The organism is Lacticaseibacillus baoqingensis, from assembly GCF_003946165.1.
GTDB classification, from domain to species: Bacteria; Bacillota; Bacilli; order Lactobacillales; family Lactobacillaceae; genus Lacticaseibacillus; species Lacticaseibacillus baoqingensis.
In genome coordinates this window covers 1-53,635 of sequence record NZ_RHOI01000011.1, presented here as the reverse complement: position 1 = coordinate 53,635, position 53,635 = coordinate 1, and the positions used below count along the sequence as shown (strand labels likewise).

The 53,635-nt window shown below is 49.3% G+C and carries 74 protein-coding genes, 1 tRNA gene, 1 CRISPR repeat array and 1 riboswitch (1 of these 77 cut by a window edge); of the genes, 11 read left to right on the top strand and 64 right to left on the bottom strand.

Annotated features, from left to right (window positions below):
• The 37 genes from EKM91_RS06495 to EKM91_RS06330 form a co-directional block, all read right to left on the bottom strand.
• Positions 1–184: the 5' end (the start) of a tail assembly chaperone gene (locus EKM91_RS06495; protein ID WP_033573187.1), read on the bottom strand. It extends 248 nt beyond the left edge of the window; the window shows 184 of its 432 coding nt (coding positions 1–184); the start codon lies at positions 182–184; the stop codon falls past the left edge of the window.
• A 63-nt stretch (positions 185–247) separates the two neighbouring features.
• Positions 248–874 carry a phage major tail protein, TP901-1 family gene (locus tag EKM91_RS06490; protein ID WP_125751571.1) on the bottom strand — a complete coding sequence of 209 codons (627 nt, stop codon included), beginning with the start codon at positions 872–874 and terminating at the stop codon, positions 248–250.
• A gap of 2 nt (positions 875–876) precedes the next feature.
• Entirely contained in the window at positions 877–1,242 is a 366-nt protein-coding gene (locus EKM91_RS06485) for a hypothetical protein (RefSeq protein WP_125751568.1), read from the bottom strand.
• On the bottom strand, positions 1,239–1,613 hold the full coding sequence (locus EKM91_RS06480; protein WP_125751565.1) for an HK97-gp10 family putative phage morphogenesis protein: 375 nt from the start codon (positions 1,611–1,613) through the stop codon (positions 1,239–1,241). The genes EKM91_RS06485 and EKM91_RS06480 overlap by 4 nt, the downstream gene beginning before the upstream one ends.
• Positions 1,606–1,902, bottom strand: coding sequence for a hypothetical protein (locus EKM91_RS06475; protein ID WP_125751562.1), 297 nt, complete (start codon positions 1,900–1,902; stop codon positions 1,606–1,608). Before EKM91_RS06475 ends, EKM91_RS06480 begins: the two co-directional genes overlap by 8 nt.
• On the bottom strand, positions 1,902–2,240 hold the full coding sequence (locus EKM91_RS06470) for a phage head-tail connector protein (protein ID WP_225419461.1): 339 nt from the start codon (positions 2,238–2,240) through the stop codon (positions 1,902–1,904). Before EKM91_RS06470 ends, EKM91_RS06475 begins: the two co-directional genes overlap by 1 nt.
• Entirely contained in the window at positions 2,240–3,118 is an 879-nt protein-coding gene (locus EKM91_RS06465) for a hypothetical protein (protein WP_125751556.1), read from the bottom strand. The genes EKM91_RS06470 and EKM91_RS06465 overlap by 1 nt, the downstream gene beginning before the upstream one ends.
• A gap of 68 nt (positions 3,119–3,186) precedes the next feature.
• The gene (locus EKM91_RS06460; protein ID WP_125751553.1) at positions 3,187–4,104 is read right to left on the bottom strand and encodes a phage capsid protein; all 918 of its coding nucleotides are present in this window, start codon (positions 4,102–4,104) and stop codon (positions 3,187–3,189) included.
• A gap of 13 nt (positions 4,105–4,117) precedes the next feature.
• Entirely contained in the window at positions 4,118–4,657 is a 540-nt protein-coding gene (locus tag EKM91_RS06455) for a DUF4355 domain-containing protein (RefSeq protein ID WP_125751550.1), read from the bottom strand.
• A gap of 143 nt (positions 4,658–4,800) precedes the next feature.
• The gene (locus EKM91_RS06450) at positions 4,801–5,607 is read right to left on the bottom strand and encodes a structural protein (protein ID WP_225419460.1); all 807 of its coding nucleotides are present in this window, start codon (positions 5,605–5,607) and stop codon (positions 4,801–4,803) included.
• Entirely contained in the window at positions 5,531–7,048 is a 1,518-nt protein-coding gene (locus EKM91_RS06445; protein ID WP_225419459.1) for a phage portal protein, read from the bottom strand. Before EKM91_RS06445 ends, EKM91_RS06450 begins: the two co-directional genes overlap by 77 nt.
• A gap of 4 nt (positions 7,049–7,052) precedes the next feature.
• Positions 7,053–8,348: a PBSX family phage terminase large subunit gene (locus EKM91_RS06440; protein WP_125751544.1), complete on the bottom strand. Its 1,296-nt coding sequence runs from the start codon at positions 8,346–8,348 to the stop codon at positions 7,053–7,055.
• Positions 8,341–8,907 (bottom strand): terminase small subunit, encoded by a 567-nt coding sequence (locus EKM91_RS06435; RefSeq protein ID WP_225419463.1) that lies wholly within the window; start codon positions 8,905–8,907, stop codon positions 8,341–8,343. The genes EKM91_RS06440 and EKM91_RS06435 overlap by 8 nt, the downstream gene beginning before the upstream one ends.
• Positions 8,873–9,046 (bottom strand): hypothetical protein, encoded by a 174-nt coding sequence (locus EKM91_RS13850; protein ID WP_164508488.1) that lies wholly within the window; start codon positions 9,044–9,046, stop codon positions 8,873–8,875. The genes EKM91_RS06435 and EKM91_RS13850 overlap by 35 nt, the downstream gene beginning before the upstream one ends.
• Before the next feature lie 349 nt (positions 9,047–9,395).
• Entirely contained in the window at positions 9,396–9,947 is a 552-nt protein-coding gene (locus EKM91_RS06430; RefSeq protein ID WP_164508487.1) for an ArpU family phage packaging/lysis transcriptional regulator, read from the bottom strand.
• Complete coding sequence (ssb, locus tag EKM91_RS06425) at positions 9,928–10,431, bottom strand: single-stranded DNA-binding protein (RefSeq protein ID WP_125751538.1); 504 nt, start codon at positions 10,429–10,431, stop codon at positions 9,928–9,930. Before ssb ends, EKM91_RS06430 begins: the two co-directional genes overlap by 20 nt.
• A gap of 2 nt (positions 10,432–10,433) precedes the next feature.
• Positions 10,434–10,601, bottom strand: a complete 168-nt coding sequence (locus EKM91_RS13845) for a hypothetical protein (protein WP_164508486.1) — start codon at positions 10,599–10,601, stop codon at positions 10,434–10,436.
• Positions 10,598–10,978 carry a YopX family protein gene (locus tag EKM91_RS06420; protein WP_125751535.1) on the bottom strand — a complete coding sequence of 127 codons (381 nt, stop codon included), beginning with the start codon at positions 10,976–10,978 and terminating at the stop codon, positions 10,598–10,600. Before EKM91_RS06420 ends, EKM91_RS13845 begins: the two co-directional genes overlap by 4 nt.
• Positions 10,965–11,222 (bottom strand): DUF3850 domain-containing protein, encoded by a 258-nt coding sequence (locus EKM91_RS06415; RefSeq protein WP_125751532.1) that lies wholly within the window; start codon positions 11,220–11,222, stop codon positions 10,965–10,967. The genes EKM91_RS06420 and EKM91_RS06415 overlap by 14 nt, the downstream gene beginning before the upstream one ends.
• Positions 11,219–11,569, bottom strand: coding sequence for a hypothetical protein (locus EKM91_RS06410; RefSeq protein WP_125751529.1), 351 nt, complete (start codon positions 11,567–11,569; stop codon positions 11,219–11,221). Before EKM91_RS06410 ends, EKM91_RS06415 begins: the two co-directional genes overlap by 4 nt.
• Positions 11,570–11,652: 83 nt before the next feature.
• Positions 11,653–11,952 (bottom strand): hypothetical protein, encoded by a 300-nt coding sequence (locus EKM91_RS06405; protein ID WP_225419458.1) that lies wholly within the window; start codon positions 11,950–11,952, stop codon positions 11,653–11,655.
• Positions 11,949–12,128 (bottom strand): hypothetical protein, encoded by a 180-nt coding sequence (locus tag EKM91_RS06400; RefSeq protein WP_125751614.1) that lies wholly within the window; start codon positions 12,126–12,128, stop codon positions 11,949–11,951. The genes EKM91_RS06405 and EKM91_RS06400 overlap by 4 nt, the downstream gene beginning before the upstream one ends.
• A gap of 2 nt (positions 12,129–12,130) precedes the next feature.
• Complete coding sequence (locus tag EKM91_RS06395; protein WP_125751526.1) at positions 12,131–12,502, bottom strand: hypothetical protein; 372 nt, start codon at positions 12,500–12,502, stop codon at positions 12,131–12,133.
• The gene (locus EKM91_RS06390) at positions 12,492–13,034 is read right to left on the bottom strand and encodes a DUF1642 domain-containing protein (protein ID WP_125751523.1); all 543 of its coding nucleotides are present in this window, start codon (positions 13,032–13,034) and stop codon (positions 12,492–12,494) included. Before EKM91_RS06390 ends, EKM91_RS06395 begins: the two co-directional genes overlap by 11 nt.
• A 12-nt stretch (positions 13,035–13,046) precedes the next feature.
• Positions 13,047–13,202, bottom strand: coding sequence for a hypothetical protein (locus tag EKM91_RS13840; protein WP_164508485.1), 156 nt, complete (start codon positions 13,200–13,202; stop codon positions 13,047–13,049).
• Between the two features lie 11 nt (positions 13,203–13,213).
• Positions 13,214–13,606, bottom strand: coding sequence for a DUF1064 domain-containing protein (locus EKM91_RS06385; RefSeq protein WP_125751520.1), 393 nt, complete (start codon positions 13,604–13,606; stop codon positions 13,214–13,216).
• Entirely contained in the window at positions 13,603–14,058 is a 456-nt protein-coding gene (locus EKM91_RS06380) for a helix-turn-helix domain-containing protein (protein WP_125751517.1), read from the bottom strand. The genes EKM91_RS06385 and EKM91_RS06380 overlap by 4 nt, the downstream gene beginning before the upstream one ends.
• On the bottom strand, positions 14,042–14,317 hold the full coding sequence (locus tag EKM91_RS06375; RefSeq protein ID WP_125751514.1) for a LexA family protein: 276 nt from the start codon (positions 14,315–14,317) through the stop codon (positions 14,042–14,044). Before EKM91_RS06375 ends, EKM91_RS06380 begins: the two co-directional genes overlap by 17 nt.
• Positions 14,317–15,162 (bottom strand): ATP-binding protein, encoded by an 846-nt coding sequence (locus tag EKM91_RS06370; RefSeq protein WP_125751511.1) that lies wholly within the window; start codon positions 15,160–15,162, stop codon positions 14,317–14,319. Before EKM91_RS06370 ends, EKM91_RS06375 begins: the two co-directional genes overlap by 1 nt.
• A gap of 12 nt (positions 15,163–15,174) precedes the next feature.
• Positions 15,175–16,035, bottom strand: a complete 861-nt coding sequence (locus EKM91_RS06365; RefSeq protein WP_125751508.1) for a DUF4373 domain-containing protein — start codon at positions 16,033–16,035, stop codon at positions 15,175–15,177.
• A gap of 50 nt (positions 16,036–16,085) precedes the next feature.
• Positions 16,086–17,015 (bottom strand): hypothetical protein, encoded by a 930-nt coding sequence (locus EKM91_RS06360; RefSeq protein WP_125751505.1) that lies wholly within the window; start codon positions 17,013–17,015, stop codon positions 16,086–16,088.
• A gap of 2 nt (positions 17,016–17,017) precedes the next feature.
• Positions 17,018–18,004: a DUF1351 domain-containing protein gene (locus tag EKM91_RS06355; protein ID WP_125751502.1), complete on the bottom strand. Its 987-nt coding sequence runs from the start codon at positions 18,002–18,004 to the stop codon at positions 17,018–17,020.
• Positions 18,004–18,324 carry a hypothetical protein gene (locus EKM91_RS06350; RefSeq protein WP_125751499.1) on the bottom strand — a complete coding sequence of 107 codons (321 nt, stop codon included), beginning with the start codon at positions 18,322–18,324 and terminating at the stop codon, positions 18,004–18,006. The genes EKM91_RS06355 and EKM91_RS06350 overlap by 1 nt, the downstream gene beginning before the upstream one ends.
• On the bottom strand, positions 18,321–18,587 hold the full coding sequence (locus tag EKM91_RS06345; protein ID WP_125751496.1) for a hypothetical protein: 267 nt from the start codon (positions 18,585–18,587) through the stop codon (positions 18,321–18,323). The genes EKM91_RS06350 and EKM91_RS06345 overlap by 4 nt, the downstream gene beginning before the upstream one ends.
• The gene (locus EKM91_RS06340; protein WP_125751493.1) at positions 18,584–18,895 is read right to left on the bottom strand and encodes a hypothetical protein; all 312 of its coding nucleotides are present in this window, start codon (positions 18,893–18,895) and stop codon (positions 18,584–18,586) included. Before EKM91_RS06340 ends, EKM91_RS06345 begins: the two co-directional genes overlap by 4 nt.
• Positions 18,896–19,387 carry a helix-turn-helix domain-containing protein gene (locus EKM91_RS06335; RefSeq protein ID WP_125751491.1) on the bottom strand — a complete coding sequence of 164 codons (492 nt, stop codon included), beginning with the start codon at positions 19,385–19,387 and terminating at the stop codon, positions 18,896–18,898.
• Between the two features lie 68 nt (positions 19,388–19,455).
• Positions 19,456–19,644 carry a hypothetical protein gene (locus EKM91_RS06330; RefSeq protein WP_125751488.1) on the bottom strand — a complete coding sequence of 63 codons (189 nt, stop codon included), beginning with the start codon at positions 19,642–19,644 and terminating at the stop codon, positions 19,456–19,458.
• 62 nt (positions 19,645–19,706) lie between these two features.
• On the opposite strand from EKM91_RS06330, the gene EKM91_RS06325 reads away from it, so the two are divergent.
• A complete protein-coding gene (locus tag EKM91_RS06325) occupies positions 19,707–19,949 on the top strand; it encodes a hypothetical protein (RefSeq protein ID WP_125751485.1) in 243 nt (80 codons plus the stop codon).
• Here EKM91_RS06325 and EKM91_RS13835 read toward each other — a convergent pair.
• Genes EKM91_RS13835 through EKM91_RS06315 form a run of 3 tightly spaced genes read right to left on the bottom strand, consistent with a single transcriptional unit; the run spans position 19,946 to position 21,101 of the window.
• On the bottom strand, positions 19,946–20,113 hold the full coding sequence (locus tag EKM91_RS13835) for a hypothetical protein (protein WP_164508484.1): 168 nt from the start codon (positions 20,111–20,113) through the stop codon (positions 19,946–19,948). The genes EKM91_RS06325 and EKM91_RS13835 overlap by 4 nt on opposite strands.
• Positions 20,110–20,844, bottom strand: a complete 735-nt coding sequence (locus tag EKM91_RS06320; RefSeq protein WP_125751482.1) for an antA/AntB antirepressor family protein — start codon at positions 20,842–20,844, stop codon at positions 20,110–20,112. Before EKM91_RS06320 ends, EKM91_RS13835 begins: the two co-directional genes overlap by 4 nt.
• On the bottom strand, positions 20,841–21,101 hold the full coding sequence (locus EKM91_RS06315) for a helix-turn-helix transcriptional regulator (protein ID WP_125751479.1): 261 nt from the start codon (positions 21,099–21,101) through the stop codon (positions 20,841–20,843). Before EKM91_RS06315 ends, EKM91_RS06320 begins: the two co-directional genes overlap by 4 nt.
• Before the next feature lie 99 nt (positions 21,102–21,200).
• Here EKM91_RS06315 and EKM91_RS06310 point away from each other — a divergent pair, with 99 nt between their 5' ends.
• From EKM91_RS06310 to EKM91_RS06300, 3 genes are all read left to right on the top strand, one after another.
• Positions 21,201–21,839, top strand: coding sequence for a LexA family protein (locus EKM91_RS06310; protein ID WP_125751476.1), 639 nt, complete (start codon positions 21,201–21,203; stop codon positions 21,837–21,839).
• 53 nt (positions 21,840–21,892) lie between these two features.
• Complete coding sequence (locus tag EKM91_RS06305) at positions 21,893–22,603, top strand: DUF3862 domain-containing protein (RefSeq protein ID WP_125751473.1); 711 nt, start codon at positions 21,893–21,895, stop codon at positions 22,601–22,603.
• A 98-nt stretch (positions 22,604–22,701) separates the two neighbouring features.
• Positions 22,702–23,886: a tyrosine-type recombinase/integrase gene (locus EKM91_RS06300; RefSeq protein ID WP_125751470.1), complete on the top strand. Its 1,185-nt coding sequence runs from the start codon at positions 22,702–22,704 to the stop codon at positions 23,884–23,886.
• Positions 23,887–24,054: 168 nt separating this feature from the next.
• On the opposite strand, the gene EKM91_RS06295 is transcribed toward EKM91_RS06300, so the two are convergent.
• Positions 24,055–24,140, bottom strand: a tRNA-Leu gene (locus tag EKM91_RS06295).
• Between the two features lie 91 nt (positions 24,141–24,231).
• Between EKM91_RS06295 and EKM91_RS06290 the strand changes: the two genes are divergently transcribed.
• Complete coding sequence (locus EKM91_RS06290) at positions 24,232–24,729, top strand: GNAT family N-acetyltransferase (protein WP_125751467.1); 498 nt, start codon at positions 24,232–24,234, stop codon at positions 24,727–24,729.
• Here the strand turns inward: EKM91_RS06290 and EKM91_RS06285 are convergent.
• The 9 genes from EKM91_RS06285 to EKM91_RS06245 all read right to left on the bottom strand — a co-directional run bounded on the left by EKM91_RS06285 (position 24,700) and on the right by EKM91_RS06245 (position 33,062).
• A complete protein-coding gene (locus EKM91_RS06285; RefSeq protein WP_125751464.1) occupies positions 24,700–25,149 on the bottom strand; it encodes a SprT family protein in 450 nt (149 codons plus the stop codon). The two genes, EKM91_RS06290 and EKM91_RS06285, sit on opposite strands and share 30 nt — an antisense overlap.
• Positions 25,150–25,205: 56 nt before the next feature.
• A complete protein-coding gene (locus tag EKM91_RS06280; RefSeq protein WP_125751461.1) occupies positions 25,206–25,961 on the bottom strand; it encodes an ABC transporter ATP-binding protein in 756 nt (251 codons plus the stop codon).
• Positions 25,954–26,853, bottom strand: coding sequence for an ABC transporter permease (locus EKM91_RS06275; protein WP_125751458.1), 900 nt, complete (start codon positions 26,851–26,853; stop codon positions 25,954–25,956). The genes EKM91_RS06280 and EKM91_RS06275 overlap by 8 nt, the downstream gene beginning before the upstream one ends.
• Positions 26,850–27,845 (bottom strand): tryptophan ABC transporter substrate-binding protein, encoded by a 996-nt coding sequence (trpX, locus tag EKM91_RS06270; protein WP_125751455.1) that lies wholly within the window; start codon positions 27,843–27,845, stop codon positions 26,850–26,852. Before trpX ends, EKM91_RS06275 begins: the two co-directional genes overlap by 4 nt.
• A gap of 11 nt (positions 27,846–27,856) precedes the next feature.
• On the bottom strand, positions 27,857–28,288 hold the full coding sequence (locus EKM91_RS06265; RefSeq protein ID WP_125751452.1) for a hypothetical protein: 432 nt from the start codon (positions 28,286–28,288) through the stop codon (positions 27,857–27,859).
• A 161-nt stretch (positions 28,289–28,449) separates the two neighbouring features.
• Positions 28,450–29,211: a 3-oxoacyl-ACP reductase gene (locus EKM91_RS06260; RefSeq protein ID WP_225419457.1), complete on the bottom strand. Its 762-nt coding sequence runs from the start codon at positions 29,209–29,211 to the stop codon at positions 28,450–28,452.
• 54 nt (positions 29,212–29,265) lie between these two features.
• Positions 29,266–29,361: riboswitch (TPP riboswitch) on the bottom strand.
• Between the two features lie 64 nt (positions 29,362–29,425).
• The gene (locus EKM91_RS06255; RefSeq protein ID WP_125751447.1) at positions 29,426–29,626 is read right to left on the bottom strand and encodes a hypothetical protein; all 201 of its coding nucleotides are present in this window, start codon (positions 29,624–29,626) and stop codon (positions 29,426–29,428) included.
• A 97-nt stretch (positions 29,627–29,723) separates the two neighbouring features.
• Complete coding sequence (locus tag EKM91_RS06250; protein ID WP_125751444.1) at positions 29,724–30,176, bottom strand: hypothetical protein; 453 nt, start codon at positions 30,174–30,176, stop codon at positions 29,724–29,726.
• A 231-nt stretch (positions 30,177–30,407) separates the two neighbouring features.
• On the bottom strand, positions 30,408–33,062 hold the full coding sequence (locus EKM91_RS06245; protein WP_125751442.1) for a cation-translocating P-type ATPase: 2,655 nt from the start codon (positions 33,060–33,062) through the stop codon (positions 30,408–30,410).
• A gap of 359 nt (positions 33,063–33,421) precedes the next feature.
• Here EKM91_RS06245 and EKM91_RS06240 point away from each other — a divergent pair, with 359 nt between their 5' ends.
• From EKM91_RS06240 to EKM91_RS06230, 3 genes are all read left to right on the top strand, one after another.
• Positions 33,422–34,006 (top strand): NAD(P)H-dependent oxidoreductase, encoded by a 585-nt coding sequence (locus EKM91_RS06240; RefSeq protein ID WP_125751440.1) that lies wholly within the window; start codon positions 33,422–33,424, stop codon positions 34,004–34,006.
• Between the two features lie 127 nt (positions 34,007–34,133).
• A complete protein-coding gene (locus EKM91_RS06235) occupies positions 34,134–34,862 on the top strand; it encodes a nitroreductase family protein (RefSeq protein WP_125751437.1) in 729 nt (242 codons plus the stop codon).
• A 235-nt stretch (positions 34,863–35,097) separates the two neighbouring features.
• Positions 35,098–36,711 carry an FAD-dependent oxidoreductase gene (locus EKM91_RS06230; RefSeq protein ID WP_125751434.1) on the top strand — a complete coding sequence of 538 codons (1,614 nt, stop codon included), beginning with the start codon at positions 35,098–35,100 and terminating at the stop codon, positions 36,709–36,711.
• 53 nt (positions 36,712–36,764) lie between these two features.
• On the opposite strand, the gene EKM91_RS06225 is transcribed toward EKM91_RS06230, so the two are convergent.
• The 7 genes from EKM91_RS06225 to EKM91_RS06200 all read right to left on the bottom strand — a co-directional run bounded on the left by EKM91_RS06225 (position 36,765) and on the right by EKM91_RS06200 (position 42,823).
• Positions 36,765–37,658 carry a metal ABC transporter solute-binding protein, Zn/Mn family gene (locus EKM91_RS06225; RefSeq protein ID WP_125751432.1) on the bottom strand — a complete coding sequence of 298 codons (894 nt, stop codon included), beginning with the start codon at positions 37,656–37,658 and terminating at the stop codon, positions 36,765–36,767.
• A gap of 46 nt (positions 37,659–37,704) precedes the next feature.
• Positions 37,705–37,836: a putative metal homeostasis protein gene (locus EKM91_RS13830; protein WP_164508483.1), complete on the bottom strand. Its 132-nt coding sequence runs from the start codon at positions 37,834–37,836 to the stop codon at positions 37,705–37,707.
• A 143-nt stretch (positions 37,837–37,979) separates the two neighbouring features.
• A complete protein-coding gene (locus EKM91_RS06220; protein ID WP_164508482.1) occupies positions 37,980–38,303 on the bottom strand; it encodes an LPXTG cell wall anchor domain-containing protein in 324 nt (107 codons plus the stop codon).
• A 20-nt stretch (positions 38,304–38,323) separates the two neighbouring features.
• The gene (locus EKM91_RS06215) at positions 38,324–39,343 is read right to left on the bottom strand and encodes a WxLIP family cell surface protein (protein ID WP_164508481.1); all 1,020 of its coding nucleotides are present in this window, start codon (positions 39,341–39,343) and stop codon (positions 38,324–38,326) included.
• A 105-nt stretch (positions 39,344–39,448) separates the two neighbouring features.
• Positions 39,449–40,117: a WxL domain-containing protein gene (locus EKM91_RS06210; RefSeq protein WP_125751423.1), complete on the bottom strand. Its 669-nt coding sequence runs from the start codon at positions 40,115–40,117 to the stop codon at positions 39,449–39,451.
• Between the two features lie 349 nt (positions 40,118–40,466).
• The gene (gene nadE / locus EKM91_RS06205) at positions 40,467–41,297 is read right to left on the bottom strand and encodes an ammonia-dependent NAD(+) synthetase (protein ID WP_125751421.1); all 831 of its coding nucleotides are present in this window, start codon (positions 41,295–41,297) and stop codon (positions 40,467–40,469) included.
• A 65-nt stretch (positions 41,298–41,362) separates the two neighbouring features.
• On the bottom strand, positions 41,363–42,823 hold the full coding sequence (locus EKM91_RS06200; RefSeq protein ID WP_125751418.1) for a nicotinate phosphoribosyltransferase: 1,461 nt from the start codon (positions 42,821–42,823) through the stop codon (positions 41,363–41,365).
• Between the two features lie 341 nt (positions 42,824–43,164).
• Here EKM91_RS06200 and EKM91_RS06195 point away from each other — a divergent pair, with 341 nt between their 5' ends.
• The 3 genes from EKM91_RS06195 (at position 43,165) to EKM91_RS06185 (ending at position 45,427) form a co-directional block, all read left to right on the top strand.
• Entirely contained in the window at positions 43,165–43,575 is a 411-nt protein-coding gene (locus EKM91_RS06195; protein ID WP_125751415.1) for an ImmA/IrrE family metallo-endopeptidase, read from the top strand.
• A gap of 33 nt (positions 43,576–43,608) precedes the next feature.
• Positions 43,609–44,085, top strand: a complete 477-nt coding sequence (locus EKM91_RS06190; protein WP_125751411.1) for a hypothetical protein — start codon at positions 43,609–43,611, stop codon at positions 44,083–44,085.
• 163 nt (positions 44,086–44,248) lie between these two features.
• A complete protein-coding gene (locus EKM91_RS06185; RefSeq protein WP_125751408.1) occupies positions 44,249–45,427 on the top strand; it encodes a tyrosine-type recombinase/integrase in 1,179 nt (392 codons plus the stop codon).
• 154 nt (positions 45,428–45,581) lie between these two features.
• Positions 45,582–48,296: a CRISPR direct-repeat array (repeat unit 28 nt; unit sequence GGATCACCCCCGCGTGTGCGGGGAATAC).
• Between the two features lie 20 nt (positions 48,297–48,316).
• Here EKM91_RS06185 and cas2e read toward each other — a convergent pair.
• Genes cas2e through EKM91_RS06150 form a run of 7 tightly spaced genes read right to left on the bottom strand, consistent with a single transcriptional unit; the run spans position 48,317 to position 53,571 of the window.
• The gene (gene cas2e / locus EKM91_RS06180) at positions 48,317–49,216 is read right to left on the bottom strand and encodes a type I-E CRISPR-associated endoribonuclease Cas2e (protein WP_125751405.1); all 900 of its coding nucleotides are present in this window, start codon (positions 49,214–49,216) and stop codon (positions 48,317–48,319) included.
• Positions 49,213–50,169, bottom strand: a complete 957-nt coding sequence (cas1e, locus tag EKM91_RS06175) for a type I-E CRISPR-associated endonuclease Cas1e (protein ID WP_125751403.1) — start codon at positions 50,167–50,169, stop codon at positions 49,213–49,215. The genes cas2e and cas1e overlap by 4 nt, the downstream gene beginning before the upstream one ends.
• Before the next feature lie 2 nt (positions 50,170–50,171).
• Positions 50,172–50,819 (bottom strand): type I-E CRISPR-associated protein Cas6/Cse3/CasE, encoded by a 648-nt coding sequence (gene cas6e / locus EKM91_RS06170; protein ID WP_125751401.1) that lies wholly within the window; start codon positions 50,817–50,819, stop codon positions 50,172–50,174.
• Between the two features lie 12 nt (positions 50,820–50,831).
• Complete coding sequence (gene cas5e, locus EKM91_RS06165; RefSeq protein ID WP_125751399.1) at positions 50,832–51,539, bottom strand: type I-E CRISPR-associated protein Cas5/CasD; 708 nt, start codon at positions 51,537–51,539, stop codon at positions 50,832–50,834.
• Complete coding sequence (gene cas7e, locus EKM91_RS06160) at positions 51,520–52,596, bottom strand: type I-E CRISPR-associated protein Cas7/Cse4/CasC (RefSeq protein WP_125751397.1); 1,077 nt, start codon at positions 52,594–52,596, stop codon at positions 51,520–51,522. Before cas7e ends, cas5e begins: the two co-directional genes overlap by 20 nt.
• Positions 52,593–53,171: a type I-E CRISPR-associated protein Cse2/CasB gene (gene casB / locus EKM91_RS06155; RefSeq protein WP_125751395.1), complete on the bottom strand. Its 579-nt coding sequence runs from the start codon at positions 53,169–53,171 to the stop codon at positions 52,593–52,595. Before casB ends, cas7e begins: the two co-directional genes overlap by 4 nt.
• Complete coding sequence (locus EKM91_RS06150; protein ID WP_164508480.1) at positions 53,152–53,571, bottom strand: type I-E CRISPR-associated protein Cse1/CasA; 420 nt, start codon at positions 53,569–53,571, stop codon at positions 53,152–53,154. Before EKM91_RS06150 ends, casB begins: the two co-directional genes overlap by 20 nt.
• Positions 53,572–53,635 lie beyond the last annotated feature (64 nt).

Here is a 53,635-nt window from a genome sequence, read left to right as displayed (position 1 = left end):
CCGGCAACATCGCCTTAATTGCATTAAATAATGCTGTCACATCACCAGTTACAAAACCTAACCAAATGCTACTTGCACCATCATTTGCGTTTGGCTGTGAACTAAATAATTTGTTAGCTCGAAATAGTGCCTTAAAATTAAACTTTAATTCGACTTTTTCGTTCTTTACTTGAATTTCTAACATGAATATCCTCCTGGATTGTCGTCTCAGATCGGCCGTAGCCTACTCGTCTCTGTGTGCGACTAATTAAGCGTGAGAAGTGGTAGTGGTTGTAGTAACACTGCCGTCAGCAAACTCGCCCGCTTTTTCGCCTGGACGTTCGAATGCGTAGAGTTGATCGAGCATTTTAACTTGATCATCGGAAAGTGGGAAAGTGCCCGGTGTGCCGTCTTCGTTCTTGTCAGCGAGTTTGCCGATGATGTTAAGAGTGAAGTCAATCTCGGAGAAACTGTCTTCGTCTGAAATATCGGCACTGTCAACAACACCGTACCCAAACATTGCTGGATAAGCCTTGTGGTCGTCTTCTACAACGGCCAGACGTGGGTCAACAATGACACGCCACACCTTCACTTGACGGCCTTCGTGCTTGGCGTCAATGATGATTTCATGCGATTTATCGCCCGGAACCATGTACGTTGTCAGTTCAATGCTATCTTCGTTGGTTGACGCTGCAATAATACGACCCATCTTAGTTTGTTCATCAAGCGAATCACCTTCGATGCTTGTATCACCTGATTCTTGGTGAGCCGGCAAGATTGCAGGGCTGCCAATTGGTGCTACTTTAGGGTCTGTCGATTGGATAAAATACCAAACGTCTTTACCACGATAGGGCGTATCTTTCACAAATTCGATGCCGTTATTAATAACTGCCATTTTTAATAATCTCCTTCTAGAGTAATGAGTAGCATGCAGCGGCGTAATGGTGTGCTATCGCCCATGCTTGTGTCGATTGAATTGGTTGCTGTCAACGATTGCCACCGTGTCACTTTACTAAGCGACCATTTAGCCTTGCGAACGTAGTCTTCCCATTCAGCCGGTGGCGTGTCGATGCTGTCGTAGATGTCAATCTGCTGGCCAACACTCGATAGTGTCCCCGTCTTAGATGACACGTCGGAATCAACGTGAACATTAAAAAAAACTAGCGGTAATGTGCTCTTAGCGTCAGGCTGAACGAATACAGGGTTGAGGCCATCAGCGGTCAACTGAGCTTGCACATCTTCGTACCATCGAGAAAGTGTCATTTGAACGTGTCCGCCTCCTTCAATTTGTCCATTGTCGTTTTAATGAACAATGATTGTGCTGCTGAAACGGCCGGACGAATGAATGGTTCTGCCGACATTTTGTAAGTCCCAAACTCAACAAAAGATGAATAGTCGGCCTTGGCATTGACAGTTCCTGTTACAGATGTAGCTGTCTTCTTAACTGGCTCAACACTGATGTTGTTTGCCATGAACCCCGTTCGTTTCGGTGCAATTTGTTTTGCCGTTGCTTGTACCTGACCGGTAGTGACCTTCATCGCTGAAGATGCGGCTTCAATTGTTGCTCCAGCAGTCGCGCCGAGTTCTTCCATTAGCTTGTCTAGCCCTGACCATGTGACGTTAGTATTAGCCATTGCTACCACCTCCGGACACAATAAACACGGTTGACTTGCGGTTCACGAACGTCTTGTTGATTGTCCATTTGGCACCATCAAGCTCGATTTCGTTCACAGGCATTACGGGATTCTTTACGTGAATCTCGTAGGCCATGGTGTTCACAAGACCATATACAGATAGTTCTTGCGCACTGGTGATTGGGATTGTCAGGCAAGTGACCGTCTCGCGCGTTTCTGTTGGCCTGTCATGCAACGGATTAGCAGGTGGTGATTTCCTGATGAGTGTGATTCGATTGTTGTATCTCATTACACAAACCTCATCCCCGGACGGCGGCTTTGCGATGACTCACGGTATACATCGAGGGCGTCAGCATACTTAGACAAGTCAATGGCTTCCCACGTGTTGGATACGTTGCCTTCAGTACCGCTTTGCTTGCCTTCATCACCAATGCGGTTGTACATCTTCACCACAATGTCCTTGATTACCCATGCGACTGCATCTGGCACAGTCTGATTGACAATACCGTCTTGATTGATATAAGCCAACACTCGCGCTGTTGCGTCATCAATTAGTTCATTCAGCAAGACGTCTTGCATTGTATCTGTCAAACCGATGCGTAATTTAACGCCGTCTAAAATTGCCATCATTTCACCGCCTTTACTGCTTGAACATACTTGTATGAGCACTTCGACTTGTCAACGAAGCTCAAATCATCTTCGAATGGCGTGTGATTAACATATTTGCCTTTGAATAACAACTGTTTGTCATTCACCGTCACGCCAGCATTGTGCATGATCTTGGTTTCATTCCACCACTTGACTGGATCAGTAGCCCAGCAAAAGTCGAGTTCATCACTGATTACGGGCCCGATGTTGAAGTACATCATATTCCACAATTGAGCCCACATTTCAGCAGTCCACTTCTGGATATTGCTATCAACTGTCTGCAAATATCGCCACAGTCGGTTGCTGTCGGCATACACCTTTCGCCAGTATTCTGCTGACGGGTGACTGATAACCCATTGAGCACCACCAGAGTTGTGATTGATCGTTTCAAGCGATTCAATCGTAACTCCGACAATATCAGCCATGTGTTTCAGAATCTCTTCGCCGTGTTCACACTGCTTAATATAGTCAACGCTAATATAGCTAAGCGTGTTACTGCACAACCAGCGATCAGGCTTTGCTTTCAGCTTGCGAAAGTCTGGCCGTTTACGAAAAATGACATCACTATCAAAATAGAAATAATCTTCATTCTCACGTTCTGGGTCTTCTGCAAGATATTGCCACCAAAGCCAAGGCTTAACAGACGGGATATATTGCTTGTCTGAACGCTTGTCTGTGTAGGTGTGTACTTCTACACCATATTTTTCAGCGATCGCTTCTGGAACCTTAGAATCGTGCACAGTGAACAGCAGAACGACATCTTTCATGTCAAACCCGACACTTTGCAGATTGGTTAGGCATACTTCAAGCTCCCATTCAAAACGCTTGATAGCGGGTTGACACAAAATAAGCTTCATTCTGTCCTCCAATCAGCCGCCCGGTTTCCCGTACTGTCCTATTTCGATAGGCGACTTAGATCAATTAATTAAGCGTGTGAGGTGGTAGTCGTAGTGGTCGGCGCCACAGTCGAAGTTGTGGTAGTTGCAGACGTCCCAGCAGTGAAGATGGCTTGACGGTTATCATCGCTGATCCACTGGCCAGCTTTGCCGGCACCCTGAAGGGCAACACCTGCAAAGTTTTCGGATTGAATCGTCCGAACAACATTGATACCCGTGAACGCACGGCCAATGTTGTCAGGCGAGAAGATGATGGCCTTACCAGCCATGTAACGGGTAGGCGTCTTGGTAACAACGATGTCGCGGAAACGAACAATGCCGTTTTCATCAATGTTCACAGCAGATCCTTTGTAGCTGGTTACCAACTGATGATCGATGATTGCGTTGTATACTTCGGCAGTAACGTATGCGCGAACCGGAACAACGACTTCGAGATCCGTATAGCGTTCGGAGGCTTCCTCGAACACCTTGTTAACATCAGTAACCGCACCAAGGTCAGCCGCTGCGCTTGCGACAAGATATGCTCCGAGCTTGCTGTTGAACAGGCGGGTCTTGGCTTGTGCTTGTAAATTAAGGCGGTCGGCAACAGCAGAGTTCAAGTCGGTATTGACGGTGAACTGATCGATGCCTTCGTTGAAGCTCCAGTTGAAGTCGTACGGTACATCAATGTCACTGTATACGATCTCTTTCATTGGCCCGAAGCGGTTAGAGTTGCTGGTGCCAGTGCCAAACGCAACATTAGGGTCAGTGTTGTAAGTACCCACGGCGACCGGAACGTCATTTGCCTTGACGCTGAACGCAATCGCGTTGTTTTGAATGCCATCGAGTGCTTGCAGTGCACCGAATGTTGGGGTGAATGTGCTTTGCACGCCGAACACGGTTTGAATCAAACCGATAAACTGTTTCTGATAGAGACGTACTGGTAAATTGTTGTTTTCTGTAGCCATGATTAGCTACCTCCTATTTTTTGTATTGTGCCATGATTTTCTTGAATGGATCGTCAGCACCATCAATGGCAGAAGCACCATTCTTAGGTGGGTCGGTTTGCAACTTGGCTTCCACCTGCTTGTTGACCGTTTCCTGAATTGTCTTTTGAATATTTTCAACAGCATCCTTAATCTTGTCAGCGTCACCCAACGCAACCAGAGAACCGGCAAAATTAGTTGGCAGTCCTTTATCGACTAACAGCGACTTCGTGCTTGTTGATAATTCACGCTGATTGAGTTCAGCCTCACGCTTATCTAATGCCGCTTGACGTTGTTTCTCCAGTTCTTGTGCTTTCTCATCGGCCGACATCTTAGCCAGCCGAGCACCTTCGCTCTTTGCGTCCTCAAGTGCCTTAGCCTGTTCCGCTTGCCATTTGGCCTTAGCTGTTTCAAGAGCCTTAGCTGCACGCTTATCGGCCTCACTATCCAGCTGGGCCTGCGTGTACGTGGTCGGTGCCTGAGTAGTCGTTTCGGTTGTTTCGACTTCTTCCTGAGTTTGTGTTTCTTCTGCCATGATGGTTCCTCCTGTTTAGCCCAAAACGAATAGACGTGCTTAACGATCCCAGCCACGCCTTTTAGCCCAGCAACGATCACACGTCTATCACTTCACGCTATTATTTTTGAGCAGTTTAGGGACTTGCTCAGGTCACAGAATTATTAGTCTACTTCATCGCCTGAATCATAAGCGGCCCACGAACAAAGGCAGTTGGGGTGAGCCGGAATCATTCCATCGGCTTGTTTCAGTGTATAAACCTCTCCGCTATGTTGTAAGCAGATGTCGCACGCTCCCGAATTGATAACCCAAGTAACTTTCTTGTAGCCAGCCTCACGCGCATTCACAATGCTTTGATGAGCCATGACGCGATCACTCTCGGTTCTGATGATGCGATCCGATTGATATTTCATGACGCCAAACTTCTTGCGAAGTGCTGGGCTTTGCGTGATTGGATTGCTGTGTGTCAACAGCGCGTTCTTCATCATCTTGACCAGATCATTGCGCAAAGCGTCTTGATTCGACCAGATACGGTCGCTCCATGTCACACCGTCAAACATCTTATCCACGATGGATAGGTCAGGCTTGATTGTCTTGCCGTATATCGATGATCCAAGCTTGGCCGTTCCCTCAACTAGACTGCCTAGCGATGATCCAATGTATCGAACTACCGAAATAGCCACGGATGTTGAGTACACGTAGGCGGCATATGACAGCAACTCATCGTTATTGGCAACTGACTTCTGCTTAACGCCTGCTGACTGTGCATCTCGATCAAGGTGTTCTTTCAATTCTGGATCGTAGTAACGTGAATCATCAGCGTGTGTGTAGTCTTCGTGTTTCTCATTGAACGCGTACCAAAACGCCATGAACGCTGCCGTGTACTTGGCAACATCACTTGCTATCTGGCGGTGTTGCTTGTCCTGCTTGTCCGCGAACGCCTTGATCCGTTCCTTCGGTGTCTTCGTCATTGTTCGTCAAATCCTCGCTATAATCGCTGTCTGTTCGTTGCTTGGCAATCATGTCCGTGATTTCTTGTGGATTAGTAACGCCTGGCGCAAATCTGTATAGATACTCTTGTGGCAGTGTCGCACCAGCAGCAACAAGTGCTTGAATCTGCGTAATGTCGTCTGTTGGCAAGTTGTCGCGGAAAGTGAATTTAATCGTATTAGGGTCTGTCTTCATGCCGCCTGACACACTGCTATCAAGATCCGCAATAATTGAATAGCGCTGATACAACGACTTCTCAAACATTCTCCGCTTGATTGCCGCTAACTCGACAGTGCCAAGCAGCTTGTACTTCATGGCAACGCCGGACACATTGGCTGCAAAGTTGCTGTCGGTCAGGTCTGGTGTGTGGCTGAACTTGTGAATGTCCTCCGCTACACGTTTCTTATATGCCTCAGTGCCACTAACGTCATACTCTTTGTTGATATATTTTGCGTCAACGCTAGTCTGTTGACCGGTTGCTGTCATTCGAGATTTAAGCAGCAGCATGTTGGCGTCTTTCTGTTCCTTGATAAGCTCTAGTTTGTCTTGTGCGAGCTTTTTCATCGCGTCAGGGTCGTTAGGGTCGACACCGCTCATAAGCGTACTGCCGTTGAATAGCGCATCAATATCACCACTAATGACCAGCAGCGCGTCATTCAGGTCGGTCATGTAATTAGCAGTGTCAGACTGTGCTGAATCGTAAAGGTCAATCAGTGAGATTACGTGTTCGAAGTCACCAGTGCGGAACCGGTTGTTGTCATACTCAACAACGGGGAATACACGGATAATGTCGCTGTGGTCTAAATACATTGCTCCGCCAACCGTAGTCGGCTTGTACACGTCATGCTCCGTTGCTGTCCACGTTTCAGGGATGATGTCGATGATTGTCTTGTTGTTCTCGTCAACTAACTCTACCGAATGATAGCGAACAGCCATGATTGGTTGCGGATCAACATCAAGCGAGTAGATGACGAACGTGTCAAGCGGATCTAAACGTACGCAATGCTCGATTGAGTCACTGCCGTAGTAAACATACTCGTATGCACGTCCATAGCGCGTCATATCGAGGAACAGATCATAGTTCAGTGCGTCCAGATCGTTCACTCGTGTAATCTGATCAAGCCGCTTATCATCATCGTCAAGCTTTATATTAACCGGATTACCAACGGAATACGCGGTTTGGAAATCAGCAATGTACTTGCCGAATGAATGAACGGCTCGATGGTCTGACTTGCCAGATTCAATGCGCCGTGACTGTGGCTGTAGAATACCCTCATTCTGGCCCTTGTAATATCGGTCAAGCTTTTTCAGCCGTGGCAACTGATATTCATGGTGGTGGAAAATGAACTTCATAATCCGATCCGGAGTGAGGTTCGTAATGTCTTCTTGATACAGTAAGTTTGATTCTTCAAATTGATCCATCATGTCACCTCAGTCCTAGATTTTTGATTGTCTGAATACGTTCTTGGTTGCTCATGTAATGTCCTGCTGTTCTGAACATGAACGGCTCAAGGGCATAGCGGAGGGCGTCAATCGCGTGGTTATTCGCATCGACTGGCGTGTTAGTCCAGTTGTCGAATTTGTCTTTTGAATAAACGTAGGTATTGAATTCTTCCAGCAGTCCTTTAACACGCGGATGAACCACAAAATGATAAGACTGCATGTACTGAATGCCTTGTGATACGCTATCTTTGCCTTTGCCAGCGCCTATGATGTTTGGCACGCCATATACACCTGACAGCTCTGATATTAGCCTCTGCTCGGCACTGTCAGCCGTTATCTGCAATCCGTAGCCTTTGTGCTGCCCAATAGCCTCAGCAATCTGCTGCGTCAGCATTCCCTGTTTGTAGAACTCATCGTAGATATATACAACACGGTTCTGCTTATCCACAGCAATGAATTCACCCGCTGTTGGATCATGCTTGAACCCAAAGTCAAGGCCAACACTCTTTGGTAGTGCGGCTATGTCGTCCCAATTGAAGTCACGCTGTTCAAACAGTCCATCGAACACAAGCCCTTCTGCAATACCCCAGTCGCCATACACGGCAACACGAGCACGATTAGGATTGCGCTTGATCATATCTTTCAAGCTTGCGATGTAATCATCATTTAACCACGGATTGTCCGTGTATGTGGTAGTGAAACTGTGCGTGTGGGGTCTCCGCGTATCTTCATCGAAGAACTCACTCTTAAGCCAACTTCTGTCGCTCCACGGGTTGAATGTGATCACGGTCTGATAGAACCCTTGAGGATCAGGAAGAATTCCACGCAAGGACTCTTCAACAGTTTCAAAAGCCGATTTTGACTTTAACTCAAAAGCCTCTTCGATCCATTCACGACAAATCACACCAACATCAGTCGTGATTGAAGTTATCTTGAGTGCATCGTCCATTCCTCTAAAAAATATCTTTTGACCAGTAGGCTTATATGTTACCTCAAGCGGTGACACCGTGAATTTAAAAAGATCATATACTCCAAGATCGCTTGCGGCTTTTTTTAAAGCTGCGAATGTAGAATCTTTGTGTGTCCCGAAATATTGTCGTATGACCAGCCAGTTGACGTAAGAATGAGAAAGAATATCTACAATCACCTTACGAGCAGCTGCCACAGACTTGCCAGATCCACGACTGCCTTTGTATGAGAGATAGCGTGCATGGCTAGTGAACATCGGATAATAAGCAGGCGAAACGATTCTAGGTATATCGATTGTAATGTCACTCATTATCTTTCTGCTCCTCTTTGCTGTTTGGCATGACAATGTTAACGTTAACAGCATCTGTGCCATCTCCGTTATTTTCGCGTTTAGCCTTGGCTTCCATGATGTCAGCCTCAGCTTTGGACTTGCGAACATCTGCCTTAGTTTTGGCAATCTGCTGATCTTCTAGTTCCTTGCTTGAGTTCCTGAGCATACCCTTATACTTCAAATACAATTCAAGTGCTTCAACCTGCTGTTTAGGTCCTGGCGCATATTTCATTGTCGTGTCTTCTAGCATCATCTTTTTAATGTTATCGTATGTCGAGCTTCTGGCAGTAATCTCACGACCCATGCCAATATCAAGCAAGTGGATAATTGCCTTATCAACATCGAGATCAGCCTTGCGTTCAATCGGTTGCAGTCGCCGTTTCATGTAGGCTTGAATTTTAGGGTTTTTTAGGGTTTTCGCTGCGTTAGCCCCAATGTTGTGCGGCGAATATCCAGCGGCTCTCGCAGCCTCTGTAGCGTTGCCTCCGTTGGTTAGATAGGCATCAGCGAATGCTTTCTGCCGTTTGCTTAGTTTCATCACATATCACCACACCTCCATGCCGATCAGAATTCTTTTCGACCTTTTTCTTTTGATGTTCTTCTTGTTTACTAACACGACAGATCATCGCCCACTCTTGGGCGGTCATATATCCGCAGCTAGTTTTTATCATCTTCACGGGATCGCCCCATTTGAATACAAATAAATAGCCGCCTCACCTAAGACGGCCTAGCGATGGTGTCACACCGCAATATTAAATTGGCTAACGGGGTTTTCCGAGCCACGTTAGAATAAAACTCTTTGCACGCTATGAGAAATCAAGAGGAGGCTGCACCTTCTAACTTAATAGTTTTGATGTAGCAAGCGCCGCGTGCTCGCGCTATGATCGGTAGCAGCTTGTCGCCAACTGCCGACCGTTGGAAGGCAATCAAGTTTCCTCAACCACTTCGCATCTGCCGTTCTCGTTGATTGGCACAATAACATAATAAACCGGTTTAAATGCCCAATGAATGGCGTTTTTGTGCCGATTAATGCCCATTTTGTGTCAAATAAACCAGTAACTCGCTTGGTGCCGGTGGCCAAACCTCAGCAAAGGCATTAAGTGCGTCTTCCTTTACGCGATAATAGGTTTTCGCACTCATGCTTAACCGTACTTGGATTGCCTCAACGGACAACGGCGCGCCAATATATAGCAGTTTCAATAAGTGGCGCTGTTCATCATCATCAATACATTCGATTGCCAAAATGACTTTGGTTGCGAATTCTTGATCGCTTAGATGGTTTATAATCTTGCCTTCTACCAAGTTTTCAATTGATTCTGTGCGCGGCATACCATCCATGCTCGGGGACTTGAGCCCCGCGACTTCTGTTCGACGTGCTTTCTGATGCCGATGCCGATAATCGCCCAGTACTAGTTCTGCGTTCTTAGCAGTCGCCTCACGGTCCAACCGCCGAAAATAGCTTTGTACAATCCGCCCCACGATTAGCGCCCCCTGTGCTATACTTGATTTTGTCAGAAGCAAGTACGGGCGGACCAGCAATGGTGCGCTTTTTTTATACTTAGAACGGTAGATCATCATCGCTGATGTCGATTGCCTCGCCATTACCAGCGAACTGGTCGGTTGTGGGCGCTGTCTGCGGGCTCTGTGGCGTGTTGGTGCTTTGCACCGTAGATTGTCCGCCGTAGTTTTGCACCGCCTGTGTAGGCGCTTGTGTGCCCTCTGCGGCGTGCGCTTGTGTATCCGCCTTACTCTCCAGCAACGCGAAGTTATCGACCACCACCTCGGTAACGTATACGCGCTGGCCTTGCTTGTTTTCGTAGTTGCGGACTTGTAAGTGACCCATCACGCCGATCATCGACCCCTTACGCGTAAAGTTGCTAAAATTCTCCGCACTCTTGCGCCAGATCACACAGTTCACGAAGTCAGTTTCGCGCTGCCCTTGAGCGTTAGTGAATTGGCGATCAACGGCAATTGTGAATGATCCTACCGCGGTGCCGCTTTGCGTGTACTTGAGTTCTATGTCTCTGGTCAAGCGACCCGTCAGTGATACGCTATTAATCATCTTTAGACATTCCTTCCATCTTTCGTCTCATTGCCATCGTCGTCATCCTTCATCTCGTGCTTGATTGTGTCGGAAGCTTTAGACCACATCGCCCATACCGCAATAATCGCAATTACACCCAAAACAACAATACCGCCGAAAGTAATCAACACTACCGCTTGCCAGCTCATTTATACGCCTCCAGCAACTCCGGATTTTCAAAGATATTGCCGACGACCTCGTAATTTGCGCCTTCATCAGTCGCCCAGTCGCTCTGCCTGCAACGACGCTTGCCGAACCGAATTGAGTATCCATACTGGGCTGTGTATTCAACCCAACCAATCTTATCGTCCGGTGATAAAACCACTTGGTGCAGCTTCACGATATCGCCTTCATAGATTTCCCGCCCATTCTTGTCGAGTAAGCCGGTAAACTGCATGAGCGTCATACAATATTCATCGAAGATGTGCAAAGCATCAAATCTCTCCAAGAGTTCGTCCCACGGCACCATGCGTGGGTGAGCATAATACTTGTCCGATAGCATCGCTCGAAACTTAATTTGTCTCATCTCGTGTCTCCTTACGTCTAATACTCATCACCACGTACCCATCGCGTTGTGCATAGTCAGTAATGTACGTGACGATCACGCGCACCAGCCGACCGGTGTAGCTGACGCCATCAAACTCCCGTAACCGCAATACGTCCCCGACCTGATAGTCACGATCATTTTTACGAATCTCAAATGTCTTAACCCTACGAGCTACGGGGTCAAAGTATTCAGGCATAATTTTTAGGTCAATTTTCTTACTCATAGCCGCACCACCTCGCCTGTTTCCTCGACGCGCCAGGCACATAGCAACCATGCAATCGCGAAAGCGTCGCTGTTGCTGATAATCCAATCCTCTACTTCATCGGTGAGCTTTCTAAATTCTTGACTTCGAACGAACTTGAAGCTGAACATCATGTACATCGCGATGCCATAGGTTTTCCCCCACTTGATGTATTCGCCCACCGCTTTCGGAATCACCGGCAGTCCATCTGGCAAGGCGGCGGCATAACGCTGTCTAAGTTCATCTGCAAATTTTTGACCATCTGGAGCAGACGTCTTAATATTAAAGGCCGCGTCATCGAACACGTTTTGTTTCGTTTCATAGTTCATAGTTTGACTACCTCCCCTGTTTCTTCCACACGCCAGACGCCGTCCATCCATGCACGGGTAAAGGCATCGGGGTGATGTACAATTCACGCGTTATAATCCAGTGCAGGCTCCGTGCGTGAAACAACATAGATGCTGAGCGTTCCAAAGATATCCAAAAGACTATGCGCGTATTCTTTGTGAATTTTGATAGCGTCTCCCACCGCTTCTGGTATCATCGCAATCTCATCTGGCAAGGCCGCGTTATAACGTTTGTTAAAATACATAAAATCTAATTCTGGAATGTGTTCATCTGGTTCATTAACCAGTTTATCAAGACGTTCTTCGTCTTTAAGGTAAGCGGCTAATAATTTATTGAAAACATCCCACTTCGTTTCATGAATCAATCTAAGTCGCCCCAATCCCTCGATGTCATGGCTGCTTCTGCGTTCGCTTCAGCTACCGCTTGTTGATACCGTTCTTCTTCGTGTTTTAATTTTTGGTCGTGACGAGCAATTTCGTCACGAACAATGCCGCGAATTGTTTTAATCTGTGCGGGTGTAAATTCGTTTGTTTTAGTCATATTCATTTTTCTTTCTTCAATTTCACGATTTCGCCAGTTTCCTTCACGCGCCAGACACCTAGCAACCAGGCGTTAGCATACGTTTCATCATTGTCTACCATCCAGTTGACCACAGGACCAACATTCTTCCTTCCCAATTCATTAGCGGCAAATATTGCATCAAATAGTGCTCCCCCAAGACTCTGCTTGGCTTTCTGCTCTTTGATTGATACCCCCACCGCTTTCGGAATCACTGGAAGATCATCTGGCAGGGCGGCGTCATATGCCATCATACATTCACCATCTGTTGGCTCGCCTTTTGTGTTACCGGCTAGAAAACGCCACCGACTGTTCACAACAGCATCGAACACGTCCCGCTTCGTCTCATTGCTCATCGTCAGTCACCTCTTCCCGTTCGCAGTCCTGTAAACCCCATGTATTGATTTCTTCCATGGAAAACTTTTTAGCGAGATCTTGGATATAATCAGCATCCAGCTTGCCACTAGCATTGATTAAGAACCATAGGCCACCTTGAGCCTGCACGAGTGGCACCTTGACGTTCCACCGCTTCGGCTTATCGACCGTCCAGCCGATAACGTAGGCGCGCATGAGGCGGTCTTCAAAGGATTTATTGCCAAGCAGGTATCCACCATGCTCTCCTGCATAGTGATGCAGGATTGAGAGCGCATATGAGTTTTCTTCTTTCGCTCTGGTAAGAATAGCTGCTTCCTCTTCACTCACCTTCACCGGTTCTGGCTTCTCTATCAGTTCGACGACGGTGCCACCATAGGTTTTGGCATCGCTCTTCGCACCAGTGATGTTTGAATATGTCAATACGATTTGTCCGGGCTTCCCCCATTGATGGTGTCCAAACAAATACTTGTCATCATCGTTCTTCACCGCGTACAGTTTCGCTTTATCTGTCATGCTTGCTTCCTCCTAAAATAATCTCGTTTGAATGTAAACATCCGCATACGGCACAAGGGCTTCATGGCTTGACCAGTCCGGCAACTGTATGACCACACCGTCTAATACAGCCATACTCACTTGATACTCGCCATGTGGGTACTGGGTGCCATGGTAGTATGCTTTCATACTTGCTCTCCTTACGCCTGTTTCTCCACGAACAGACCTGACCTTGAATCGTATTCTGCGATCGTGACCGGCATGTCGTACTTTTGCATGAACATCATCATGCGAAGCCGCGCATCGGCAGTCATAGTCGCGTTGCCGCCCTTTACGTCTACCACCTTAGTAATCTTGTAGTCCTCATAGATCACAAAATCAGGTGTGTAGACGCGATGGGCATATCGCTTCCCGTTGCATGTAAACTTCGGCACGATCTCGAAGCGCTGCTGATAATTGAAATCAGCGTGTGTAAATAACAAGTGATCATAATAGCGGGCCTCGGCGCGACTAGCACACTTGGTGCCGTCAGATGCAAAGGCTTGACGCGCATGATACTTGCTAGCGCCTCGGATAGGCTTATACCCTCTCATACCGTCACCGCGTAATCTGCGGCTGTAAGTGGACTGATAAGCTTGGTGTAGTTAATGCCCAGCAGGCTACAACTTACATGTAGTGCTGGAAGCGGCACTTTATACATCCGTTTTTCGTCATCGCTCAAAAAGTCCTCAATCATTCGGGCAGGCTCGCCGATGGCTCTGGCGAAGTCTGTGACTGTGTACGAGCCGTCTGGAAGTGGCGCGTGATCGTCGATGTAGTTACGAATCCGTTCGCGGGCATTGTCGATATTGATATATCGCTCGTGCTCACATTGTGTTGTGATCATTTCCATGGTCTTTTCAGATACTACGTTGCGAGTGTTAATAATATTAGAAATGGTGCTGTTGCCTACATGAAACTTTTTAGCCATTTTTCGCTGGCTCATTCCGGTGTGTTGCTTAAATGCTTTAAGTGCTAGTGCACAGCGCTCACGCTTGTCTATCAATTTTGATTCCTCCGTTTTTGTTCAACAGCTCCAAGCCCTTATCAGTCACGCGATAGGTGCGTGGGCTTTCCGGGATATGGGCGATTAAATCGTGTTCGAGCATCGCCGTGAGGTGACTAAACGTGGTGCTGGTAGAACTCCAGCCCATGTACGCCCCAATCTCGCGGACTGTTGGCGATTGCCAACTGGCGTGCATCCACATGAGGTAGCTCAAAACACGCGCCCAACGCTGTTCTTGTGCATTTGTTGGTTCTGGCATTAAGCACCCCTCCGATAATCTTTAACGGCTTCTGACACGGCCATACCGTTGCCTTGAGAAAACTTGGCAATACGGCTATATGTGCGATCACCGTAGCGTTTGTGAATCTCCGACACGAGCAGATTGCTGGTCATGATCACCGACTTGTCTTCTCGTGTACGCCAGAAACGATCGGCAATGTCACGGCTGAATTTTGACTGCGTATCGCGCTCACTTCCGAAGTCGTCCAAGATCACCAAATCGGCACGTTGAAACTCTTTCATGGTGTCGGCAACGCGCTCACGAACATCTCGGCGATCATCGCCGAACCCGTCTTTCATCTGGTCAAGAAATTCGCGCCAGTCAACGAACAGCGCTTTGCGCGTCCAGTATGATTCCTCCATGTAGGCTAATGCGATGCCATTGGCTAAGTGGGTCTTCCCAACGCCTGTGTTACCGCCTAAGTAGCCGTGAACAACGTCACCGCGTACCAGCTGATTGACAATTTGCACGCCATACGCCATGAGTTCTTTTTGCTGTTTGGTCGTGACGTTGAAATTATCAAAAGTCTTTGCCATCACGGTGTCACTACCGAAAATGCTGCGGGTCGTGTAGAAGTTTGAAACCGTCACACGATGCGCTTTGAGCGTCATCTCGGCTGGTGTCATCTTCTTGCGCGCTTCACCCTCGGTCGGTGGCTGTTTATACCCGCAAGCGATACAAGCACCAGCCATTTTTTCACCAGTGACCTTGCTCAAAACCTTAGGCCGCGTGAGCATCCCACCGCAGTTGGGACAAGTACCACAGCCCTCGAAAAATTTGCGGATCATGTCTTCCATGGCCTTGTCTAACGTTTGTAATGGCATGTCCTAACCCCCTTACATTTCAACTTTGCCACCTTGTCCCCAGTCGGTTGTGTTTTGGTATGCGGGGTTAGAATCAGCATTATTGTCAGGCTTGCGAGCAGGCGTTGTGGTATCCCATTCGCTCTGCCATAAGTGACCAGTAAACCAATTACCGGCGGACTTGATAAAGCCGCTCTGAATGTGATTCAAATCGATATAGGCCTTGTACTCGTCGATCTTGGCTAGTACTTGCTCCTTAGTCGTTTCACCCGTGACAATAGCCTGCACGTATGATTCTTGTGCCTGCTGATAGTTGCCATTGCGGTTTGACCTTGGGTAGGCCGTCCAGATCTCCACACCAAACTCCTCGGAGGGACTAAGGGTAGTGTTTGTTTTACTTTTATTTACTTTACTTTTCTTTACTTTACTTTGTGGATTATCACCTGTATTAACTACACCTTGGGTGGGGTTTCCATGCTTGGAAACGGGGTTATCAGGCTTGGATTCATCTTGGTTTAAGCTGTACTCTGCGAGAATCGAGTTGTCCTTCTTTTGTGATGCGGCAGACTTGTAGCGTTTTTGGATGTCCTCGCTCGTCAGAATATTATGCCCAGTAAACATACCAGCGTCGTAATACCCAACCTGAACAGCCTTGTTCACTACTTCGTCAACGAACAGTTCTTTGACCCCAACATCGTCAGCAATCAAAAACCGAGCGTCTTCGTCGTATCTCATGAAGTAACCTTGTTCTCCGTAAATATAGCCATCTGCGCAATCCAACACGGCTGCCGAAGCCGGCCCATTGGCACGCATAATTTTTCTAACCGGTAGCTGTCGAATCCAATCAACATCGCGCGGGTAATAATCTAAACCTTTCTTAATTGGCCGAGCCACGACTTCACCCCCTAACTACTTGCCCTAATGTTTGTCATGCGATCACTCCACTAGAACGGCAGGTCGGGAATGTCGTCATCAGTTGGCCATGGAGCCCCCGCCTGCGATTGAGTGTTCGGTGCATCATCGACGGGCGACTGTGGGTATCGTGGCTGAGGTGCCTGTTGTTGGTTAGCCGGCGCCTGTTGCTGGCCTTGTTGGGACTGTGATGGCGTCTGCTGGCCGTTGGCTGGTTTGCTAAGATAATTGTTAACAGCGGCTTTCATATCGGCCTGACGGGCATTTTTAGAGAGCCATTCAAGGTACTCGTAGCCATCTTTAGTACTACCGATTTGACCGATTGTTTCACCTTTATGCTTACCAAATGTGATCTTGATGTCGCTAACGTCACCGGTAGTTGCTGTATGCTGTTGTTCAGACTGGAGAAAGTCTTTCATATCCTCGGTGTCTTGGGTAAAGACGTCGGATAGGGAAGCGACGGTCAGAGTAGCATCAACTTGAGCACGTTTTTTTGCCATCTTGAGAACAGTGTTTTGAAGCGTGAACGGGTCTTGATAGGTCGTGCCATCCCAAACTTTTTTCTTAGCAGTTTCGCTCCACTCTTTAAGCTGATATCGTGTTTCTTTGGTGTTAGCTGCGCCCATTCCTTGTGTGATCACTTGACCGTCATGTACCAAGGTTGCGCGAACAGTGTAGGCGAAGAACCCGCCGTCCCAGTTTTCGACTTTGTCAACTACTTCATATTGACTTTGTAAGCCCATCAACATGAGAATCTTTTCAGCACCGGGTTTAAGCAGTGTCGGCTTGTTAGTTCCGGGGATAGTGCCAAAGTCGTGATCCTTTTTGAGGTTCGAATTAATTAAGGCTTGAAAATTAGCAATTGAGCTAAGCTCTCCGGCCATCCGTTGAGGATCAATACCCATAATCAGACTGATAGCAGTAGATGGCTCTTGAGGTGCGTAATTTTGTAGTTCTTGCATGATCAGTATTCCCCTTTCTTAATGCCTTGATATTTGATGCCGTTCGCATTCATCTGATTGGCAAGCCACCAAAGTTGTTCCTTAGTGCCTTCAACCCAAAACGCTTGCCGATAGACGTGGCTGTCTGTGGGTTGTGCAGTAGCTTGCTGAATGGTTTGCTGTTCTACTTGTGGTGCAGGTTGTGGCGCAACTGGTGCGGTTAACTCACCAGTATCAATGTCAACCGTTCCCTGCGCCGTTTGCTGTTGGTGCATGGCATCAATTGCCGCCTGTGCCTCAGCGCGCTTTTTAGCGGCATCAGCTTCTTTTTTGCGACGCATAAGCTCATCGTCGATACGACCACGTAATTGAGCGAACGTCGCGCCTTGATCAATTTGGGCGACCCAACCGGAAGCATCAAGGCCATTAGCCGTCGCGTAGGCTTCAACTGCCGACTTATCGCTGGCGATCCGTTCCCTATGAGTGTTGATGTCTAGACCCATTTGACCAATTTCACGCATAAGCTGGGCATTTGGCTTGTTAGACTTCGTCCACATGCTCTTGTTGCTCCAAGATGGCTTAATTTCATAGTCGTCAATATTAAGACCATAATTCGGTGCCAGGTCAGTAATATACGTAATCAGCAGTGATTCACGCTTGGATTGCTCGATTGCATCCAATTCCTTCACGGCGCCATCAATCGGAACGATGGCGGCATCAATGATGCTCGTGATTTCCTTGACCTTGACCTCGAAGTCCTTATAAGGTGCTTCATAACCGCGGTGAATTTCTTTACGTCGCTCATCTACTTGCTTCTTAAGTTTATTGAGGTTGGCCTTGACCTTTTTGGCGTCGTCAACTGTTTCTGGTGATACGACAATATTTTTAAAGCGATCGGTGTAGCCTAGCACGTTTGACTTCATTTCATCAAAATAGAGAAAATCAATCTTGGCGGGCACGTAATCAACCTTGTAGGTGAGGTCTTCCGGTACCATGAGATCATTTGTCATTAGAAGTCCTCCCCGGCGTTTGAACGACTGGCATCATAGTAACTTTCAAACACTTCTTCGAGCGATAGCGGCTGATCAAGCAATGAGATAATAAAATCAGTTACATCTCCCTCGCCGAGATCATCGCGAACCCACTTCTTCATGCCGAATTTGCGGATGCGATACTTGAGATAAGCTTTCATCTCGTCGGTGTCGGCTGGGACGATTGTTCCATCGGCTAGCGTGTAAATATCATCACCGGGGTAAACCTCGCCATTGTGCCAGTCGTATGCGATTGGGCCCTCTTGCTTGGATAAAATCGGAGTAAACATGTCCATCATTTCGTTTCCACCTTTCGGATTCCCATCCGATTTGATACAATGGATGGGTAAATATTATTGTTGATAAGATTTTCAGTCCCTGCGGTTGCGCCCGCTGGGGCTTTTTTTGCGTCCTCGTCCCAACCGCCAAGCCACTCAGCTAGTTTTGGACGGGACACGATGAAGTGGTCCATCTTTTGACCGATCGACTTACGGCTTACGAAAGCCCAGCCGCCGATCACGATTCCGCAAAAGCCTGCGGTAAGTTGTCCAATTCCAATCATGCTGACATCTCCATTCCTAGATTGTGTGTAGTGAGATACTGGTCAACCGCTCGCGGCCAGTAGCGATATTGTGACCCACATGGGATCTTCGGAAAGTCTGGGCGGTCAATAATCTCGTGAAGCCGCCGGTCGCTCTTGATGTTCAATACTTTCTTGAGCTGTTCCGCTGTGAGTGCCTTTTGGGGCAAATAGTCATCAATTGCGGCCTCAATCAGCTTCGGCAATAGCGGCTTGATGAATGTCATCAATGCTTTTGCCAGTAGTTGAGTAAAGGCATTGCTATCGCCTAAATCAGCGTGAAAGTCCATTTAATTCACCTCCTGTAATGCGATTTCTGCGCGCTTGATCCAATCGTCCAATGCGTCAAGCATTAGATGCTCGGATGAGATTTCTTCGTTGAATTCTTTGCGGTATCTGATGATGAAATCAAAATCGTCTTTCGACCACGCTTCAGGAAGCTTTCGCAATACACGTTTCGCTTGACGGTCGAGCTGTTCACGGTCGTCTTGCTCATCGTCCATATCTTCCTTGAGCGCAATCGGTATGGGTATTACAGTAGTGCCGGTAATTGCTAGACCTAAGTCGAGCCACCAGTCTCCGACTTCATATTTAAATTGCAAGTCGCCAAGTTCACGAGCTAATCGGCCAACCAGATCAACAGGAACGTCGCGGTTGGGGTCGTTAACGTAGTTCGATAAGCCTTGCGGTGATATCCCAATTGCCCTGGCAAGTTCTTTGTTTTGCCGACCGCTTCGTGCAATTGCTTGCTTCATTGCGACCTTAATGTTTACTTCTGCCATTTTGTTCACCCCCTCTCATTGAGGCGTGTACAGATTACAAGAACATCCCAAAATTCAGGCGGTACAATTTAATCAGCAAGTGATCCTTGAAAGTCTTCTGCCACATCCATCACCCAATCAACGACGGTTTCGGCGTCCATCAACACAGACATAGCGTTGACGGCTTGAGCACTGCGCCCGCTCCATTCGATGATGAAGTCGAGTTGTTTACGCTTTGACCATGAGTCCACCTGCTCGCGTTTTAGTTCGTCAGTCATTTTTGATCACCTCCCTGTCCTTTGAAATATGAGATAATCACCTCGGAAAGGAGGTGATTGTAGTGTCAGTTCATTTATATGCCAACCTTGCTCCGCAGGGCTGGACTGAGATTCCACAAGAATCTATAGTGTCCATGAACTCTCAAACCGACCCAGTGACGTGGGTCAAAGAGGGTGGACAGCTAGATTCCATTCGCTCGGTTTCACTACCAGATAGGCTTGATGATTATCCGTTCGTGCACATTGCATATGACGGTCGCGAATATCGCGTTAGCCCCAGTCAATTGCAAGTGGTGGAATACTAAAGCCACCGTTTAGCTTTAATGAGCGAGGCGCTGATTTCTTCGGAGGTCAGTGCCTTTTTCACAGGGTGGTAGAGATGCTCAATAATTCGTTGTACTTCCGCCCATTCGGATTGCGTCAGGCCGCCAAGCGCTTCAGCAATCTTTGTAATTTGATCAATCGTCATTTGGTTGCCTCCTTACCTTCCAGTCGCATCGTGACCATCACTGGCTGGACGCCTTCCTTAATCAGGCAGTCGTAGATGAATTTCTGGCCCTTCTGTGTCCACTTGAGTAGTGGAACGACATGACTGTTATCAGCGTCTGACCAGTTCTCGTAACCTGCATAACCTTCAGCTGCAAACTTTTGACGAACTACCCAGTTGTTACCTTGCCGATAAATCAGGCCATTAGATGAAAGCCACCGGTTTAACCAGATTGCCGACTTACCAAAACGCTTGGCGATCACCGTGGTGGTCATCAGGCCGGGGTTGTGCATCTGCTTATCGAAATATTCAACTTTTGGCGCCATCTTGGCGTTCTCTACCTTGAGTTGCTTGTTCTCATCGAGTAACAGCGCATAGCCACGGCGGATCACCTCTGCCGGATCATTCCACTTGTTCTCCACCTCGATCAGATACGCTCGATACATCGCACCTCGTGGTGTCTTGCTCATGAGTGCCAAGTTCTTCGCCATATCAATTGTGATGGCATAATCTTGAAGCTCACGTTTACCACCGTTGTTAACAACCGTAGTCGTAACTACGCTTGTAAAATCAGTGCCTTCACTGAATCCGCCAAAGTTCTGCTTAGTCCAAAGACTGAATCGAGTTTTGACTTCAAGACCTGCATGAAGTTCACGTGCTGATACCACTTGCTGGTGTTGCCCATTCTCGACTACCTTGATTAGCTCATTCATTTGGTTGCCTCCTGTTCTTGATTATTACTCTGTGTAAATTCAGAGGCGTGCAAAATAGCCTCAACGCTTACACCGAGAAACGTCGCCAGCTTCATATTCGTTGAAACCGACCCGTTCTTCTTCCCCTGTTCCATTTGAGAGATAAGGGATTGCGATACGCCAACCTTTTCAGCAAGTTCGGGTTGAGTATATCCACGCTTTTCGCGTACATCTTTTAAGCTCAACATCATCACCTCTTTACTTGATGTATTAATCATAACACACTCTAAGTAATATGCAACACTTTTAGCAATAATACTTAAAATAATTTGCTCCCACCCTTAGTAATATTTACAATGATATTGGAGGCGACGCACATGACAATTGGCAAGCGCATTGCCGAGCTTAGAAAAAAGCGCTCGTGGACTCAAGCCATGCTCTCGGATAAGATGTCCGTTAGTCAAAGCACAGTAACTATGTGGGAAAATGGTAAGCGAGCCGTTAGTAGCGAGGACACTATTAAACTAGCCGCGTTATTTGGCGTGACAACCGATTTCTTATTAGGCCTTGACGACCTGCCACCTAACGCCGTGCCGGTCACAGCCACTGAAACCGTCCAGATTCCCGTTTACGGCGAGATTCAGGCAGGTGTGGTGACGCTGGCCGAGCAGAACGTAATTGGCCAGCTTGACGTCAAAAAGGACGTCGTCGAGCGATATGGCTACGACAACTTGTTCGCTCTCAAGGTTCGTGGTGAAAGCATGAACCGCAAAATCATCAACGGGCACACGGCTGTCTTCTGCAAGGGCATTCAGCCGGAATCCGGTGACATCGTAGCGGTCATGATCGACCACGAAGATGCAACGGTAAAACGATACAAAGAAACGTCGATAGCGGTCATGTTTGAGCCTGAAAGCTGGGACGATAGTTTCAAGCCTTACATCTTCCCAAAAATCGGTGAGCAGGACTTTAAGATTTTGGGGAAATATATTTACGACACTAGCGAAAATATCTAATGTACGTCCAGTCCGGATCGACGTTAAAAGCTTGGGGTTTAGGGGGAATTACCATGGCAAAGAAAAAGATTACGGGCGAAGACGGTAAAACTTACACTGTCAAAGTGAAGAAGCCATTTTATAAGCGGGTTTGGTTCTGGATATTAGTTATTATTGTGGTAGCAGCGATTGGCGGTGGCCTCAACAATAAGGGCAAATCAAGCAGCGAATCCACGGAAAAAACCTCAGTTAGCAAGACGGATAAATCATCTTCAAGTACATCAAAAAAGGACAGCGGCAAGATTACTCGTGCAGACTTTGACAGCATTACTCTGGGTGATTTGATGCAAAACGGCAATGGTGGTGCCAAATTAGATGATTTAAAGGCCAAGTTTGGTAACCCATCTTCTACCTCAAGCAGTACCACAAACGGAGTTAAAACTGATCTTGTCACTTGGACTAATGTTGATGGCGGTTTCGGAGCCAGCGTCATTGTCTCGTTTACAGATGGGAAAGCTTTTGCGAAGAATCTGACTGGGTTCAAACTTTCACGCAAACAGAAAATCGACCTGGCCGCTTTTAATAGCTGGCAAAACGGTATGAAATATGCCGACTTCACCGCCAAATATGGGCAGCCAGACTACTACGATGAGACTCTAATCGGCGGCACAACCACGATCGTCGCTGGCTATACATCTGGTGTTAAGGGCGATCTTGGCGCAAACTTCAACGTAACATTCGACAATAGTGCGCTCACCGGAAAAACTCAATCAAATATGAAATAAGTTGATGAAGCCCCGTTTCGGGGCTTTTATTTCACAGTCGAAAAGAACATACGTTTGTGTACTTTTATCTAAAAACTACACAAGAAAGGACAATCAACATGAGAAAATGGACCCCAGTTCCCCGCCATGTGGGACTTTTTAGCTACGATACACAAAAAGGAAAACGCTACGGGGTACGGCGTGGATTTAAAAACGCGGACGGTAAGCGCGACGAATTCCACCCCAGCGGTTTTACCAATTGGCATGACGCCGATCGCGCCTTAAAAGATTTTGAGTCTACTCTCGCCGGCGGGCATCTTGGCCCGATTACTCATCGTGCCGTCACGCTTACTAAGCAATTCGAATCAATGAAGAAACGTTGCCTTGAAACGGGACGCTGGCGTGAATCAACGGCCAAGGGCAAAACATATCTATACAATTTGCGCTTAAAAGATGCGTTTGGCGACCGGCGTTTGATCGACATATCGCGTTCGGACTATCAAGCGTTTATCAATAAGCTGGTGATCGATGGTTACTCACATAACACGATCAAGTCTGCCAACTCGCTTATGCAACAGATCATGAACGATGCTGAGCACTTAGACATCGTCGATAAGAACCGCCTCAAGGCCGCGTCGATAAAAGGCGGCACAGCACCGCGTGATGTAAATATCACCCACGACGATTTCAAAACATGGATGACAACTGCTGAGCAAGACCTATCGCGATACGATTTTTGCATGGTCATGTTGCTAACTCTTGGCTCTCGACGTGAAGAAGTGCTCGGACTACAGCTTAAATCGTTCACCCGCGAGATTGGGCCAAACGATCAACCATACTATGAAATCAACTACTACAAGGCCAGAACCGCCGGCGATCGCACGGGCGGCGCGTTAAAGAGTGATGCAGCCTATCGCACGAACTACGCCGTCACCCCCACCCTCGTATCACTGATTGACGATGCCATTGAGGAATGCAAAAAACGATGCACCGACAACGCCCGTATCCCCAACCCCGAAACGTTTCTATATTTGACCGACAAGGGCACGCCACAATACATTTCATACATCAACGAACAGATTTTTAAGGTGATCAGTCTAAAAACTGGGATCACCGCACGCCCCCACATGTTCCGTCACTATTTCGCTACCCAGGCGATGCAGAATGGGGCAGCTGAATCCACAGTCATGCACTGGCTTGGCCATAGCGACATCAAGATGACAGCAAGCTACACGCGCCCTACTAAAGAAGGCGCGCTCGCCTTGATAAAGAGCCTGCAAGACCCGCTCACACCGGATAAATGAGAATATGATTATAAACGGCGGTACATTTTTTCTTGTACCGCCGTTGTACCGTATTTTGGATTGAACAGGATTGTACCAGATAGAAAACGCAAAAAGAAACCACTTGGCAAATGCGACATTAGTCACATTTTAACCAAGTGGTTTCAATTGTAAATCCTGATAAACCGCTGCGGGTAAGAAGACTCGAACTTCCACGGGCTAAAACGCCCACAAGATCCTTAATCTTGCGCGTCTACCAATTCCGCCATACCCGCATATCTCAATCAAGCACAAGAAATACTATACAGGCATCAGGAATCAAAGTCAATCGCTTTTCTTAATTTTACTGCTACAATTAGCTTATATATGACAAAAGGAAGTGGCCAAATGTTGATCCAGCCTGCAACACCTAATCAAGCACCTGAAATCGCCGCCTTATACCGCCAGTTGACGGGTGAAATGTCCGCGCTGGCGCCAACTGTGATCCAACCGTTACATCAAGATAATGCCGCAGACTTTTACGATTATCTCATCGATCCGCAAAGCGACATCTTCATCACCACTGATCAATCCCGCATCGTCGGCTTTGCCTTAGTGCTAGCAGCGACGACGGGAGTGGAATTAGAAGCGGTCTTCCATCGTTTTGCTTTGTGTGTCGACTTATACGTCCAACCAGCTTATCGCCATCAAGGACGCGCTCAAGCGTTGCTGACGGCAGTAGACGATTGGGCTAAAGCGCATGCTTGTGAATTCGTTCAGCTCAATGTGCTGGCCGCCAACACCCAAGCTCAGCAATTTTATCAACAAGCCGGATTCTTGCCGCAACAGCTCACCCTAACGCGGCCGGTTCGCCAGCAACCGTAATTTACCGCCACAACGGCCACAGGCATACCGGCGCACGTTCATCCGCCGTTGGCGCAAATATTGGTGACCACAAGCTTGGCATTGGTAGCAATATTTAGCCAATTGCGGCAGCGCCGGGGCATAACGTGACCCACCAACAGCGGCCAATAATTGCTTGAAATCAGCATCGCGATGCTGATACCCGCGATGTTGCCGATAAAGATGATAGTGACACAACTCATGTTTGATCACCCCGGCTTGCTGTGCTGGCGACACTGCGGCAAACAAACGAGGATTAAAATCCAGGGTCTGCGTTTGTAGGTGAAACCGCCCGCCAGTGGTTTTTAGCCGCGCATTAAATGTCGCTTGATGGGCAAATGGCCGGTGGAATGCCGCCAAAGAAATGGCTTCAACCATTTGCTGTAATTCTTGATCAGTCATGCCTGCCTCCATGCAAATAGGCCGCGCACCGCGCGGCCCGCCTTGACCAAACCGCCTCAGCCAAAGTATGTCAAAAGATCAGCAGCGGTCAATTGTTGCCTCGCTTTGGTATCATAATCCGCCACGATCTTGCCGGCGGATAAAATGATCAGCCGATTGCCATATTTCAAGGCATCTTCCAGATGATGGGTGATCATCATGCAAGTCAGCTGCTCTTGCGTGACTAATTTATCGGTCACCGCCATGATCGCCTCGCTTGTTTTTGGATCTAATGCTGCAGTATGTTCATCCAGCAACAATAACTCTGGCCGTTTTAAAGTCGCCATTAACAAACTGAGCGCTTGGCGCTGGCCGCCAGAAAGCTGTTCAGTCGGCTTGTCCAACGCTTTTTCCAAGCCGTTGCCGGTTTGCGCCGCTAGTTGGGCAAACGCCGGCAATTGTTGGCGCAATTGACGCGATGCCAGCGTCAAGCGTTGTCCGCGGCGTGACGCTAAGGCTAAGTTTTCGGCGACCGTCATCCGCGGTGCGGTGCCCATTTTAGGATCTTGGAAAACGCGCGCGATCAAACGGGCGCGTTTTTCCGGTTTTTCATGTGAGATCTCCTGGCCAGCTAAGGTGATCTTGCCTGCCGCCAACGGAATATCGCCAGTAATGGCGTTGAATAACGTGGACTTGCCGGCGCCATTGGTGCCTAACACACAAACATAATCGCCGGGTGCCAAGCGCAGATCGATCGCTTGCAGCAGCGGCTTAACATGCGTTTCCACGGCAACATTGACGGCAACGTGTTCCAGGGTCAATTGGTCAGTCATCTAAGGTCACCCCGTTTCGTAACGTCTTGCGAATGCGCAAGCGATGGTCGATTTGCGGGATCATGATCGCTAGGGCTAACACCACCGAGGAGATCACTTTCAAATCGTTAGCATTAAAGCCTAATTTCAAGACGATCAACAAGACGAAGCGATACAAGATACTGCCTAACACCACGGCGACGAGTCGTTGGCTCAAGGTCAATTCACCAAATACCACTTCACCAATGATGATCGCTGCCAAGCCGATCACGATGACCCCAATGCCCATGTTGACATCAGCATAGCCATTATTTTGCGCCAATAAGCCCCCAGCCAAGCCGATCAAGCCATTGCCGACCACTAACCCCAACAGCATCTGCCGATCTGGATCGATGCCCAAGCTGCGTGCCATGGTCGGATTATCCCCAGCGGCGATGAAACCTTGACCGATTTGAGTATTCAAAAAGACGATCACACACGCGACTACGATCAGTGCGACGATCCCGCCAATCACTACGGAATCAAAATATGGCGGGAGTGCTTTTAGCCAATGCGCATTAAATAAGTTCGGTTGGTTGAGCAAACTCAAATTCGCCCGTCCCATCACGCGCAAATTGATCGAAAACAAGCCAGTCATCACCAAGATCCCGGCTAACAACACTGGGATGTGCCCTTTGGTGGTCAATAAGCCTGTAACCAGCCCAGACAACATCCCTGCAAGCATGGCCAACAACGTTGCGATCAGCGGATGGATGCCATGAGTGATTGCCGCAACGGCAACGGCTGCCCCAAACGGGAATGTCCCTTCAACCGTCATATCCGGAAAGTCTAAGATCCGAAAGGTCAAAAATAACCCCACGCCGACCAAACCGTATAACAACCCTTGGCCAATTGCCGAAACCCCTAAACTCATTGGAACACCTCCCCGGTTTTTTGGGCCTTTTGTAACAAGCTTGCCGGGATCGTGATCCCCAGTTTTTGCGCTTGCTTGACATTGATGATCAATTTACCGGTTTTTTCAAAATGGATCGGCGTGGTTGCCGGTTTTGAGCGACCGCTTAAGACATTGGCGACCATTTTGCCGGTTTGGACGCCTAATTCGAACTGATCTAAGCCAATAGTCGCCACCCCGCCTTGTTTAACCATGGTATCAACGGTTGGAAAAATCGGGATATTCTTCGTGTTGGCGACTTGAACCAGCGTCTGCATGGCGCTGGCGATCGTATTGTCTGTCGGCACGAAGATCGCATCCACTTGCGTCACCATTTGCCCGGCTACTTGATTCAAGTCATTCGTCGAGCTGATCGTGAATGGCTTGACGGCAAAACCAGCTTGCGGCGCCAGTTCGCCAACCATTTTTGCCTGGGTTTGAGCCGAGTCATCACTGGAAGTGGAGATCACACCCAAGGTCTTAGCTTGGGGCATCAACTGATGGATCAAAGCCAGTTGGGCTTTGATCGGCGCTTGATCAGAAACCCCGGTAATATTGCCACCAGGACGTTGATTATCCTTGACCAGCTTGGCTCCTTTAGGATCGGTGATCGCCCCTAAAATGATCGGGGTCTTGGTGGTCACATCGGCTAAAGCTTGGGCCGCTGGTGTTGCGATGCCGACCATCACCGCCGCATTTTCATCTGCGAAGCGTTCCGACATCGTTTTTAAGTTGCTTTGGTCGCCTTCTGCGTTTTGAAAGTCGACTTTAACATTTTTGCCAACGGTGTAGCCTTTATCCTTCATCCCTTTGATGATCCCTTGGTGGATCGCATCTAAGGCCGGATGGGTCGTTAACTGCAAGATCCCAACGGTTGGCGTCTTGGCTTGTTGATTGGTCGGCTTGGCCGTTGCAAAAAACGCCACGGCCAAAAACGCCACTAAAACGGCGATCAATGCCAGCATACGTTTCATTTTGAATTACCTCAGGCTGTGATTTTTGCGATGTGCTTCATCAACTTGGTTGTCGCCGCATCTTGCTTGGCTTCAGCTGCGTCAAATGCCGCTTGATCAAATTCTGCCGGCGCGTCATGCAAGCTTGCGACCATTTCAACGCAGCCTTGAGTAAAGTCGCGAAACGCACTGGTCAATAGCTTATGATTGCCCAACAAGCGTGCAGGCGCTTGCGCCGCCTCCAGCTGTGCCAGCATCTGTTGATAATGAGTCGTGCCGTTAGTGAATAAAGTCTTAGTCGCCTGATAAGCTTGCGCGTCAAAATCTTGGATCGTCTTGGCTGCTTCTGCGGCTTTTAATTCCTCGAACTTAGGACTCATTTGATCTTGTTCCGCTTCAGTTTCGGTCACGATCTGGTTGATCAATTGCGCATAGTACGCCAGTTTTTGTTGGTTTTTATTCATCATCATTCCTCCGTATGCCACTAGTTTACCAAAAAACGCCAGCCCCTGCTGACCAATCAACTTAAGCCAAAAGCACTTTACCTTTCCGGTCATTGCTGGTTACCCACAAAAAAAAGCAACCGCCCAATGATGCGGCGGTTGCCTAAAATAATGCGGCGGTATCAATTCATCGTTAACCCGCCATCGACCGTGATATTTTGTCCGGTGATGCCGCCTGCTTGCGCGGAGCCCAAAAACGTCACCATCCCAGCAACGTCTTTGGGCGTAGTCACCTTGCCCATTGGGGTGTTCGCCGCGATCATTGCAAAGACTTCCGGCGTCGTGACGGCACTGGCGTCAGTCGTTTCCAGCAGGCCGCCAGACACCATATTGACGGTGATCCCATCGGCCCCTAACTCAACGGCCAGGTTTCGCGAAAATCCCAGTAAGGCTGCTTTGGCGGTGGTGTATTCGTGATAGGCGACCACTGGGTTTTGGAATAAGTTCGTGCCAATGTTGATCACGCGCCCAGCGTGTTGGGCTTGCATTAGCGGCAAGACGCTTTGCGTGACGTTGAAAGCGCCTTGTAAGGTCCCAGTCAGTTGGCCTTGATAATCGTCCCAAGTCAACTCAGCAAACTGCTTTTGCACTGTCGGGTCAAATTTGAACCCCACTAAGGCGTTGTTGACCAAAACGTCAATGGTGCCAAACCGCTGCTTACAAGCGGCCACCATGGCATCCACTTGCGCGCGATCGCGGACATCTGCTTGCAATGCCAGCGCATGATCAGCACCGATGGTTTGGACCACCGAGTTGGCAGCGTCGCTATGTTGAAAATAGTTCACGATCACTTGATCGCCTTGCGCGCCAAATTGGCGGGCGATTTCAGCCCCTAATCCGCGACTGCTGCCGGTGACTAATACTGTTCTTGTCAATTCATCCACCCTGCTTTCTTGCCCCAAGTAACAAAAAAAGCACCTAAACAAACCGTTTAGATGCTGCTAAAACACGACTTTTCCTACGCACGGTTTAACGTTATCAGGTTCAAGGGTCCGGTTTCCCGTCTCAGCCAAATGGCACCCCTAAGTCGTATTCAATTATGTTTATTCTAGTCCTTACCACTCAATGTCACAAACATTCTGCTGGTATTCGGATCAACTACGGCATCGCTTTGCTCGCCTCGCGATCCTCAACGACCGGCAGATAACGTTCGCGCTCATATTCTGCTAAAATTTCCAACGGCGTGTAACGCCGCATTAACCCTGCAATGGAACTGATAATGGCTTCACCTTGATCGTCTGCAATGTGGTGGCGCCAAAGCGCATACCGCAAATACTGTAGAATTTCCGGATAACTCATCTGCTTCACGCTTTCCGATCGGTCGTGTCTTGTCAGCTTTTACCAAGGCTAATATACCGCACTTGACGAGTGAATGCTGAACTTTTTTTGACGCGGCTCATTTCGCTTCCGGCTGCGTCGGTCGCGTAAGATCAGCTGTCACCTCGGCTGGATCGATCGTGGCCACATCGGCATCTGCGGCCAATGCTTGCGCCCACACATCATCCATCATTGCCTCAAGCGGTTTTGCATAGTGACCGCTGATAACAAACCAGTGCGGGGTCGCCGTTTTGACATCTAATCCGCGAATAGCCGTGATCGCATCGACGCCAGGATGCGCCATGAAATACGCCGCTGCCGGAAACACGGCCTGCTGCCTGCCACGTCCGCCATGCGCGTACTGACCGCGCGTCGCCTCGATCGTCTGGGCCCAATCCACCGCGTACATCACCAATTGTGCCCCCAGCCACACCGAGCCTGCCCGAGTCGCTGCCAACGCGCCTGGCGTGATCTGTAAGCCTTCGACAAAATGATATCGGCCAACGTCTATCGTTGCTGTGTATTTGGTCATCATCAGCCTCCTAACCCGATAAAAAGCCTCTGGTCGTCACCAGAGGCATTGAAGCGAACACTATGACGCGGTTGTTCTTAGGGGAACACCGTCTGCCAGTGGCGCGTCGCGCGTTGCCATGACGCGTCGTGCCTTATCATTATCTTAGTGGATGCGCTGCCAGCTGTCACGAAAAGTGCTCAGTAAATTTTCCCCACCAAAAAAGCCCCCGATCAAGGAGGCTTTCAAAGCTTAACGGTGAATTCGCCGTTGGATAAACTTGACCACTTCGACGATCACAATGATCGCCACCCCAGCGCCAAGCACTGCGGCCCATTGATGCCAGTCAAGGCTGGTCACATGGAACAAGCCGTTGAATCCAGGCACTAAGATCGTGACTGCCAGCAATAAGAAACTAGCTAAGATCGCCCAGTTGAAAGCACGATTACGGAACAAGCCAACGGTAAACAAGCTTTGGTGCACAGACTTCACGTTGAAAGCATGGAACAATTGGATCAAGCCCAAAGTCGCATATGCCATGGTCAACGCATCAGCATGGATCGCCGCTTGCGTGGTGTGGATCGGCCAAGTGATCCCGATGAAGTACACCCCTAACGTCAAGACGCCTTCTAAGATCCCTTGCCAGATTACCGCTTGGCCAACCCCGCCAGAAAAGAAGTTAGACTTGCGGCCGCGCGGCTTTTGCTTCATGATGCCAGGCTCTGTTGGTTCTACCCCTAAAGCGATCGCCGGGAAGGTATCTGTGACTAAGTTGATCCATAAGATATGCACTGGAGCGAGGATGTCCCAGCCCAGCATGGTCATCATGAACAACGTCAAAACTTCCCCTAAGTTAGCCGAAAGCAGGTATTGGATACTCTTTTGAATATTTGAAAATACTTTCCGGCCTTCTTCGACCGCTTTGACGATCGTCGAAAAGTTATCATCTGCCAGCACCATATCAGAGGCCCCTTTAGACACTTCTGTCCCGGTGATCCCCATCCCGATACCAATATCGGCAGCTTTCAATGCTGGGGCATCGTTGACCCCGTCACCAGTCATTGCGACGACTTTACCGCGTTTTTGCCAGGCATTGACGATCCGGACCTTGTGTTCCGGTGCCACTCGCGCATAAACACTGTATTTTTCCACATTCCGATCAAATTCTTCATCAGACTGAGCATCCAGCTGCGCACCGGTGATCACGGCGTCATCGTCACCAGGGGTAATGATCCCTAGGCGTCCGGCGATCGCTTCAGCGGTATCTTGATGGTCCCCAGTGATCATCATCGGTCGGATCCCTGCGTCTTTGGCAGCCGCAACCGCATCCGCAGCTTCTGGCCGCTCTGGATCGATCATCCCCACCAAACCGGCAAAAATCAAGTCGTGTTCGACCGTATCAGAATCAACGGTGGCTGGTAAAGCATCGATGATCTGATACGCCATCCCAAGCAAACGCAAGGCTTGCTTAGCGAGTTGCTTATTGGTGGTCAAGATCGCCTCGCGGTCCGCGTCGGTAAATGCCCGCACATGCGCGCCTTCAGCGATTTGCGTCACGCGCTTCAGGAGTTGGTCAGGCGCGCCTTTAGTCGCCACGAAGAAGCGGCCATCCGCCAATTGATGAATCGTGGTCATGAGTTTGCGTTCGGAGTCAAATGGCACTTCTGACACCCGCGGCTTAGCTGCCAAAGCGGCTTTCAAATCAAAATCGCGCGTTTGACCATAAGCGACTAACGCAGTTTCTGTCGGATCGCCTAACATCGTGCCGTCTTCTTGGATCTGAGTATCATTGGCGAACGTCATGATTTCCAGCAGTGGGTTTTCGCCTTGAATGCCGTCGATGGCATCATGCAATTGGCCATCATAATAAACTTTTTCGACGGTCATTTTATTTTGCGTCAACGTCCCCGTTTTATCTGATGCGATGATCTCAGTCGAACCAAGGGTTTCAACTGCCGGCAGTTTGCGGACCAAGGCATTGCGCTTGGCCATTTTTTGCGTACCTAACGCCAAAATGATCGTCACGATCGCCGGCAAACCTTCTGGAATCGCCGCTACGGCCAAGGAAATCGCGGTCAAAAACATCTCCGGTAAGCTGGCGGCACCGCGCCACAATCCGACCCCGAACACGATCGCAGCGATCACTAAGATCATGATCGTCAAACTCTTCCCTAGCTGGCTCAAGTTTTCTTGCAGCGGGGTGGTGGTTTCTTCAGCGGCATTGATCATCCCGGCGATCCGGCCGACTTCGGTATTCATCCCGGTGGCCACCACTACGCCGACCCCGCGGCCATAAGTGATGTTGCTGTTCATAAAGCCCATGTTGGTGCGATCACCGATGCCGACTTTATCCCCTGTCAGCGTCGCCACGTCTTTTTCCACCGGGACAGATTCCCCAGTCAACGCGGACTCTTCGATCTTCAGATTCGCACTTTCGATCAAACGCATATCCGCGGGCACCACGTCCCCAGCTTCAACTAAAACCACGTCACCCACGACCAGCTCAGAACTCGGGATCGTCACCACTTGTCCGCCGCGGCGAACATGGGCGTCTGGCGTGGCCATTTCGGCCAAAGCATCGATCGCTTCTTCAGCTTTGCTTTCTTGGAACACGCCGAAAATCGCGTTAAGGATCACCACGGCTAAAATGATCCCGGCGTCAGCCCATTCATGGACCACAAAACCGGCGATCAATGCGGCCACTAATAAGACAATGATCATAAAATCTTTGAACTGGTCCAAGAAGCGTTGCAATACCGTCTTCTTTTCGCCTTTAGCCAAGGCATTGGGGCCATTTTGTGCTAAGCGCGCTTGCGCTTCTTGCGTGCTTAAGCCGACATCAAGATCAGTCTTGGTACTTGCCAAGATCTCTTCTTTGGTCTGCGAATACGCTGGGTGATCGGTCATATAATCTCCTCCTGTGATTGAGTGCGTGCGCCAAAACAGCTTTTGGTCGGGTTAAAAAAAGAGACTTACGGACTGCGGGCGCAGTTCATAAGTCTCACTATTTAAGGCAACACCAGCATATCAACTTGTTGGTGACGTTGCCGCGGTCAAAAACCGCTAGTTACTCCCTTATGTGACATATTCATTGTATCTTATCTCAACAAAGGGCGCAACTGATTTGTCTGCAGATATTGGTTGGGCGCACCGGCCTCGCGACTATATTGACGAAACGCTGCCGTTTTACGACTTAACACGATCAGCTACTTGTTTCTTGGCGATCGCTCTTCTAAACTAAACTTAATCGCCACTGGAGGTTTGTCATGAAAACGATCATCTACACCCATCCTGATCCTCACAGTTTCAACCATGCCATCTTGACCCGGTTGTGTGATCACTTTACCGCCACTGCTCAACCGTTTGCTGTAATCGACTTGTATCAAGATCACTTCGATCCGCGGCTGACCCCAGCAGAACTGCAAACCTATGCCCAAGGGCAAGCGCTTGATCCGCTGGTGGAACGGTATCAAACTTTGCTCGCCGCATCGGATGAGCTGCTGTTGATTTTTCCAATTTGGTGGCATCAAATGCCGGCAATGCTCAAAGGCTTTTTTGATAAAGTGCTTTTGCCAGGATTCGCGTTTGCTGAAGATCCAAACTGGCGCGGTTTGTTGCCGACGATCACCAAAGCCTCAGTGATCACGACCGCCGGTGAAACTAAAGCTGAGCTTCAAGCGCGCCCAGGCGACCCGATCCAAACCACCTTGATCAATGGGACATTCGCCGATATTGGAATCGCGCCAGGCAACTGCCAGTGGCTCCATTTTGGGCGTACCGGCAGCGTGACTGACACCGCACGTCAGCAATTCTTAGCGGCGCTGCCACAGCTTTACCAACAGGGCCAATAATACTTGTCATCTGCTTGGGACCGCCCGTGGTGCTCAAACACTGGGCAAAACGTTGCCTGACTCGGGTTGTTTCCGCAAAATCCTGGTGCTAGACTAAACTCAATTTACAATTGGAGTGTGAACACCTATGGAATCCGTCGCCTTGCACCACCGCAGTATTCGCCGCTTCAAACCGATCGCCGTTGACTACCAAGCACTAGAAGCAGTTGCCCAAGCTACGTCTTCTAGTGAATTTCTACAGTCGTTTACCATGATCCGGATCACGGCACCGACTTTGCGCGCCAAAATCGCTAAGATCTCCGGGAGCGCAGTATTAGCGCAGCCTAATGGCGAGTTGTTCATTTTTGTCATCGATACCAGTCGCGATATCCACTTAACTGATCCGGCCAGTGATTGCCACAATTACACCAATTGGAATGCTTTTTTAGCCGGGGCCTTCGACGCGACTTTAGCTGCCCAAAATGTGCTGGCTTGTGCTGAGCGCTCTGGCCTTGGCGGGGTGATGCTTGGCAGCATTTTAAACGATCCGCAGCAAATGATCGATTTATTGCACCTGCCGCGCTACACGTTCCCGCTGTTAGGCTTGATCGTGGGCGTACCGGCTGAAGATCCCCAACGCAAACCGCGTCTGCCACAGGCTTTGGTGGTTAGCGAAAATACTTATCCCGCCTTTGACGCCGAGGCTATGGCCCACTACGACCAAGCCGTCAGCGACTATTATGCCAATCGCGCAAGCGGCGCACGTCAAGAGTCGTTCACCAGCTTAGTGCAGCAACACCTCACTGCTGACCAACATCACCGCGATGAAATCGGTGCGATCTTGAAAGCTCAAGGCTTCAACTTGCCTCAAGCATAACCAATACCCCCAAAAAGGCCGTGATCGAGACGGACCTTTTGGGGGTATTTGTTAGTCGTCAAGCGGCATTTTGGGCGCTCCCTGCTGACTGCCCTCCCTCCTCCCATTGAAATTCTGGGAGCGTTGCTTTGATTGCTTGAAAGCCTCACGGTAAGCCCACCATTTGCGGCTGTGATCGTTAACCGTTACAATGGGGCTAAGATAAAGCGCTTACCACACATGAGGAGGTTCCTTTATGAAAGTTGTTGTGATTGGCGGCGTCGCGGCTGGGCCATCTTTTGCCACGCGGTTACGCCGGCTGAATGAACAAGCAGAGATCATCATGTTCGAACGCGGTGAACACATTTCCTACGCCAGCTGCGCTTTGCCCTATTACTTAGGCGGCGTGATTACTGACCGCGATTCTCTCATCGAGCGCACCCCTGAAATCTTAAAACAAAAAAATAACCTCGATGTGCGCATTCGCTCTGAAGTCACAGCGATCGATGCCGCAACGCAAACCGTCCATGTCCATGACTTGAGCAATGATCGCAATTACACTGAAAGTTACGACAAACTGATTTTGGCCACCGGTGCCAGTCCCGTATTACCACCGATCCCAGGATTGGCTGAGGCCGAAGCGGCCTTCACCATTCGCAGCATGGGCGACGCCGACCGGATCAAGGCGTATATGGATGCCCACGACCCGCGATCGGTTGCCTTACTCGGTGCCGGCGCGGCTGGGGTGGAATTAGCAGAAAACTTCCGCCACCGCGGCTGGACAGTAACTTTGATCGATCAAGCGGCGCATGTCATGGCGCCATATGATCCAGAAATGGCCGCCTTTTTGGAAGCAGAGCTCACCAAACACGGCGTCGACTTGCGGTTGAAGACGACCGTTGATGCTGTGGCCGATGGCGGGCATACATTGCGTCTCAGCGATGACACCACACTGAGTACGGATCTGTTGATCGTCGTCACCGGTGTCGCGCCAAACAACACCTTGGCGCAAAATGCCGGCATCACCTTGGCAAATGACGGCCACATTCCCGTCGATGACCACCTACAAACTGAACTGCCCAATGTCTACGCCATCGGCGATATTATCGAAACCACCAGTCGCATCACCCACCGCCGTATTCCCAGCGTCTTATCTTCTGCTGCCAATCGCCAAGGGCATTTATTGGCAGATATCATCAACGGCGAAGACCTGACCTACCCGGGTTTCATCGGTGTGGCAGTGGCGCAGGTTTTTGAGCTCACCACCAGCAATGTTGGCTATACCGAAACCACCTTGAAACAAGCTGGGATCACCAACTATGATACCGTGATGATCACCCCATTTGATCATGCCTTCTTCTACCCGAACGCGCGGCGGTTGAATCTGAAGATCATTTTTGAAAAAGGGTCTGGGAAACTGCTTGGCGGCCAATTCATCGGCTATGAAGGCGTCGATAAACGCTCTGGTGAATTTGCCGTCGCCGTTGTCGCCGGCATGACCGTCAACGACTTGCCTGACTTGGAATTTCCTTATTCGCCGCCTTATTCCTCTTCACGCGACATTCTCAATGTTGCCGGGTATGTAGCGATCAATCGCATGACCCAACTGGCCAATACCGTCTCCTATCACGACTTGAGCGCCGACCAGCGCGAGCACGGGTATTTCTTGGATATTCGCGAACCCGGGCGGCCAGCAGTGGGCAATATCCCCGCTGATGGCAACATCCCGCTGAGCCAATTACGCCAGCGCCTATCGGAATTGCCTCAAGGACAGCCGATTTACATCATTGAACGCAAAGGCTTGGGACCGTACAACGCCACGCGAATCCTTGCCGGCAATGGCTGGCCAGTCAAAATCGTCACCGCATAACAAAAATAAGCGCAGGATCACCCGGATGCACGCGGCTGATCTTGCGCTTATTCTTATCGCTTGGCGGCTTGGATCTTGGCTAGTGCCTGGTATTGCGTCATCATCCACTGCCGATAATCTTGCCCCTTTGGCATCGTTTCAGTAACTGCTAACACTGGCACCTTGGCTTGGCGGCAACGCTTCACGATCTCAGTGACGATCGGACTGTGGACTTGCGTATTTTGGACGAAAAACACCAACTTGCGGTGCTTGATCGCCGCGTCAAGCTGCCGCACGTCTGCCGGGCTGGGATCGCTTCCGGCTTCGATGGCCCGGGCAAAATGGGCATTGCTGACCCGATAGCCCAAATGCCGCAGCGCATGGTCAAAAACTGGCTCAGATACGGCCACTGACTGATGATCGGCTTGTGCTTTGACTTGTTTGATCACCTTCAGCAATGGCTTTAGCGAGGCAATATACGCTTTGGCATTTTGGCGATATTGGCTTTGATGAGCCGCGTCAAGTTGGCCAAAGCGTTTCGCCAAGGTGTTGGCCAGCTTAGGCATCGTCTGCGGTTTGTACCAGACATGCTCATTTTGGCCAGCCTTGACCCCGACCAGCTTGGCGACTGCAACTTTTTGCGTTTGCTTCGACTTATTCTTCAGTAATTTCGTCATCCAAGTATCATACCCCGCGCCGTTATAGATCACGACGTCTGCATGGGCCACTTGCTTGCCGACTTTGGTGGTCGGCGTATAATCATGCGGATCAATGTTCGGCTGATCGATGATCGTCTGAACGTGACCATACTGGCCTAATACCGCTTGGGCCGCTTCTCCATAAAAATCAACGCTCGCAACCACTTGCAATTCTGGTTTATCTGCGGCAGCCACCTGCTGGTTTCCACTAAACACCAGCGCCAATGCCAAGGCGCTGATACCACTGATCAATATGTGTCGAAAATGCATCGGTTCCTCCTATATGTTTGCGCACCGCTTGCCGTGCGCTGATTGTCTAACGCTTGGCTAGTTGCATTGGCTGCTGTCGGCGCTTGGCATCGTGCAGCACGCGCAACGCATGTTTACGGGTCTTAATGTTGGGGCTGCGCAACTGGCGATAAGCTGTGGCCAGGTCTGATTTGATCATGAGCGTCCTCCTTAATCGTAATCGTTACGAATAGCAACGATCAATAGTCTAACCTATCCGCCGAAGCGTGTCAACACGCACCAAAAAAGCGCCCCTTTAAGAGGCGCTTTTTTGATCGCATCAACAGTCTAAAAGACAAGGTTTCAGTGCCGCTGCGCTTTTGGCATTAGCCATGCAGACCCAATGACCAAGCTTAACCCAGCCAATGGCCACCACCAGGTGGTGTGCTCGCTAGTCAGCGGCAAGGCCGGCTGATGGCTCACGATCGCGGTGCCTGGCAGCTGATCAATGGGCTGATACTTGTTTGGCAGCGCCGGGTGCGAGGTGGTTGCTGTGTGGCTGCCAGAAACATTGAACTCGGCGATCGTGGTACCGCCAGCTTCACTGGCGGCGACTGGTGTTGGCTGCGCACCAAACCACAATGCCCCTAAAAGCCCGAATCCTAGTAATATTTTTTCATAGTGCATCGGCTTACCCCCTGAAAAAATTACGCGGTTTTGTGTTGCTGGTGCCGGCGGATCAAGGTCACGATCAACCACAATAAGCCCACACTGGCGATCCCGATCAATAACCATGCCCACCATGGTAAACTAAACGCCCGCTTCATGTGCACCGTGCGGTTGATCTTGTCGGCTTCAGCGGCTAAAATCGAGAAGTTGCGCTTGAAATGCCAGCGTCCATGCGGTCCAGTAATCAATAGATCCAAGCTGTAATCACCAGGATCTAACGCTTTATTTTGCAAGATACCATAATCAAAATGCGAATTTGGCGCCACAGTAAACCCATTGACTGTCCGCTTCATCACCACTGCCGAGCTATTGCGCTTGGTAACTTTAGCTTGCAGGCGCATCTTGCCCCAAAAAGTCGGCGTGGGGTTTTGCACCGTGGCGATCACGCCGGGTTTGCCGTTTTGGATACCGGCACTGACACCCGTCAACTGCAGCTCCTTTTTGACTTGATCCATGGCTGTATCGCTGGTTTGCAGCTGCACCCCAACTACCGTGGCAAATTGATTCTTGAACTTGACGCCACCACTAGTATCGCCATTCGTTTTTTGTGTGTCAACTAAATATAAGCTGCCTAATAAGACCCCCTTGAACCCTTGAGCTGGGATCTTTAAGTTCACCGTCACTTGCTTAGTCTGCCCACCAGCTAAGTCCACGGTTTGCGTCGGCTGGCCTAGATCAGTTAGCCGATATTGGGCTGAAGGATCTTTGGGGCCGTTGGGCTTATAAGCGATCATCCCATTGCTTTGGGTATAAGCTGTGGTCAAAGACAAGCGCAAATGTCGCGGACTGCTGGTTTGATTGGTGACAGCAAGCGTCAAAGGCTGCGTGGTGCCAGGTTTGACCACCAGATCAAAATAACTGGAAACGCCGGTCCGGTGGTTTTCTGGGATCACCGGGCTGACCGTATATTGCGCACCGGTGTTGGCCGCATGCACCAAATGCCCTTGTACTAGCCCTAACCCGACCACGGCGATCAACGCCGCCAGCCACGTTTTCATTTGCTTCATTACTTGTCCTTTCTAGACCAAAACAGCGATCACAGGTGAGCCCTGCGATCGCTGTTTTTTCCCTTGCCAGAGCCAGCAAAGCGCCATTACACATCATTAATTGGCGTCTGGTGTACCTGCTAGTGTCCAAGTTACCGTGGCATCATACAACCCGTTAGTAACGCTAGGATTAGCATCAATGTGGAACTTAGTCGCCGCATCAACACTGGCAGTGTTATTCCCTTGGCCTTGGCCAACGGCTGCATTCCAAACCAAAACGTCATTGCCGTCAGTAGTCAAGCTTGCGGCAACAGGTGCATTGGTTGCAGTATTAGGACTGGTAACGTCTTTTAATACCAGATCCAATGCCCCGGTCAATTGCGTTGTGCCGTTGGTCGGCTGGTTGATATTGGCACTCAACTTCCAGCCGGCACCAGTCCCGCGGTTATCGGTGACTTGCAAGGCGCCATCTGCATTTTCAGCAGGATCATTCGTCTTGTTGGTGACGGTACCATCAACATAAGTCAAATCAGTCCCGCTGATAATGTCGGCGACCTTACCGTCGCTAAAATGCATATCTGGCGCCTTGACTAACCATAAATCAGCGTTAGTGCCGGTGCCGTTATCGCCGCCTGGTGTGGTGGAACCGCCACCTGCCACAACAGAAAATTCTGCGGTGGTAGTACCGGTAGCGGAACCGTCAGCAGCGGATACCGTCAATGGTGCGATCGCTGCGGTCGCAGCTAAAGCCAACGCCACAGCGCCGGCAAACATAGTCTTCTTCATTAAAAGTTCCTCCTCATGATCCGCTGCCCCTGGCAGGCTTACTTCTGCCTAGCGAATATTGTCGTTACGTTCATATTAAGGACTATGAACATGAGAGTCAACCACCGTAAAGATGGGGTTGCGCCGTTTCATTAACATTATTTATGACTATTATTTATAGTTTATGTTTACGGGCGTTGATTGCTCACCAGGTCCGGCGTATTTTCCAATCACCTCACCTCTTTTTCGGCATTTTTTGCACAAAAAAATATTTTTGCAAATCACATCATTTTGTGGCTCATCGGCCTAGGCCACGTAAAAAGCAACCGCTTCTCAGATAGAGAACCAGTTGCTTTCATCAAAGATACACTTATCGTTGCCAAAATTGATCAAAAACGGTGATCGGCAAATGGCGCTTATGCGCGGAGCGTTGATACCAACCTTCGATCGTAGCCGCAGCATCGTCGCTGACCGGCTTGCCTTCTAGATAATCATCGATGTCGCGATATGACACGCCGAGTGCTTCTTCATCAGGAAGCGCCGGCCGATTTTCTTCCAGATCAGCCGTTGGAGCTTTTTCATATAAATGAGCTGGGGCTCCTAATGCCTTGAGCATCGCGGCGCCTTGGCGTTTGTTCAAGCGCCACAATGGGGTCACATCAGCACCGCCATCACCAAATTTAGTATAAAATCCGGTAACGGCTTCAGCAGCATGATCGGTCCCGATCACAACGCCAGCGTTAGCGCCGGCAATAGCGTATTGGGCGATCATGCGGGCGCGGGCTTTGATGTTGCCCTTGTTAAAGTCGCTGACGGTCAAGTCATTGGCTTGCACGGCTGCTACCATTGCATCGACGCTAGGCTTGATGTTGACCCGCACAGTTTCGTCTGCTTGCATAAAGGTGATCGCGGCCATTGCGTCAGCTTCATCAGCTTGTTCTCCGTATGGCAGGCGCACGGCAATGAAGCGGTAATCAGCATTGCCAGTTTCTGCCCGAAGCTCTTGAACCGCTTTTTGGGCCAAAGTCCCAGCTAACGTCGAATCTTGCCCGCCAGAGATCCCCAACACAAGGGTCTTCAAGCCAGGGTAGTGGCTAAGGTACGTTTTGAGAAAATCAACACTGCGCCGGATCTCTTTTTGTGGATCGATCGTCGGCTGCACGTGCAAGGCTTGAATGATTTCTGCTTGTAATGGACGCATAATAAGTTTCCTCCTATATGTCGTAGCCGCAACGAAGGGTGTGAGCCTTGCTCACACCCTCGATGTTAGGCTTGATGCCAGTTCACTTTTTCCTTGATGCGCTTGATGATCGACATCTTGTTATCCCAAGCGGCTTGGGACAAGTCCACGGGGTATTCTTGCGGGTTTAATACCCGGGTATATTCATCCCACAGCGAATCGACGCATTGCATCGCGTATTCGCGAATGTCCACCAATGCCGGTAGTTCATAAACCAATTTTCCTTGGTCAAAAATAGTCCGCAACAACGGCCGCGCATCAAAATCACGCACTGTCTTGTTGATATAGGTGAAGTTGGGATGGAACATGTATAACGATTCTTGGTTGGCGATATCTTCATACGCCAAAGCCACATAATCGCCTTCAGACTTACCATTGCCATGGCGTGTGATACGCCAAACTTGCTTTTTACCCGGAGTCGACACTTTTTCGGCGTTTGACGACAACTTAATGGTATCCGTCATTTCGCCGTGTTCGTCTTCGATCGAAACCAGCTTGTACACCGCCCCTAATGCCGGGTGGTCATACGCAGTGATCACCTTAGTGCCGACGCCCCAAGTATCGATCTTGGCCCCTTGCATCTTGAGGTTTTGGATCGTATTTTCATCTAGATCATTGGACGCGACGATCTTCGTATCAGTAAAACCGGCAGCATCGAGTTGTTGGCGCACGCGCTTAGAGATGTATGCCATATCCCCAGAGTCGATCCGCACCCCTTGGAAATCGATCTTATCGCCCATTTCCTTAGCCACGCGAATCGCGGCCGGGACCCCGGAACGCAAGGTGTCATAAGTATCCACCAAAAATGTCACATCGTGGTTGACCTCGGCATAGGCCTTAAATGCATTGTAATCATCGCGATAGGCTTGCACTAAGGCATGGGCATGGGTCCCTGAAATAGGAATACCAAACACCTTGCCTGCTCGAACATTAGATGTGGCATTGAAGCCGCCAATAAACGCCGCCCGTGTTCCCCACATAGCTGCACTGGTTTCTTGGGCACGCCGGGTACCGAATTCCATCAACGGGTCATTGCCGACCACAGCGCGGATCCGTGCGGCTTTAGTCGCAACTAAGGTCTGATAATTAACCATATTCAAAACCGCCGTCTCGATCAACTGTCCTTGCGCCAGCGGCCCTTCAAATTGCACGATTGGTTCATTATTGAAGACCAAATCGCCTTCGACAGCAGAACGGATCGTACCAGTGAATTTCAAGTCATGTAAATAATCAAGAAACGCCTGCGGATATTCAGTGACTTCTTTAAGATAGTCGATATCAGAATCGCTAAAGTGCAAGTCCTTGAGGTAATTCACGATATGTTCCAGACCCGCAAACACCGCAAACCCGCTACCGAATGGCAAGTCTCGGAAGTACACTTCAAAGATCGCATTGCGTTCCGCGATTCCTTGCTTCCAATACGTATACATCATATTCAATTCATAAAAATCTGTATGCAAGGCTAACCCATCATCTTTATAATTCATAACCGTACCTTTCGTCTGCGCTACCATTAGCGCTATGGGTGACAAGATTGTTGGATACATTTTACCGCGTTGCGCTTGCGATAGCAAAAAACCGCGTGAAGTTTTTCACGCGGAAGAAAAGTCTAACCGGATTGATCGAGCGCTCCTTGTTTTGAGGTCACCCCCGCGTGTGCGGGGGATACTTTTCACAGTTTAAAATCCGGCAATTTCGGTTAGGATCACCCCCGCGTGTGCGGGGAATACTTAATTTCAGACTGCGTAAATTCTCGCTTGGCGGGATCACCCCCGCGTGTGCGGGGAAGACTTGGAGATAATCCGTCGCTTTTTGCGAGGTGGGAAACATGATTGATGAAATCTTTTCCCGCTTACTAGACTACGCTGCCATCTATGACATTGAGGTTGGCTTTGAAGACCGGTTGTCTCCCAATACACCATGTACTGCTGATTCAAAAACTAGGCGGATACTTATCAATTTAAATTGGCATATTCCTAGGCAACTGCCCTTCCAGCTTGCCCATGAAATCACGCATATCCTAAATGGAGACAGCAACCTCTTGTATTTCACCCCATCTAAAACCGGTATCGAAGGTGACGCAAATAGTGGCGCAATATGTTTGTTAGTACCTATGTACTTTGAAAACGTTGATCCCAGCCTTGCCAGGGTTGACGAATTCATGTCATTTTTTGCAATAAGCCCCAATATGCGCGATATTTGTTCTGGTGCCATTAAAGGATTTTACAACGCAAAATAGGGCGTCTATTGAGACACCCTGGGAGGAATTCAAATGAAAAAGATACTAGCTACCTTTACGCTTGCTCTAGCCTTACTTCTAACTGCTTGCGGCCAGAAAATTAGTAGTAATTATGCTGGCGTCAATATTGGGGATGCCGCTGCTAAGAAGCTTAACTTAGCGCTTCCAGACGGGAAAGCTGCCATCAAAGCCTTGGGCACATACAAGAAGGATGATTCATTAAAGAACTACAAATCTGCGGCGGCAGCTGTAAAAAAACTTCAAAAAACATGTAAAGACAATGAACCCGCAAGCTACGCGGGCAAGTATGACGCTTCAACTCTAATTACTACCGGCGCACTAAAAAGTAAGGACGTATCACAGATGAAGGGCGCTGTTGCCCATATAGTTTCCGAATATGCTGTAGAGTCCGTGCCTGAAAAGTTCTTTAACGCGCCAAACAATAGTAAGCTAGGAAAGCAATTAAAGAAAGTATCTATACAGTATCAAAAGGACGTCGGTGTCCGATAAAACATAAAAACGCCTGCCCTATCGCCTTGGACAGCATGGGTAGACGTAGCCACGCATTGCGCTGGGAGATAAGGCCCTTTGCATGCAATGAGATTATACCATCAAAGGAGGTGGTGCCCAAGCGTTATATTCTCCGTGTGTGAGAGCAGGAAGGATATTAATAATGCCAACTTACAAAAAATATGAATTGAAACCAAAGAAGGATGCTAAAGGGAACCTAAAAAAGCCAGAAGTACGCTGGCTAGTAAAGGGATACCTGGGTGAAGACCCAAAAACTGGCATTCCAAAGTACACTACCCTACGTGGTTATTTGAAACAGGCTGACGCTAAAAACGCATTTGACGACGCGCTTTATAAGTTCAAGCATAGTGAACGCCATGATTCGCACAAGTTTACCATTGATGAAGCATACAACAAATGGATTAAAACACACGCCAGTGAGATTAGGCCAACCACTATGCGAGAATACAAGTCAGCATACAATAACAACATCAAGCCTCATCTTGGCGGCTACTTTGTGGGCGCTATCACACCAATGGATGTGCAAGAATGGATCAACTCACTAACAGTGACTGGCAGAACGCCCAAAGGAGTATTAACCATGATTATGGATTATGCCGTCATTATGGGTTGGGTGCAAGTAAACCCATGCTTGGCAGCAAAGCTTCCCAGAGGTAAGCGCACGTATGCTGTCACTAAGGATAAGCGCTATACGCTTAAAGAAGCCCAGCATTTCATTGCTGTTCTTAATAGCAAAGCAAGTAAGTGCCCAGAAACATGGGAACGCCGTAGAGTGCTGCTTACCCTGGTTCTAGCAACGGGAATGCGTAGAGGCGAGGTTGTTGGATTAAAGTGGTGTGACGTTGACTTTAACCGTAGTCTGCTTCATATCAAACGTGCTATACAAGATACAGCGGACGGTGAAGTTGTCGGAGACACCAAAACGGAAACCAGTTCTCGCACAATCGTTTTAAGCCCAGACGTTACTAAGATGCTTGCTCAATGGTGTGTCACTCAAGCTCGCGATCTGCTTGCAGAAGGACGTGAAATATCTTCCAATCAATGGTTGTTCACCGGCCAAGCTGCCGACGGTCATTTATCGCTGAGCACCCCATGGGAATGGATGAAAGCACTAGCCGATAAATCTGATTTAAGGCAAATAAGCTTACACGGATTAAGACACACAAAGGCAACCCTTCTTGCCCAAGCAGAGGTGGACGTAACCAGTATTGCTGCCATTCTTGGGCACTCTAGCATTGATACCACAACACGCATTTACATTCACCCAACACATGAAGGCCAGTCGGAAGCTGAGGAAGTATATTCTAAATTATTTAAGTAAACCATCTGGGTCATTATCTGGTCGCAAGATGGCGTATAAAATCAGCGGCACGTTAAAAGCCCCGCCATAATAGGCTTTTATGGAGATGCAGACAGACGTTCCACGTATTTGCGGGGAATACGGCCATGGTGCCTGGGAGATGAATATTGGCCTAGGATCACCCCCGCGTGTGCGGGGAATACAGCTTTTGACCAGTGCGCACGTCTAATCGTGTAGGATCACCCCCGCGTGTGCGGGGAATACCGCGATGCGATTGCACGATTATTCGCACAAACGGGATCACCCCCGCGTGTGCGGGGAATACCCTATACCTTTAAGGAGAATACAATCATGACTAGGATCACCCCCGCGTGTGCGGGGAATACCATAATCGCACGGGCGGCCGCGGCCCGGTTTGAGGATCACCCCCGCGTGTGCGGGGAATACCTGATAAGTTTGCCACTGCGTATATCTTGCCTAGGATCACCCCCGCGTGTGCGGGGAATACTTTTCCAGCATGGTAAAGACCTCTTTTTTTTATAGGGATCACCCCCGCGTGTGCGGGGAATACACGCGCTACCGTATCCCTGTCTCGCTTGTCTAGGGATCACCCCCGCGTGTGCGGGGAATACCTGGTCAATATATGCCGCTTTGTTCTTGTTGTAGGATCACCCCCGCGTGTGCGGGGAATACTGGTATTCAGCCCAAGATGCCGTCAAAGTCGGGGGATCACCCCCGCGTGTGCGGGGAATACAATGAGGATGAAAACGGGGACAAACGGTTTCCGGGATCACCCCCGCGTGTGCGGGGAATACGCGATCGAATACGATCCGCTGCTTAACGGGGCAGGATCACCCCCGCGTGTGCGGGGAATACGGACAAAATCACTGAGCCAGAAGCCCTTAGCTAGGATCACCCCCGCGTGTGCGGGGAATACGGCTTCAGGGAAAGGGATGATGATGAATGACGGGGATCACCCCCGCGTGTGCGGGGAATACGCCTATGAAATAAATCCATATTGTAAACATTTGGGATCACCCCCGCGTGTGCGGGGAATACCGACTAACCAGCTTGGCATAACCGGCTACCGAAGGATCACCCCCGCGTGTGCGGGGAATACAATGTTGGCTCGCAAAATGCCCAGCAAAAGAAAGGATCACCCCCGCGTGTGCGGGGAATACCCAACCGTAAAGTTGAAAAGAGCGATAATCTAAGGATCACCCCCGCGTGTGCGGGGAATACAGCTTCTGGTACTGATCAGGAATATGTAATGGGGGATCACCCCCGCGTGTGCGGGGAATACATCATCACACACAACGCCGAGCCAACCAGCACGGGATCACCCCCGCGTGTGCGGGGAATACATATAACGTTTCTTGGGCTGAGTTGATCGCATAGGATCACCCCCGCGTGTGCGGGGAATACGATCGAAGACAACCCTCATTTTGATTTGATGAAGGATCACCCCCGCGTGTGCGGGGAATACGTTCCTAAAGAGCAAAATTGGTCATGTCACCTAGGATCACCCCCGCGTGTGCGGGGAATACTTACATGCTGTGTAACCGCCACATCGAAACTGGGGATCACCCCCGCGTGTGCGGGGAATACCAGTGTTCATAAGCTCTGATCGCTATCTGGTCAGGATCACCCCCGCGTGTGCGGGGAATACGTAGAGTTGGGCGGTGGGGCTTTGTTTGGCTGGGGATCACCCCCGCGTGTGCGGGGAATACAGTCCCAGTTGTAACCGAAGACTGCCGCCACCGGGATCACCCCCGCGTGTGCGGGGAATACTTAAAGGAGGTTGGCTTTGGTGCAGACGTTTGAGGATCACCCCCGCGTGTGCGGGGAATACGTGCCGACATAACTTCCAATTCTGGAAACACCGGGATCACCCCCGCGTGTGCGGGGAATACCTCAAGCTGGCGGGAAGTTCTGTATGGACACTTGGATCACCCCCGCGTGTGCGGGGAATACCAATTTTGGTTGGCCTGTGTGCCGGCTATTTTAGGATCACCCCCGCGTGTGCGGGGAATACGACATCATGGAAGATGATCCCGACTACGACGAAGGATCACCCCCGCGTGTGCGGGGAATACCAGTTGAGATCGAGTTCAGGAATTGCAAAATTGGGATCACCCCCGCGTGTGCGGGGAATACTTCATCTTCAAACGCAACTCATCCACGATCGGAGGATCACCCCCGCGTGTGCGGGGAATACCAACGGTTGAAGGTGGCTACCTTAATCACGTTATGGATCACCCCCGCGTGTGCGGGGAATACTAACCATATAATTAATGATTTTCGCAACGGAAAGGATCACCCCCGCGTGTGCGGGGAATACGAACACGCTCTTGATTGAGACGCGATTGCTATAGGATCACCCCCGCGTGTGCGGGGAATACCCTCAGCTTTGGACTTGCGAACATCTGCCTTAGGGATCACCCCCGCGTGTGCGGGGAATACGCTTATCGCCGTTGCCAAGATATAGTTTTCTCAGGATCACCCCCGCGTGTGCGGGGAATACTTTAAAACCGAGCAGAGCGCAAATAACGGGGTAGGATCACCCCCGCGTGTGCGGGGAATACAACTTCGTGATGAAGTTTTTGCCAAGATATTGGGGATCACCCCCGCGTGTGCGGGGAATACGTTCCTAAAGAGCAAAATTGGCCATGTCACCTAGGATCACCCCCGCGTGTGCGGGGAATACATAGGGGTGGGCGTGAGCGCGGGCAGTTGGCTGGGATCACCCCCGCGTGTGCGGGGAATACAAAAGATTGCCTTAGATCCATTACGCTCTGATAGGATCACCCCCGCGTGTGCGGGGAATACTTTTGCCTCCTCACTAGCTACTGGAGCAACAGAGGATCACCCCCGCGTGTGCGGGGAATACACTAAACAAATCCCGTCAAATCAAGCTTTTGGAATCTCCAAATGTCCATTTTTTATTAACTTCAACGCCAAACGCATTGTTGCCTGAGCGTCTGCCAATGCGTTGTGTGGTTGCGAATTAACAATGCCATATCGCTTTAAGACTGCACCCAGCTGATAGCTGTCTAAAAATCTGTCCACCCTTTTAACGACTGGCATCAAGTCAATGAACTTATTTGCCCACTTATCCTGATCTAGCGTGCGAACGGCCATTGTAATAAACTTTTCATCAAACCCAACATGGTAGCCTATGATTGGTCGCATTTGAATAAAATCCTTCAACGCCATCAACACAGTGGCCAATGGAACGCCTTTTTGAGCTAATTCGTCATCAGTGATACCTGTCAATGACACAATCTCTGCAGGTAACTGCTGCTCGATTTGGATCAGATGATAAAACGATTGCACTGCTTCTCCAGGTACAAAACGTGCCGCACCAATCGCGATCATTTGATCAAGGGTCGCATCTAGACCAGTAGTTTCAACATCCAATACTACAAAGGCACTGGGCTTTTCTATGACAGGAGCGGTTGTCACTTGACGCGTATTCATCCGCGCACGATGATAATGCGCCGCGTTACTAAAGCCTGGTTTTAATGGCGCCTCTGTGGTGCTCAAATGTTTCAATAATGGAAGGCCATCAAAGTCGATCACCTCATGATCTTGACGAGTGGTTTTAAATTGATAGCCAAGCTCATTTTGTGCGTTAAACACCATCGTGGCTTGTCCACTTCCAATATCGCGCAAAATCCGATCCCAAAGCTTATCCCGGATCCGGGCACTGACATTGCCGACATAAACACCTGTTTGGACCTCTTGGTACCACTTCGTTAAATCACCACGCAGCGATGGCGGCACCTTAGTCAACGTGATCACGATCATTTTCTATCACCAGACTTAAATTCGCGATAGGAAACTCCCATTTTTTGCAGACCCATTTTGTCATCCCACAAATTCACTATGTCCGCTTCCAGGTCATCGTCTTCTTTAGTTGATAACAACCGTCGCAGATCTGCTACCATCCTGATCATCAGCTTACCATCTACAAAGGCATCACGCACCGCCAACCGCGTCATTCGACCTATATCATCCCCTGGGGTATACTCGGCAGTCACGGCAAAGGCGATCGGGATCGTCACTTCTGCCTTGTAGAGGTCAGCGAAATCATACACAAAAGACAAATCGTGCCCTGTATGCACAAAGCCCAATCCCGGTGAAGCTCCAAGTGCGACAATCACACTATAACTTAAGCCATATAAGGCTGAATGGGCCGCAGTCAACGCCTGGTTGATCGGCGTACCGGCAGTAAAATCGTCCGGATCATACTCGCGCCGGGTCCAAGGCACGCCTGTCTTGACCGATTGTTCGCGATAGACTCGCCGCACACGTGCGCCTTCTTTGCCCCGCAGTTCCTGCATTGATAACGCAGAAACATCGTCATTTGGAAAACGCATCTGATACATCTGCCGTGCAATTGCTAGTCGCGTACGTTGATTGGAAACCAAGCGAGCCTGGTTGACTAACAAGTTTGTGGCGTGATTCAACGCGCGCCCATGTGCATACTGCCGAACACCGCGTTCACCTACCCAAACCACACTCATCCCCGCATCACCGATCAATTCCATCGCTCGATGAGTCACATCTACACCTGGCCCCAACAGTAATACGCTTATGATCGCAGCCGGCACAAAAACAGTCCCACGATCGTCCACGACGACAATGGCACTGTCTTGACGGTTCAATTTGGCGTGTTCAAGATACAAAAAGGTCACCCGATCTCGTACGCGGCTTAATTCAGTTAAATCTGCTTTCTTAGCACCAGCTTGTTTTTTCATCCTCACGCCTCAGGAATCACCGTCATCATGCCCATTCCATACGCCCGTTCGCGGCCAATACCAGACCGCAGCGTCTGTTGAAACTGCGCGATATCCGTCACAGTCAGCCTACCTTCATAAGTGACGCGGCTGATTCGCACAGCGCGCCCTTGTTTGCGACGTAAAATCGGATAACTGCGCCCGACGATCGTAAATGATGGCGTCTCACCAGCCGTTGACAGCGTAAAACCGGCTTTTTCCGCCCGGGCACTTAACCACTGACTTTGTTGTTCAGCAGTCACATGCGGATAAACTCGACCGCGAGCTTTTCCCGATTGAGACACAGAATACGTGGGATTAGCCGTCAGGCGAAAGCGCAGTCGTTGCCCGTCGTGCAAACTCGCTAAGAATGGCTCATAATCTTTGACTTCTGCCGTACCTGGCACGCCAAAAGCCGCTAACTGATCCAAATCCGGTCGATTCTCGCTGACAACGAGTAAATACTCTTGGCCACCCAAAGAATCTAACCGCCACAAATGCCGTAAACGCTCGCCGGATTTGACCTCCTCAGGAAAGCTTTGCTCGACCCAATGGTGATATGCCCCTAGATGTGTGAGCGACTTCAACTTTTGGCGATTGTTTTGATCCACGAGTACTCGTGATATAAACATCAGCTTCCCCCCTTAAATTGCTGTCCATGCATCATGATCTGTCCCAACCTCAGGTGCTCGATATTGCGCATTTGCCAGCGTCACGCGCGTTTGAGCGATCGCCCGGAAACCATGCTGACGAGCACGTTGATCAAACGATAATACGCGATCTTTGACCAGTTGCGTCCCTTTGGCTGGAATCAGTTGATGATCTGCATAAAGCTCTGCGGAATAAGTGGCTTGTTTACGATGTCGCTGTTGAAACCACAAACTTGCTTGCCACTCTAATTGTTGCAATACTGTCACGGGATCCGTGTCTGCGAATTGCTGCATCTTCAAGACAACGGCTGGAACTGCGGCACGCCTACCAAGATATAGTTGAAACTGCGGTTTTTTCAACGCCGCTGCGATCTGCTCGATTTCTGCGGTGTCACCACCGATTGCAGCGACAAACACCGCGTCTTGCAAATAATCACGATACGTGATCTTGCGCGTATTAGGTTTCCATTCCACCGTCTGAAACTCTGACAGCACGCTTCCGGGTTGATCCACTCGCACGGCAAAAGCAAGTTGGTTTAATGCTTGGATCCTTGGATCCGTTCGCCGATATCCAAATGCGGCCGCGATCATTCCAATGATCGCGCTTTTTGTCGGATAAGGGTTCGTTGTGCGGCGTGCAAAGCTAGCTTGATCTCCATATGCCTGCAATGGTGCGCTTAGTCTAATCGTTAGTGTTTTCATCAGGCACCACCTGCTTCAGTTGGTCTTCCACCTGGGCCAACAACGTTTGCAGATCCGCAACTTGAGTGCCCACATGACTCGTCAATTTGCTCAAAACCAATGTTGCCAAAGGCGCTGCAACAAACTGCTGGGCGTCTTGATATTCTTTTTCTAAGGCGGTCACGGATGGGGCGACATAACCAGATTTTGATTTGATCGGTTGTTCAAACGCGGATACTAAATTCACCGGTGTGTCTGTGCGCAAAGTGACCAAGACATAGCTTGGCAAAGTCTTATTGGCAAAAGTATTTTGTTTGCCAGTTGGCATCGACAACAAGAAACTCTTGATATACGCCAACGCCCCAGCAACTGCAGTGGGTGTCCCAACATTGTGCACTAACTCCGCAATATTCAAATTCGCATAGCGATATAACGTTGCCGAATTGAACTCGACCGAACCTAACATTGCCGCCCCGGCATTATCGTCATGTCCGTAATCATCCATCGCCGTGAAATAATCAAATTCTGGCACGATTTCATGCGTCGACAACGCATGCGCCACCTGCGCAGAAGCATCGACATTCAATTCAGGGTTATCGGCTACCATGCGCCCAAACAAAGCCAGGTCTAAGGATTGATCACCGTTCAACACGGCCTTGACTGCCTTTTTATCATAGTCTTCATGGGCCAATGCATATTCTGCCAGCTTCTCCAATTGACCATGGCTGATCAACAATAGCGCGCCAGTTTGATGCTCCTTATCTAATTTGATCTTCGCCGTCTCAAAGATCGCCTGTACCTTTTCCCAAGCAGATTCATCGGTTTGCTCAGGTGCCAGGTCCTTTATCGCCTTGGCCAATAATTCGGCGGCTGATTTCGTCCTCAGTCCAGCTTGAATGGCTGGATCGGTTATAAAAGTGTGTCGCATCGCATGCTTCCAACTCTGTGAAGACACGCGCGCACGGGTCACACCGCCGTATAATGCGGTTTTAGGGGCACCAGTGTCATCACGATTGATGTTTGCTGCAGGTACGGTTTGCAAAACATGAATATCAACGTATAAATTTGTCATGATCATTTCTCCTCTTCAAGGGCTTTTACTGGCCGATAATAGATTTGGCCCCAAAACAGCCGGACACGATTGGCCTGTTCATAGCTTTGTTGAAACCAGTACAGATCTTCAGCGAGCTGTGCGTAATCAATGGGCTGCTGCGACGTCTGGACGATATCGACCAAATGTGACAACGCATTGATCACGCTATTAATATTGGTCACTTTGAGCAACTGATTGACGCGATTGTCAATGCGCGTTTGATTGCCTTTTTTGTGGCTCATTTGCGCCAGTGCTGCCATCAGCGAGATTCCTTCATCGTCTTTGACTGATCCATAAACCAATCCTTGATTGCCTTGCTGATGGCGCGCGTATAATTTCAGTGCCGTAAACACTGCGGTCTCAGCAGCCGTCGGTTCACCGTTGCGACTCAAATCACCTTCCGCCAGATTGGCCATGATCACTGGCCACGCTACTTGCGCTTGGGGACTCATCAACGTGATCGAGTGCCTGAGTCCGGCCAATACGGCCTTATCCATATTGCCATTTCCATACAAAATTTGAATGATGTGCGCAGTCGTATTACGAATTTTTGGCCTCATGTTTTTCCCCCTGCTTTAATCCTAAATCAACTATCAACGCATGATTCAATCGGTTCATCGCCGTAAAAATATTCACAGTGCCTTTTTCGGAAGGAATACCTACGATATCACGGCCAGTCGCTTCGTTCATCAACTCTTGGGCACTGCGTCGCACCAACTGAAGCAGTGTCTGCTTCCAAATAGTGATCTTGGCTTCTCGGTCATCTTGTTCCGTTAATCCAGCTAACCAATCTTTAAAGGGCACATTCAAGCGGTCATACAGTTTGGCTTGTTCTCTATTAGCAAACTCATTGCCGGTCAGATTACGGATCTTGACCAGCTGGCTCACAAAGATCCAATAATCTTTGGCGACTTGTTGGGTCATCTTGATCGTATCTTCGATTCTTTGGCTCTGTGTCAAATGGTGTTGATTAATAGTTTTTATCTTTTGAAAGGTCCACTCTTCGGAGTGGATTTTTTGTTAT

Coding starts and splice junctions, on each gene's coding strand:
- EKM91_RS06490 (WP_125751571.1), bottom strand. CDS start 874: ATGGCAGTTATTAATAACGGCATCGAATTTGTGAAAGATACGCCCTAT.
- EKM91_RS06485 (WP_125751568.1), bottom strand. CDS start 1,242: ATGACACTTTCTCGATGGTACGAAGATGTGCAAGCTCAGTTGACCGCT.
- EKM91_RS06480 (WP_125751565.1), bottom strand. CDS start 1,613: ATGGCTAATACTAACGTCACATGGTCAGGGCTAGACAAGCTAATGGAA.
- EKM91_RS06475 (WP_125751562.1), bottom strand. CDS start 1,902: ATGAGATACAACAATCGAATCACACTCATCAGGAAATCACCACCTGCT.
- EKM91_RS06470 (WP_225419461.1), bottom strand. CDS start 2,240: ATGGCAATTTTAGACGGCGTTAAATTACGCATCGGTTTGACAGATACA.
- EKM91_RS06465 (WP_125751556.1), bottom strand. CDS start 3,118: ATGAAGCTTATTTTGTGTCAACCCGCTATCAAGCGTTTTGAATGGGAG.
- EKM91_RS06460 (WP_125751553.1), bottom strand. CDS start 4,104: ATGGCTACAGAAAACAACAATTTACCAGTACGTCTCTATCAGAAACAG.
- EKM91_RS06455 (WP_125751550.1), bottom strand. CDS start 4,657: ATGGCAGAAGAAACACAAACTCAGGAAGAAGTCGAAACAACCGAAACG.
- EKM91_RS06450 (WP_225419460.1), bottom strand. CDS start 5,607: ATGACGAAGACACCGAAGGAACGGATCAAGGCGTTCGCGGACAAGCAG.
- EKM91_RS06445 (WP_225419459.1), bottom strand. CDS start 7,048: ATGGATCAATTTGAAGAATCAAACTTACTGTATCAAGAAGACATTACG.
- EKM91_RS06440 (WP_125751544.1), bottom strand. CDS start 8,348: ATGAGTGACATTACAATCGATATACCTAGAATCGTTTCGCCTGCTTAT.
- EKM91_RS06435 (WP_225419463.1), bottom strand. CDS start 8,907: ATGAAACTAAGCAAACGGCAGAAAGCATTCGCTGATGCCTATCTAACC.
- EKM91_RS06430 (WP_164508487.1), bottom strand. CDS start 9,947: ATGATGATCTACCGTTCTAAGTATAAAAAAAGCGCACCATTGCTGGTC.
- ssb (WP_125751538.1), bottom strand. CDS start 10,431: ATGATTAATAGCGTATCACTGACGGGTCGCTTGACCAGAGACATAGAA.
- EKM91_RS13845 (WP_164508486.1), bottom strand. CDS start 10,601: ATGAGCTGGCAAGCGGTAGTGTTGATTACTTTCGGCGGTATTGTTGTT.
- EKM91_RS06420 (WP_125751535.1), bottom strand. CDS start 10,978: ATGAGACAAATTAAGTTTCGAGCGATGCTATCGGACAAGTATTATGCT.
- EKM91_RS06415 (WP_125751532.1), bottom strand. CDS start 11,222: ATGAGTAAGAAAATTGACCTAAAAATTATGCCTGAATACTTTGACCCC.
- EKM91_RS06410 (WP_125751529.1), bottom strand. CDS start 11,569: ATGAACTATGAAACGAAACAAAACGTGTTCGATGACGCGGCCTTTAAT.
- EKM91_RS06400 (WP_125751614.1), bottom strand. CDS start 12,128: ATGACTAAAACAAACGAATTTACACCCGCACAGATTAAAACAATTCGC.
- EKM91_RS06395 (WP_125751526.1), bottom strand. CDS start 12,502: ATGAGCAATGAGACGAAGCGGGACGTGTTCGATGCTGTTGTGAACAGT.
- EKM91_RS06390 (WP_125751523.1), bottom strand. CDS start 13,034: ATGACAGATAAAGCGAAACTGTACGCGGTGAAGAACGATGATGACAAG.
- EKM91_RS13840 (WP_164508485.1), bottom strand. CDS start 13,202: ATGAAAGCATACTACCATGGCACCCAGTACCCACATGGCGAGTATCAA.
- EKM91_RS06385 (WP_125751520.1), bottom strand. CDS start 13,606: ATGAGAGGGTATAAGCCTATCCGAGGCGCTAGCAAGTATCATGCGCGT.
- EKM91_RS06375 (WP_125751514.1), bottom strand. CDS start 14,317: ATGCCAGAACCAACAAATGCACAAGAACAGCGTTGGGCGCGTGTTTTG.
- EKM91_RS06370 (WP_125751511.1), bottom strand. CDS start 15,162: ATGCCATTACAAACGTTAGACAAGGCCATGGAAGACATGATCCGCAAA.
- EKM91_RS06360 (WP_125751505.1), bottom strand. CDS start 17,015: ATGCAAGAACTACAAAATTACGCACCTCAAGAGCCATCTACTGCTATC.
- EKM91_RS06355 (WP_125751502.1), bottom strand. CDS start 18,004: ATGACAAATGATCTCATGGTACCGGAAGACCTCACCTACAAGGTTGAT.
- EKM91_RS06350 (WP_125751499.1), bottom strand. CDS start 18,324: ATGATGGACATGTTTACTCCGATTTTATCCAAGCAAGAGGGCCCAATC.
- EKM91_RS06345 (WP_125751496.1), bottom strand. CDS start 18,587: ATGATTGGAATTGGACAACTTACCGCAGGCTTTTGCGGAATCGTGATC.
- EKM91_RS06340 (WP_125751493.1), bottom strand. CDS start 18,895: ATGGACTTTCACGCTGATTTAGGCGATAGCAATGCCTTTACTCAACTA.
- EKM91_RS06335 (WP_125751491.1), bottom strand. CDS start 19,387: ATGGCAGAAGTAAACATTAAGGTCGCAATGAAGCAAGCAATTGCACGA.
- EKM91_RS06330 (WP_125751488.1), bottom strand. CDS start 19,644: ATGACTGACGAACTAAAACGCGAGCAGGTGGACTCATGGTCAAAGCGT.
- EKM91_RS13835 (WP_164508484.1), bottom strand. CDS start 20,113: ATGACGATTGATCAAATTACAAAGATTGCTGAAGCGCTTGGCGGCCTG.
- EKM91_RS06320 (WP_125751482.1), bottom strand. CDS start 20,844: ATGAATGAGCTAATCAAGGTAGTCGAGAATGGGCAACACCAGCAAGTG.
- EKM91_RS06315 (WP_125751479.1), bottom strand. CDS start 21,101: ATGATTAATACATCAAGTAAAGAGGTGATGATGTTGAGCTTAAAAGAT.
- EKM91_RS06310 (WP_125751476.1), top strand. CDS start 21,201: ATGACAATTGGCAAGCGCATTGCCGAGCTTAGAAAAAAGCGCTCGTGG.
- EKM91_RS06305 (WP_125751473.1), top strand. CDS start 21,893: ATGGCAAAGAAAAAGATTACGGGCGAAGACGGTAAAACTTACACTGTC.
- EKM91_RS06300 (WP_125751470.1), top strand. CDS start 22,702: ATGAGAAAATGGACCCCAGTTCCCCGCCATGTGGGACTTTTTAGCTAC.
- EKM91_RS06290 (WP_125751467.1), top strand. CDS start 24,232: ATGACAAAAGGAAGTGGCCAAATGTTGATCCAGCCTGCAACACCTAAT.
- EKM91_RS06285 (WP_125751464.1), bottom strand. CDS start 25,149: ATGACTGATCAAGAATTACAGCAAATGGTTGAAGCCATTTCTTTGGCG.
- EKM91_RS06280 (WP_125751461.1), bottom strand. CDS start 25,961: ATGACTGACCAATTGACCCTGGAACACGTTGCCGTCAATGTTGCCGTG.
- EKM91_RS06275 (WP_125751458.1), bottom strand. CDS start 26,853: ATGAGTTTAGGGGTTTCGGCAATTGGCCAAGGGTTGTTATACGGTTTG.
- trpX (WP_125751455.1), bottom strand. CDS start 27,845: ATGAAACGTATGCTGGCATTGATCGCCGTTTTAGTGGCGTTTTTGGCC.
- EKM91_RS06265 (WP_125751452.1), bottom strand. CDS start 28,288: ATGAATAAAAACCAACAAAAACTGGCGTACTATGCGCAATTGATCAAC.
- EKM91_RS06255 (WP_125751447.1), bottom strand. CDS start 29,626: ATGAGTTATCCGGAAATTCTACAGTATTTGCGGTATGCGCTTTGGCGC.
- EKM91_RS06250 (WP_125751444.1), bottom strand. CDS start 30,176: ATGACCAAATACACAGCAACGATAGACGTTGGCCGATATCATTTTGTC.
- EKM91_RS06245 (WP_125751442.1), bottom strand. CDS start 33,062: ATGACCGATCACCCAGCGTATTCGCAGACCAAAGAAGAGATCTTGGCA.
- EKM91_RS06240 (WP_125751440.1), top strand. CDS start 33,422: ATGAAAACGATCATCTACACCCATCCTGATCCTCACAGTTTCAACCAT.
- EKM91_RS06235 (WP_125751437.1), top strand. CDS start 34,134: ATGGAATCCGTCGCCTTGCACCACCGCAGTATTCGCCGCTTCAAACCG.
- EKM91_RS06230 (WP_125751434.1), top strand. CDS start 35,098: ATGAAAGTTGTTGTGATTGGCGGCGTCGCGGCTGGGCCATCTTTTGCC.
- EKM91_RS06225 (WP_125751432.1), bottom strand. CDS start 37,658: ATGCATTTTCGACACATATTGATCAGTGGTATCAGCGCCTTGGCATTG.
- EKM91_RS13830 (WP_164508483.1), bottom strand. CDS start 37,836: ATGATCAAATCAGACCTGGCCACAGCTTATCGCCAGTTGCGCAGCCCC.
- EKM91_RS06220 (WP_164508482.1), bottom strand. CDS start 38,303: ATGCACTATGAAAAAATATTACTAGGATTCGGGCTTTTAGGGGCATTG.
- EKM91_RS06215 (WP_164508481.1), bottom strand. CDS start 39,343: ATGAAAACGTGGCTGGCGGCGTTGATCGCCGTGGTCGGGTTAGGGCTA.
- EKM91_RS06210 (WP_125751423.1), bottom strand. CDS start 40,117: ATGAAGAAGACTATGTTTGCCGGCGCTGTGGCGTTGGCTTTAGCTGCG.
- nadE (WP_125751421.1), bottom strand. CDS start 41,297: ATGCGTCCATTACAAGCAGAAATCATTCAAGCCTTGCACGTGCAGCCG.
- EKM91_RS06200 (WP_125751418.1), bottom strand. CDS start 42,823: ATGAATTATAAAGATGATGGGTTAGCCTTGCATACAGATTTTTATGAA.
- EKM91_RS06195 (WP_125751415.1), top strand. CDS start 43,165: ATGATTGATGAAATCTTTTCCCGCTTACTAGACTACGCTGCCATCTAT.
- EKM91_RS06190 (WP_125751411.1), top strand. CDS start 43,609: ATGAAAAAGATACTAGCTACCTTTACGCTTGCTCTAGCCTTACTTCTA.
- EKM91_RS06185 (WP_125751408.1), top strand. CDS start 44,249: ATGCCAACTTACAAAAAATATGAATTGAAACCAAAGAAGGATGCTAAA.
- cas2e (WP_125751405.1), bottom strand. CDS start 49,216: ATGATCGTGATCACGTTGACTAAGGTGCCGCCATCGCTGCGTGGTGAT.
- cas1e (WP_125751403.1), bottom strand. CDS start 50,169: ATGAAAAAACAAGCTGGTGCTAAGAAAGCAGATTTAACTGAATTAAGC.
- cas6e (WP_125751401.1), bottom strand. CDS start 50,819: ATGTTTATATCACGAGTACTCGTGGATCAAAACAATCGCCAAAAGTTG.
- cas5e (WP_125751399.1), bottom strand. CDS start 51,539: ATGAAAACACTAACGATTAGACTAAGCGCACCATTGCAGGCATATGGA.
- cas7e (WP_125751397.1), bottom strand. CDS start 52,596: ATGATCATGACAAATTTATACGTTGATATTCATGTTTTGCAAACCGTA.
- casB (WP_125751395.1), bottom strand. CDS start 53,171: ATGAGGCCAAAAATTCGTAATACGACTGCGCACATCATTCAAATTTTG.